This window comes from Nocardia sp. NPDC004604 (assembly GCF_040609795.1).
Classification (GTDB): Bacteria; Actinomycetota; Actinomycetes; order Mycobacteriales; family Mycobacteriaceae; genus Nocardia.
Genome location: NZ_JBEXLC010000002.1, coordinates 115344 through 170746, shown reverse-complemented (window position 1 = coordinate 170746; position 55403 = coordinate 115344). Strand labels below are relative to the sequence as shown.

At 66.0% G+C, this 55403-nt stretch carries 60 protein-coding genes and 1 pseudogene (2 of these 61 cut by a window edge); 30 read left to right on the top strand and 31 right to left on the bottom strand.

What is annotated here, in order from left to right; all coding sequences use genetic code 11:
• Positions 1 to 894 carry the 3' end of an MFS transporter gene (locus tag ABZW16_RS02145; protein ID WP_354951231.1) on the top strand. It extends 1659 nt beyond the left edge of the window, so 894 of the gene's 2553 nt are visible here — the last part of the coding sequence; its start codon lies beyond the left edge, outside the window; its stop codon occupies positions 892 to 894.
• 102 nt (positions 895 to 996) lie between these two features.
• Here the strand turns inward: ABZW16_RS02145 and ABZW16_RS02140 are convergent, their stop codons facing one another.
• Positions 997 to 1917 (bottom strand): LLM class flavin-dependent oxidoreductase, encoded by a 921-nt coding sequence (locus tag ABZW16_RS02140; protein ID WP_354951230.1) that lies wholly within the window; start codon positions 1915 to 1917, stop codon positions 997 to 999.
• A 183-nt stretch (positions 1918 to 2100) separates the two neighbouring features.
• On the opposite strand from ABZW16_RS02140, the gene ABZW16_RS02135 reads away from it, so the two are divergent.
• Positions 2101 to 2571 carry a hypothetical protein gene (locus tag ABZW16_RS02135; RefSeq protein ID WP_354951228.1) on the top strand — a complete coding sequence of 157 codons (471 nt, stop codon included), beginning with the start codon at positions 2101 to 2103 and terminating at the stop codon, positions 2569 to 2571.
• A 56-nt stretch (positions 2572 to 2627) separates the two neighbouring features.
• Complete coding sequence (locus ABZW16_RS02130; RefSeq protein ID WP_354951226.1) at positions 2628 to 2948, top strand: hypothetical protein; 321 nt, start codon at positions 2628 to 2630, stop codon at positions 2946 to 2948.
• Between the two features lie 104 nt (positions 2949 to 3052).
• Here the strand turns inward: ABZW16_RS02130 and ABZW16_RS02125 are convergent, their stop codons facing one another.
• The 5 genes from ABZW16_RS02125 to ABZW16_RS02105 all read right to left on the bottom strand — a co-directional run bounded on the left by ABZW16_RS02125 (position 3053) and on the right by ABZW16_RS02105 (position 7415).
• The gene (locus ABZW16_RS02125) at positions 3053 to 4279 is read right to left on the bottom strand and encodes a cytochrome P450 (RefSeq protein WP_354951224.1); all 1227 of its coding nucleotides are present in this window, start codon (positions 4277 to 4279) and stop codon (positions 3053 to 3055) included.
• A gap of 140 nt (positions 4280 to 4419) precedes the next feature.
• Positions 4420 to 4839: a MarR family winged helix-turn-helix transcriptional regulator gene (locus ABZW16_RS02120; protein ID WP_354951222.1), complete on the bottom strand. Its 420-nt coding sequence runs from the start codon at positions 4837 to 4839 to the stop codon at positions 4420 to 4422.
• Positions 4829 to 6205 (bottom strand): MFS transporter, encoded by a 1377-nt coding sequence (locus ABZW16_RS02115; RefSeq protein ID WP_354951220.1) that lies wholly within the window; start codon positions 6203 to 6205, stop codon positions 4829 to 4831. Before ABZW16_RS02115 ends, ABZW16_RS02120 begins: the two co-directional genes overlap by 11 nt.
• 411 nt (positions 6206 to 6616) lie before the next feature.
• Complete coding sequence (locus tag ABZW16_RS02110) at positions 6617 to 6826, bottom strand: hypothetical protein (protein WP_354951219.1); 210 nt, start codon at positions 6824 to 6826, stop codon at positions 6617 to 6619.
• Between the two features lie 22 nt (positions 6827 to 6848).
• Positions 6849 to 7415 carry a hypothetical protein gene (locus ABZW16_RS02105; protein WP_354951217.1) on the bottom strand — a complete coding sequence of 189 codons (567 nt, stop codon included), beginning with the start codon at positions 7413 to 7415 and terminating at the stop codon, positions 6849 to 6851.
• Between the two features lie 156 nt (positions 7416 to 7571).
• On the opposite strand from ABZW16_RS02105, the gene ABZW16_RS02100 reads away from it, so the two are divergent.
• The 3 genes from ABZW16_RS02100 (at position 7572) to ABZW16_RS02090 (ending at position 10306) form a co-directional block, all read left to right on the top strand.
• Positions 7572 to 8333, top strand: coding sequence for a helix-turn-helix domain-containing protein (locus ABZW16_RS02100; RefSeq protein ID WP_354951215.1), 762 nt, complete (start codon positions 7572 to 7574; stop codon positions 8331 to 8333).
• A gap of 168 nt (positions 8334 to 8501) precedes the next feature.
• The gene (locus ABZW16_RS02095; protein ID WP_354951213.1) at positions 8502 to 9527 is read left to right on the top strand and encodes an alpha/beta hydrolase; all 1026 of its coding nucleotides are present in this window, start codon (positions 8502 to 8504) and stop codon (positions 9525 to 9527) included.
• Positions 9524 to 10306, top strand: a complete 783-nt coding sequence (locus ABZW16_RS02090) for a class I SAM-dependent methyltransferase (RefSeq protein WP_354951211.1) — start codon at positions 9524 to 9526, stop codon at positions 10304 to 10306. The genes ABZW16_RS02095 and ABZW16_RS02090 overlap by 4 nt, the downstream gene beginning before the upstream one ends.
• A gap of 134 nt (positions 10307 to 10440) precedes the next feature.
• Here ABZW16_RS02090 and ABZW16_RS02085 read toward each other — a convergent pair whose 3' ends face one another.
• Complete coding sequence (locus tag ABZW16_RS02085; protein WP_354951209.1) at positions 10441 to 10998, bottom strand: helix-turn-helix domain-containing protein; 558 nt, start codon at positions 10996 to 10998, stop codon at positions 10441 to 10443.
• A 62-nt stretch (positions 10999 to 11060) separates the two neighbouring features.
• Between ABZW16_RS02085 and ABZW16_RS02080 the strand changes: the two genes are divergently transcribed.
• Complete coding sequence (locus tag ABZW16_RS02080; protein ID WP_354951207.1) at positions 11061 to 12374, top strand: erythromycin esterase family protein; 1314 nt, start codon at positions 11061 to 11063, stop codon at positions 12372 to 12374.
• 70 nt (positions 12375 to 12444) lie between these two features.
• On the opposite strand, the gene ABZW16_RS02075 is transcribed toward ABZW16_RS02080, so the two are convergent.
• Together ABZW16_RS02075 and ABZW16_RS02070 are read right to left on the bottom strand one after the other, a co-directional pair.
• The gene (locus ABZW16_RS02075; RefSeq protein WP_354951205.1) at positions 12445 to 13404 is read right to left on the bottom strand and encodes a cellulase family glycosylhydrolase; all 960 of its coding nucleotides are present in this window, start codon (positions 13402 to 13404) and stop codon (positions 12445 to 12447) included.
• Complete coding sequence (locus tag ABZW16_RS02070) at positions 13394 to 13975, bottom strand: PadR family transcriptional regulator (protein WP_354951203.1); 582 nt, start codon at positions 13973 to 13975, stop codon at positions 13394 to 13396. Before ABZW16_RS02070 ends, ABZW16_RS02075 begins: the two co-directional genes overlap by 11 nt.
• 108 nt (positions 13976 to 14083) lie before the next feature.
• Here ABZW16_RS02070 and ABZW16_RS02065 point away from each other — a divergent pair, with 108 nt between their 5' ends.
• From ABZW16_RS02065 to ABZW16_RS02055, 3 genes are all read left to right on the top strand, one after another.
• The gene (locus ABZW16_RS02065) at positions 14084 to 14338 is read left to right on the top strand and encodes a hypothetical protein (protein WP_354951201.1); all 255 of its coding nucleotides are present in this window, start codon (positions 14084 to 14086) and stop codon (positions 14336 to 14338) included.
• Entirely contained in the window at positions 14335 to 14619 is a 285-nt protein-coding gene (locus tag ABZW16_RS02060) for a hypothetical protein (protein WP_354951199.1), read from the top strand. The genes ABZW16_RS02065 and ABZW16_RS02060 overlap by 4 nt, the downstream gene beginning before the upstream one ends.
• Before the next feature lie 221 nt (positions 14620 to 14840).
• Positions 14841 to 15137 (top strand): hypothetical protein, encoded by a 297-nt coding sequence (locus ABZW16_RS02055; RefSeq protein ID WP_354951197.1) that lies wholly within the window; start codon positions 14841 to 14843, stop codon positions 15135 to 15137.
• A 359-nt stretch (positions 15138 to 15496) separates the two neighbouring features.
• Here the strand turns inward: ABZW16_RS02055 and ABZW16_RS02050 are convergent, their stop codons facing one another.
• Together ABZW16_RS02050 and ABZW16_RS02045 are read right to left on the bottom strand one after the other, a co-directional pair.
• On the bottom strand, positions 15497 to 16180 hold the full coding sequence (locus tag ABZW16_RS02050; protein ID WP_354951195.1) for an alpha/beta hydrolase: 684 nt from the start codon (positions 16178 to 16180) through the stop codon (positions 15497 to 15499).
• 101 nt (positions 16181 to 16281) lie between these two features.
• On the bottom strand, positions 16282 to 19029 hold the full coding sequence (locus ABZW16_RS02045) for a LuxR family transcriptional regulator (RefSeq protein ID WP_354951193.1): 2748 nt from the start codon (positions 19027 to 19029) through the stop codon (positions 16282 to 16284).
• A 356-nt stretch (positions 19030 to 19385) separates the two neighbouring features.
• Between ABZW16_RS02045 and ABZW16_RS02040 the strand changes: the two genes are divergently transcribed.
• Positions 19386 to 22127, top strand: coding sequence for an AAA family ATPase (locus ABZW16_RS02040; RefSeq protein ID WP_354951301.1), 2742 nt, complete (start codon positions 19386 to 19388; stop codon positions 22125 to 22127).
• Between the two features lie 238 nt (positions 22128 to 22365).
• Positions 22366 to 22812: a VOC family protein gene (locus ABZW16_RS02035; RefSeq protein ID WP_354951191.1), complete on the top strand. Its 447-nt coding sequence runs from the start codon at positions 22366 to 22368 to the stop codon at positions 22810 to 22812.
• Here ABZW16_RS02035 and ABZW16_RS02030 read toward each other — a convergent pair.
• The 3 genes from ABZW16_RS02030 to ABZW16_RS02020 form a co-directional block, all read right to left on the bottom strand.
• Positions 22799 to 23692 (bottom strand): class I SAM-dependent methyltransferase, encoded by an 894-nt coding sequence (locus tag ABZW16_RS02030; RefSeq protein WP_354951189.1) that lies wholly within the window; start codon positions 23690 to 23692, stop codon positions 22799 to 22801. The two genes, ABZW16_RS02035 and ABZW16_RS02030, sit on opposite strands and share 14 nt — an antisense overlap.
• Positions 23693 to 23969: 277 nt before the next feature.
• Positions 23970 to 24410, bottom strand: a complete 441-nt coding sequence (locus ABZW16_RS02025) for a hypothetical protein (RefSeq protein WP_354951187.1) — start codon at positions 24408 to 24410, stop codon at positions 23970 to 23972.
• Between the two features lie 369 nt (positions 24411 to 24779).
• The gene (locus ABZW16_RS02020) at positions 24780 to 25121 is read right to left on the bottom strand and encodes a putative quinol monooxygenase (protein WP_354951185.1); all 342 of its coding nucleotides are present in this window, start codon (positions 25119 to 25121) and stop codon (positions 24780 to 24782) included.
• Positions 25122 to 25185: 64 nt separating this feature from the next.
• On the opposite strand from ABZW16_RS02020, the gene ABZW16_RS02015 reads away from it, so the two are divergent.
• Positions 25186 to 25530: an ArsR family transcriptional regulator gene (locus ABZW16_RS02015; RefSeq protein ID WP_354951183.1), complete on the top strand. Its 345-nt coding sequence runs from the start codon at positions 25186 to 25188 to the stop codon at positions 25528 to 25530.
• Between the two features lie 54 nt (positions 25531 to 25584).
• Here ABZW16_RS02015 and ABZW16_RS02010 read toward each other — a convergent pair whose 3' ends face one another.
• Together ABZW16_RS02010 and ABZW16_RS02005 are read right to left on the bottom strand one after the other, a co-directional pair.
• Positions 25585 to 25758: a heme-binding protein gene (locus tag ABZW16_RS02010; RefSeq protein ID WP_354951299.1), complete on the bottom strand. Its 174-nt coding sequence runs from the start codon at positions 25756 to 25758 to the stop codon at positions 25585 to 25587.
• A gap of 64 nt (positions 25759 to 25822) precedes the next feature.
• Complete coding sequence (locus ABZW16_RS02005; RefSeq protein ID WP_354951181.1) at positions 25823 to 26458, bottom strand: hypothetical protein; 636 nt, start codon at positions 26456 to 26458, stop codon at positions 25823 to 25825.
• 159 nt (positions 26459 to 26617) lie between these two features.
• Here ABZW16_RS02005 and ABZW16_RS02000 point away from each other — a divergent pair, with 159 nt between their 5' ends.
• The 4 genes from ABZW16_RS02000 (at position 26618) to ABZW16_RS01985 (ending at position 30052) form a co-directional block, all read left to right on the top strand.
• Positions 26618 to 27523, top strand: coding sequence for an ADP-ribosylglycohydrolase family protein (locus tag ABZW16_RS02000; RefSeq protein WP_354951179.1), 906 nt, complete (start codon positions 26618 to 26620; stop codon positions 27521 to 27523).
• Between the two features lie 95 nt (positions 27524 to 27618).
• Positions 27619 to 28584: a helix-turn-helix domain-containing protein gene (locus tag ABZW16_RS01995; RefSeq protein ID WP_354951177.1), complete on the top strand. Its 966-nt coding sequence runs from the start codon at positions 27619 to 27621 to the stop codon at positions 28582 to 28584.
• 41 nt (positions 28585 to 28625) lie between these two features.
• Positions 28626 to 29435 (top strand): class I SAM-dependent methyltransferase, encoded by an 810-nt coding sequence (locus ABZW16_RS01990; RefSeq protein ID WP_354951176.1) that lies wholly within the window; start codon positions 28626 to 28628, stop codon positions 29433 to 29435.
• Positions 29436 to 29524: 89 nt separating this feature from the next.
• Positions 29525 to 30052, top strand: a complete 528-nt coding sequence (locus tag ABZW16_RS01985; protein ID WP_354951174.1) for an isoprenylcysteine carboxylmethyltransferase family protein — start codon at positions 29525 to 29527, stop codon at positions 30050 to 30052.
• A gap of 236 nt (positions 30053 to 30288) precedes the next feature.
• Here the strand turns inward: ABZW16_RS01985 and ABZW16_RS01980 are convergent, their stop codons facing one another.
• From ABZW16_RS01980 to ABZW16_RS01970, 3 genes are read right to left on the bottom strand one after another with little or no spacing between them, the layout of a single operon-like run.
• On the bottom strand, positions 30289 to 31533 hold the full coding sequence (locus ABZW16_RS01980; RefSeq protein ID WP_354951172.1) for an RNA polymerase sigma factor: 1245 nt from the start codon (positions 31531 to 31533) through the stop codon (positions 30289 to 30291).
• Positions 31530 to 31868 carry a hypothetical protein gene (locus tag ABZW16_RS01975; protein ID WP_354951170.1) on the bottom strand — a complete coding sequence of 113 codons (339 nt, stop codon included), beginning with the start codon at positions 31866 to 31868 and terminating at the stop codon, positions 31530 to 31532. Before ABZW16_RS01975 ends, ABZW16_RS01980 begins: the two co-directional genes overlap by 4 nt.
• Positions 31869 to 31875: 7 nt before the next feature.
• A complete protein-coding gene (locus tag ABZW16_RS01970) occupies positions 31876 to 32244 on the bottom strand; it encodes a YciI family protein (protein WP_354951168.1) in 369 nt (122 codons plus the stop codon).
• Between the two features lie 175 nt (positions 32245 to 32419).
• Between ABZW16_RS01970 and ABZW16_RS01965 the strand changes: the two genes are divergently transcribed.
• The 3 genes from ABZW16_RS01965 to ABZW16_RS01955 all read left to right on the top strand — a co-directional run bounded on the left by ABZW16_RS01965 (position 32420) and on the right by ABZW16_RS01955 (position 35805).
• Positions 32420 to 33322: a TIGR03619 family F420-dependent LLM class oxidoreductase gene (locus ABZW16_RS01965; protein WP_354951166.1), complete on the top strand. Its 903-nt coding sequence runs from the start codon at positions 32420 to 32422 to the stop codon at positions 33320 to 33322.
• A 323-nt stretch (positions 33323 to 33645) separates the two neighbouring features.
• The gene (locus ABZW16_RS01960) at positions 33646 to 35064 is read left to right on the top strand and encodes a prolyl oligopeptidase family serine peptidase (protein WP_354951164.1); all 1419 of its coding nucleotides are present in this window, start codon (positions 33646 to 33648) and stop codon (positions 35062 to 35064) included.
• Positions 35065 to 35406: 342 nt separating this feature from the next.
• Positions 35407 to 35805 (top strand): hypothetical protein, encoded by a 399-nt coding sequence (locus ABZW16_RS01955; RefSeq protein WP_354951162.1) that lies wholly within the window; start codon positions 35407 to 35409, stop codon positions 35803 to 35805.
• 237 nt (positions 35806 to 36042) lie between these two features.
• Here the strand turns inward: ABZW16_RS01955 and ABZW16_RS01950 are convergent, their stop codons facing one another.
• Entirely contained in the window at positions 36043 to 36741 is a 699-nt protein-coding gene (locus tag ABZW16_RS01950; protein WP_354951160.1) for a carbon-nitrogen hydrolase family protein, read from the bottom strand.
• 408 nt (positions 36742 to 37149) lie between these two features.
• Positions 37150 to 38085, bottom strand: coding sequence for a helix-turn-helix domain-containing protein (locus ABZW16_RS01945; protein ID WP_354951158.1), 936 nt, complete (start codon positions 38083 to 38085; stop codon positions 37150 to 37152).
• A 71-nt stretch (positions 38086 to 38156) separates the two neighbouring features.
• On the opposite strand from ABZW16_RS01945, the gene ABZW16_RS01940 reads away from it, so the two are divergent.
• On the top strand, positions 38157 to 38492 hold the full coding sequence (locus ABZW16_RS01940; protein ID WP_354951156.1) for a cupin domain-containing protein: 336 nt from the start codon (positions 38157 to 38159) through the stop codon (positions 38490 to 38492).
• A gap of 342 nt (positions 38493 to 38834) precedes the next feature.
• Here the strand turns inward: ABZW16_RS01940 and ABZW16_RS01935 are convergent, their stop codons facing one another.
• On the bottom strand, positions 38835 to 39416 hold the full coding sequence (locus tag ABZW16_RS01935) for a GNAT family N-acetyltransferase (protein WP_354951154.1): 582 nt from the start codon (positions 39414 to 39416) through the stop codon (positions 38835 to 38837).
• Positions 39413 to 40762: a hypothetical protein gene (locus ABZW16_RS01930; RefSeq protein ID WP_354951152.1), complete on the bottom strand. Its 1350-nt coding sequence runs from the start codon at positions 40760 to 40762 to the stop codon at positions 39413 to 39415. The genes ABZW16_RS01935 and ABZW16_RS01930 overlap by 4 nt, the downstream gene beginning before the upstream one ends.
• A gap of 467 nt (positions 40763 to 41229) precedes the next feature.
• Between ABZW16_RS01930 and ABZW16_RS01925 the strand changes: the two genes are divergently transcribed.
• Positions 41230 to 41448 (top strand): hypothetical protein, encoded by a 219-nt coding sequence (locus ABZW16_RS01925; protein WP_354951150.1) that lies wholly within the window; start codon positions 41230 to 41232, stop codon positions 41446 to 41448.
• 5 nt (positions 41449 to 41453) lie between these two features.
• Complete coding sequence (locus ABZW16_RS01920) at positions 41454 to 41711, top strand: hypothetical protein (protein WP_354951148.1); 258 nt, start codon at positions 41454 to 41456, stop codon at positions 41709 to 41711.
• A gap of 181 nt (positions 41712 to 41892) precedes the next feature.
• Here the strand turns inward: ABZW16_RS01920 and ABZW16_RS01915 are convergent, their stop codons facing one another.
• Complete coding sequence (locus ABZW16_RS01915; protein WP_354951146.1) at positions 41893 to 42393, bottom strand: GNAT family N-acetyltransferase; 501 nt, start codon at positions 42391 to 42393, stop codon at positions 41893 to 41895.
• Positions 42394 to 42454: 61 nt separating this feature from the next.
• Here ABZW16_RS01915 and ABZW16_RS01910 point away from each other — a divergent pair, with 61 nt between their 5' ends.
• Positions 42455 to 43129: a class I SAM-dependent methyltransferase gene (locus tag ABZW16_RS01910; protein ID WP_354951144.1), complete on the top strand. Its 675-nt coding sequence runs from the start codon at positions 42455 to 42457 to the stop codon at positions 43127 to 43129.
• 20 nt (positions 43130 to 43149) lie between these two features.
• On the opposite strand, the gene ABZW16_RS01905 is transcribed toward ABZW16_RS01910, so the two are convergent.
• On the bottom strand, positions 43150 to 43410 hold the full coding sequence (locus ABZW16_RS01905) for a zinc ribbon domain-containing protein (RefSeq protein ID WP_354951142.1): 261 nt from the start codon (positions 43408 to 43410) through the stop codon (positions 43150 to 43152).
• Positions 43407 to 43637 carry a hypothetical protein gene (locus ABZW16_RS01900; RefSeq protein ID WP_354951297.1) on the bottom strand — a complete coding sequence of 77 codons (231 nt, stop codon included), beginning with the start codon at positions 43635 to 43637 and terminating at the stop codon, positions 43407 to 43409. Before ABZW16_RS01900 ends, ABZW16_RS01905 begins: the two co-directional genes overlap by 4 nt.
• A gap of 364 nt (positions 43638 to 44001) precedes the next feature.
• Here ABZW16_RS01900 and ABZW16_RS01895 point away from each other — a divergent pair, with 364 nt between their 5' ends.
• The 5 genes from ABZW16_RS01895 to ABZW16_RS01875 all read left to right on the top strand — a co-directional run bounded on the left by ABZW16_RS01895 (position 44002) and on the right by ABZW16_RS01875 (position 48981).
• Positions 44002 to 44943 (top strand): ABC transporter substrate-binding protein, encoded by a 942-nt coding sequence (locus tag ABZW16_RS01895; RefSeq protein ID WP_354951140.1) that lies wholly within the window; start codon positions 44002 to 44004, stop codon positions 44941 to 44943.
• Positions 44930 to 45805, top strand: a complete 876-nt coding sequence (locus tag ABZW16_RS01890) for an amino acid ABC transporter permease (RefSeq protein ID WP_354951138.1) — start codon at positions 44930 to 44932, stop codon at positions 45803 to 45805. The genes ABZW16_RS01895 and ABZW16_RS01890 overlap by 14 nt, the downstream gene beginning before the upstream one ends.
• The gene (locus ABZW16_RS01885; protein ID WP_354951136.1) at positions 45798 to 46565 is read left to right on the top strand and encodes an amino acid ABC transporter ATP-binding protein; all 768 of its coding nucleotides are present in this window, start codon (positions 45798 to 45800) and stop codon (positions 46563 to 46565) included. The genes ABZW16_RS01890 and ABZW16_RS01885 overlap by 8 nt, the downstream gene beginning before the upstream one ends.
• Complete coding sequence (locus tag ABZW16_RS01880; protein WP_354951135.1) at positions 46562 to 48292, top strand: aminotransferase class V-fold PLP-dependent enzyme; 1731 nt, start codon at positions 46562 to 46564, stop codon at positions 48290 to 48292. The genes ABZW16_RS01885 and ABZW16_RS01880 overlap by 4 nt, the downstream gene beginning before the upstream one ends.
• Before the next feature lie 296 nt (positions 48293 to 48588).
• Positions 48589 to 48981: a hemophore-related protein gene (locus ABZW16_RS01875; RefSeq protein WP_354951133.1), complete on the top strand. Its 393-nt coding sequence runs from the start codon at positions 48589 to 48591 to the stop codon at positions 48979 to 48981.
• A 39-nt stretch (positions 48982 to 49020) separates the two neighbouring features.
• On the opposite strand, the gene ABZW16_RS01870 is transcribed toward ABZW16_RS01875, so the two are convergent.
• A complete protein-coding gene (locus ABZW16_RS01870; RefSeq protein ID WP_354951131.1) occupies positions 49021 to 50187 on the bottom strand; it encodes an ATP-binding protein in 1167 nt (388 codons plus the stop codon).
• Positions 50184 to 50840, bottom strand: coding sequence for a response regulator transcription factor (locus tag ABZW16_RS01865; RefSeq protein WP_354951129.1), 657 nt, complete (start codon positions 50838 to 50840; stop codon positions 50184 to 50186). The genes ABZW16_RS01870 and ABZW16_RS01865 overlap by 4 nt, the downstream gene beginning before the upstream one ends.
• A 150-nt stretch (positions 50841 to 50990) precedes the next feature.
• Between ABZW16_RS01865 and cqsA the strand changes: the two genes are divergently transcribed.
• Complete coding sequence (gene cqsA / locus ABZW16_RS01860) at positions 50991 to 52229, top strand: alpha-hydroxyketone-type quorum-sensing autoinducer synthase (protein WP_354951127.1); 1239 nt, start codon at positions 50991 to 50993, stop codon at positions 52227 to 52229.
• Positions 52230 to 52244: 15 nt separating this feature from the next.
• Here cqsA and ABZW16_RS01855 read toward each other — a convergent pair whose 3' ends face one another.
• The 3 genes and pseudogenes from ABZW16_RS01855 to ABZW16_RS01845 all read right to left on the bottom strand — a co-directional run.
• Complete coding sequence (locus tag ABZW16_RS01855) at positions 52245 to 53777, bottom strand: HAMP domain-containing sensor histidine kinase (protein WP_354951125.1); 1533 nt, start codon at positions 53775 to 53777, stop codon at positions 52245 to 52247.
• A gap of 86 nt (positions 53778 to 53863) precedes the next feature.
• Positions 53864 to 53983 (bottom strand): annotated as a pseudogene (locus tag ABZW16_RS01850) (DNA-binding response regulator); the annotation flags it as partial.
• Positions 53984 to 54090: 107 nt separating this feature from the next.
• A protein-coding gene (locus ABZW16_RS01845; RefSeq protein ID WP_354951124.1) for an NTF2-like N-terminal transpeptidase domain-containing protein crosses the window boundary here: on the bottom strand, positions 54091 to 55403 show its 3' portion. 358 nt of this gene lie beyond the right edge of the window; the window shows 1313 of its 1671 coding nt (coding positions 359–1671); its start codon lies off the right edge, out of view; its stop codon occupies positions 54091 to 54093.

Here is a 55403-nt window from a genome sequence, read left to right as displayed (position 1 = left end):
TCCGAGCCCGAACCGGTGCTTGTGGGTGCGGTCAGCAGACATGTTTCGGTGGCGCACGACGGCAATGGTGTGTATGTGGCTGCGGTTGTGCCGCAGTCGTTTTCGAGCAGCGAGTACGAAGGCCGCACGATCGGCGGGCGGATCGGGCGTGCGGACGGCAGACCGGTGCCGGGGGCGGTGCTGACCCTCATCGACCAACGCGGCAAACAGGTTTCGCGGACGACCGGCGATGCCGACGGCGGCTACCTCATCGGTGCGCCCGCGGCGGGCAACTATGTCTTGATCGCCTCGGCGACCGGACATCGACCGGAGGCGGTCAGCGTCGCCGTTGGACAGCGGTCACAGCTGCTCGATCTGACCCTCACCGGTTCCGGTGAATTGTCGGGCGTGGTCCGGTCGGCCGGTCGCGGCACTCCGCTATCCGGCGCCACCGTCACGTTGACCGATATACACGGCGAGGTCGTCGGGGCCGCCATTACCGCGGGCGATGGCACCTACGCCTGTCACGGCGTCGTCTCGGGCACCTACACCCTGGTGGCCGTCGCCGAGCACATGCGCCCGAGCGCGACCACACTCACCGTGCCCGACAGCGGTCTGCTGCGCCACGATATCGATATGGCATCGATGGCGGTACTCGCGGGATCGGCCTGGGTCGAGGGCGACCGAGCCGTCCCGGATATCCAGATCACGGTCCTGGATGCGGCCGGAGATCTGACCGCCACCGCCCGCACCGATGCCAATGGCCGCTATCTGGTCACCGACCTGGCCGAGGGCCAGTACACGGTGATCGCCCGCGGTTACCCACCGATCAGCAGCCGAGTCACGGTGTCCGGCGGCGAAGTCACCCACGACGTCCGTCTCGCTTACGAGCCCGACGACGCGGATCAGCACTGATGCAACGCTCGGTCCGGCGCCGCCAGCTGCACGATGCTGCGCATCGGGTCGAGGTTGTCGACGGCGGCCAGGTGCGTCAGCAGCGGTGCGGGCTCGGTGTTATCAGTCGACGTACGGCAGCACCTCCGCGGCGATCCGCTCCATCTGCGCGGCCTCGTCGAAGAGTGGATTGATCAGGATCATTTCGGCACCGGCCGCGGCCACCTCGCGCAGGCCCTGCACGCAGTCCTTGGGCGTTCCGTGCACCGCGACCGGCAGCAGGGTCTTGCCGAATTCGCCGTAGAAATCGATCAGGGTGGCGGCCATGCGCTGTTCGGCCCGCACGGGATCGTCGTCCACCGCGATGTAGACGCGCTTGGCGATGCGGAAATCTGCTGGGGCGCCAGAGGTTTCGGCAAGGGTTTCGTGCACGAACCGCACCTGCTCGGCGAACTTCGCCGTCGTGGTCGAGCCCGCGCCGAAGAATCCGTTGCCCTGCCGGACCGCACGCCGCAGCGCGGCGGGCGTGCTGCCGCCGAACCACAGTGGGGGATAGGGCTTCTGGAACGGTTTGGGCTCCATGGTGGCGTCCGACAGCTGCCAGAACCGGCCGTCGATATCGATCCGCGGCTGGGTCCACAGCGCCTTCATGACCCGCAGGTGTTCATTGAAGCGGGTGACCAGGTTGTCGGCGGGGTCGACGTCGAAGGCGGAGAACATCCGGCTCCGGCCGCCGATGCCGACGCCGATCTCCAGCCGTCCGCGGGTGAGCTGGTCCAGGGTGCTGATGCGTTTGGCCAGGTGGACCGGGTTGTGCAGCGGCGTCACGAACACCGCGCAACCGAAGCGCAGGCGGTCGTTGAGGGCAGCGGCGAAGGTCAGCAGTTCGATCGGACTCAGATTGGGCGCCGAGCCGAGCAGCTGCTCGGTCGTCCACGCGCTTTCGAAGCCGAGCGCTTCGGCGCGGTCCAGATATTCCCGCAGGTAGGCCGGTTGGAAGGTGCCGTCGGGGAGCAGCTGCGGCACCGAGATGGCGTATCGCATCATCCGAGCCTAGCCCGTGTCCGCACCATCCGGACGGGCGATCTTGACAGAGACTTGAACACGCCGGTAACTCGACTGTAACCGCCCGGCGAGCCGAAACCGCGCCCGTGTGGATAATTGTCCGAAAGTCGTTATCCCAGAGAGGAAATCACCGCCGTGCGGCAGTTCTGCAGAGCCGTCTTCTTGGACGCTGACCACGAGCTGATCGGATATTTGGAACCCAAGGTCGGGTTCATGAAACAGGCCTGGATCGGCGACGATTTCGTCCAGGGGGTGGAGCGCCTGCTGACCGTGCCGACCCGCGTGGTGTGGGCCGGACCGCAGCCCCATCCGCAGGGCGTACCGACCGATGAGAGCCTGTACGACAAGGCCGTCTCCGTGGCCCCGCTCGTGGCGCCGCGATACGGCTTCATCGGCCGCTACATCCTCAACCACGACAAACGCACCTATGTCGACAAGGCAGCCGTGCTGGGCGGCGACGGTGAGCGCATCCACCCGCTGCCGATGCTGACCGCCGACGGCACGGGTTGCGACGGCAGCCGCGCCAGCGGTGATGCCGCGCTGGTCGGTGCGTGGGCGGGGGACCGGATCTCGCTGAGCGCCACCGTGCCCGCCGGATTCGAGCCGCTGAACTACGACCTCGTGCCGAACTAGCCCATGGTCGACTACGGTCGACCATAACCGCTCGACGCGTGGTACGGAGGCATCCCATGCAGGTGCGTTACAGCCCTTACGATTTCGATGTGCACGAGGGCCCGTACCCGTACTACGCCCGGCTACATGACCAGGCGCCGGTCTTCCGCAACGAGACCGACGACTTCTGGACGCTTTCGCGGCACGCGGATGTGCGTGCCGCACTGCGGAATTCGGATGGATTCTCCAGCCGCAACGGCTTTCGGATGGAACCCGCGTTCTGGGGGCCACGGGCCGAATCCGTCATCGCAGACCTTCCCGCACACCACGACCGAACCGATCGAGCTCCGAACAACCGTGGCTTCGCCTCGCTGCCCACCCGGGTCACGCCGCGCTGACTCACCCTCGCCCGCGCGCCAACCGCGTCAGCTCGACGATCATCCGGCCGATTTCATCGCAGGTGGTCAAACGACCAACCCTGATATTCAGGGAGGGACGGTTCTCAATCGAATTCGACTTCCCAGCGCTTGATTCCATTGAGCCAGCCGGAGCGCAGGTGTTCGGGCTCGGCGACCTGGCGCAGATTGGGCATGCTGTCGGCGATCGCATTGAACATCAGATCGATCTCGAGGCGAGCCAGATTCGCGCCCAGACAGTAGTGCGTGCCTGCGCCGCCGAATCCGACATGCGGGTTGGGATCGCGCAGGATGTCGAAGTCGAAGGGATTCACGAAGGCATCCTCGTCGAAATTCGCCGAGCTGTAGAACAATCCGACGCGCTGGCCCTTGCGGATCAGCTGTCCGCCGAGTTCGACATCGCGGGTCGCGGTCCGCTGGAATACCGAGACGGGCGTGGCCCAGCGGACGATCTCATCCGGCGCGGTGCGCGGACGCAGCTTCTTGTAGAGCTCCCATTGGTCCGGATGATCGATAAAAGCCTTCATGCCGTGCGTGATCGAGTTGCGGGTGGTTTCGTTCCCCGCCACCGACAGCAGAATCACGAAGAACGCGAACTCATCCGACCCCAGATGTTCGCCGTCGATATCGGCGTTCACCAATTGCGTCGCGATATCGTCGGCCGGGCAGGCCCGCCGCTGCTCGGCCATGGTCCAGGCATAGCCGGTCAATTCGAGCTGCGCCGTCGTCGCGTCGCTCGTGTACTCGGGATCATCGGCCCCGATCATCTGGTTCGACCAGGTGAACAGCTTCTTGCGGTCCTGCTGGGGCACTCCGAGGAGTTCGGCGATGGCCTGCAGCGGCAATTCGCAGGCGACCTGCTCCACGAAGTCGCCGCTGCCGGACTTCTTGGCCTCGTGCACAATTCGGGTGGCGCGCTCGGTGAGTGCGGCACGCAGGCCCTCTACTGCGCGTGGCGTGAAGCCCTTGGAAACGATGCGCCGATTCTTGGTGTGCAACGGCGGGTCCATATTGAGCAGTATCAGCCGCTGCATATCGATCTGCTCGCGGGTGATGTCGGGCTGATAGCGGATGATCGCGCTGTTCTCGGTCGAGGAGAAGATCTCCGGATGCTTCGAAATCTCTTTGATGTCTTCGAGTTTGGTCACCGCCCAATAGCCGCCGTCGGCGAAACCGCTGGATCGATCGTGCTGGGCGCACCACCAGACCGGTGCGGTCCTGCGCAGCTCCGCGAATTCTTCGGTTGGTCTGCGTTTCGCCCACAGATCCGGATCGGTGAGATCGAATCCGGCGGGAATCGACGGCGTGGCCATGGCCACCTCCCAGAGGTAGAACGCGTTCTACAATCGATTGAAGCACAATGCGTCGCTCCGAAGAGGTGAAACGGCTGTGCGTCCCCGGCATGACGCGCGTTCGCGGCGAGGTTTTGGCAGCTCGGGGACGGTTTCGGCGGTCAGTGCTCCAGCTTGCGCAGCAGGCCGTGCAGCGTGTTCAGGTCGTCGGGCGAGAGGGCGGCGACCGCGGGCGGTGCAGGATCGGGGGTGGCCATGGCCTCGGCCAGGGCGGCCCGCCCGGCGGAGGTGATGGAGACCGTTTTGCGTCTGCGGTTGGTCGGGTCGATCTCGCGCACCACCAGTCCGAGTTCGTCGAGGTTATTGACCGCGACCGTGGTCGCTGGCGCATCCATGCCGGTGGCCTGCGCGATCTGATTGAGCGTGAGCGGTCCGGGGCGCAGGCGGCGCAGGATGCGAATCCGGCTGAACGGCAACCCCGTTCGTTCGGTGACCGCGCGCTTCCACGAGTCGCGGGTATCCATCACCAGGTGGGTGAGCTGTGCCCACACCACGTCGGCGGTGGGTGCGTCATCCGGCATGCGCGGGGACCCTCTCTTCCAATATCGGGGCGACGCGATCACGGGACCGGGCGGCCCATCGGGTGTTCGCGACTATGCCGAGTATGACGATCCCCGCGGTGAACACCGCGATCAGCCACCACAGACCGGCCCCGGTCAGCGCACCGCACAGTGCGACTCCGATGCTCACGCCCACCTGTCTGCTGGTCGAGGCGACCGCCGCCGCGGCGCCCGCGCGATCCAGCGGCATCCCGCTGACCGCCGATGTCGTGATCGGCGCATTGACCATGCCGAATCCGATGCCGAAGATCGCGAAGACGGTCACCAGCTGCCAGATCGGTGTGGTGGCGTCGAGCCGGGTGAGCAGTACGGCGGCAATGGTCATCGCGGTGCCCGCCGCGAGCAGCGAGGGTTTGGTCCCGTAGCGCCCGACCAGACGTCCGGACAGCGGCGAGAAGATCAGCGTCGCGACCGCCATCGCCAGGTACAGCAAGCCGGTGTGCACCGCCGAATAGCCCCGCACGCCTTGCAGATACAGCGAGCAGGTGAACAGGAACGCGCCGAGTGCGGCGAAGGCGAAGATCGCGGTCACCGTGGCTGAGGCGAACGGCACACTCCGGAAGAACCGCAGATCGATAAACGGATCCGCGCGCCGCGATTCCTGCCACAGGAAGGCCGCGAAGGCCACCGCCGACACCGCGAACACCACCGGCAGTTGCTCGATCAATCCGAAAACCGAGGTGAGCAGAAAGGCGATCGCCAGCAGCTGTCCGATCGGATCGAGTCCGCGCACCGCGGCGGACTTCGATTCCGGCACGAACAGAGTCGTCAATACCAGCGTGAGCGCGCAGATCGGCAGATTGATCCAGAACACCGACTGCCACCCGAGCGAATCGATCAGCACACCGCCGACCATCGGACCCAGCGCCATCGAGATGCCGACCACCGCGCCCCAAATGCCCACCGCGCGAGCGCGTTCCACCCGTCCGGTGAATACCTGGGTAATGATCGACATTGCCACCGGATTGAGCATCGATCCGCCGACGGCCTGCAAAAACCTGGCCCCGATAAGGGTTTCGATCGTCGGCGCGAGGCTGCACGCAAGGGATCCGAGTGCGAATACCGACAGCCCGATCCGGAACACCCGTCGCCGCCCGAACCGATCGGCGGTCGCCCCCGCGAGCATCAGCAGGCTGGCGAGCGTGAGGGTGTAGATATCGATGATCCACTGCAGCCGGGTCAGCGGTGCATCCAGATCCGCCCGAATCGCAGGCACCGCCACATTCACGATCGTCGAGTCCATCGACACGATCAGCAGGCTCGAACAGCACGTCGCCAGGACCAGCACCTTTCGGCGCGGCGTCAGCTCACCAACAGTTGTATTCACACAATGATTGTGTGGTTACAACTGTTCCGAATGCAAGGATGTGGCCTTGGGTGTGATCCGCGGAACACGGGTTCGGTGCGTTCTCCGAGGATGAGCGGGAGTTTCGCGGCCGAGCCGTCCAGTTCGGCCTCGGTCGGTGCGCCGTCCGGCGCCGGTCAGCAACGTGTCCCTGTCTGAGAACGACGCGCGGAAGGCGGCCCCGGCGATCCGTTCCAGCATCTCGCGTGACCGGGCGAGCCCTGCCGCGGGCAGCTCGGCCGCATCCGGCAGGTGCGGAAAAGTCCGCGTCATCTCGCTGGACATGCGGGCCACTTCCGCAATCGACCAGGCCGCGCCCCCCCACCGCCGGATGGAACCCTGCCGCTCTGTCCGGCACTTCGACGCTGAAGCGCCGGGCCATCGGCGGGCTTGCTACACCAACTCGACCTCGTCGAATCCGACTGTCAGGCTGTGCCGCCGCTCCCGCAGCACGCCGCCTTCGCGGTGGACAAGGCCCTCGCCGAAATCGATGCGCAACCTGGCGCGACGACTGTCGACTTCCCGCACGACCCCGCAAACACCGCTGAACGGCCCGCCTGGGAAATAGACGACGTCGCCTGGCCCATATTCGGTAAACCCCACGCCGTCACACTACGGCGGGTGTCTACTTCATGAGGCTCAGCAGGCCGAGGCCCGGTTCGAGCGCGCCGTCCTGTCCGAGCGCCAAGAAGTCCGCCTCCACGGCCGAGCGCGTGAGTCTGCCCGCGCGCACCGCGCGGTAGCGCACGTACGACCAGAGGAAGACATCGAGGTTGTCGAAGCGGGTGCTGCCTTCGAGTACCTCCTCTTCGTGGAACCACACGGCCACTTGGCCATTGGTGAGCACGACGTACAGATTGCCGCCGCCGTCGGCGCCGATCGAGTAGATATCCTCGTCGGTGAGCTCGGTCGTGTAGTCCGAATCGCGTATGCCGCAGTCGTTTGCGGCGAAGTCGAATCCGTAGGACCAGAAGAAGATGTCGAGGAACTGCGGCAGCCGGCCCGAACGCACCCGCCGGTCGAATGCGGCCAGCGCCGCCGCGTCCGCGGGAGCCAGGCGCGCGAGAAACGGTGCCACTGAACGGGTTTGCTCCGGTATGTGGACGGGCGTGGCATCGGGGAACCAACGGACCAGATCGGCGTCGAGGTCGCGATCGGTGTAGCCGACCAGGTCGGCGAGGGTGAGCGTCACGCGGGGATTGTATTGGCACCATAGGACAAGTAGCCGCGATCGTGCTGTCCGAGCGGCTCGTACCATGGTGGCGTGCCCGTCGAGCCGGTTCGTGTCGCTGGGGCTGTGGTGGATATAGCGGTCCCGACACGGTCGGGCCGGGTGGCGGGAGTCAGCATGGCCGGGTTCCGCGGCGGCGCGACGAGCCTGGTCGACCTGCAGTTGGTTCCGTACCCGGCGCTGATGGTGTTCATTGATTTCGGTGACGTGCTGCTCGTCGATGAGGCCAGCGGTGCGCGGACGCAGGGCAGCGGCGTTGTCGGCCTCGGCCCCGTCAGCGTTCGAGGGTGTGGGCGAGATGTCGACCTTCTGCAGGTTCGGCTGTCGCCTGTGGTCGCGCACTCGATCCTGGGCACCGCGTCAGAGTTCGGCGGGACGGTGGTCGCCCTCGAGGAGCTCTGGGGGCGCGATACCGTGCGAATCCAAGAGCAACTACACGCCACCCGGTCGTGGGACGGCCGATTCGCGATCGCGAAGACCGAACTCGCTCGACGACAGCAGGCGGGCCGGGCGGTCCATCCGGAAGTCGCCTTTGCCTGGGGGCGAATCGTAATGAGCCGTGGGCGGATTCGGGTCGAACGGCTGGCGGCCGAGGTCGGGTGGAGCCGCAAGCGGTTGTGGTCCCGGTTCCGGTCCCAGATCGGGCTGACGCCCAAGCGGGCCGCGCAGCTGGTCCGTTTCGACTATGCGGCGCACCGCCTCGCCGGGGGACACAGCGCCGCTCTGGTATCGGCGGAAAGCGGCTATGTCGACCAGTCCCACCTCCATCGCGATGCCATGACCTTCGCCGGGCTGACACCCACGGCGCTAGCTGTTGCGCCCTGGCTCGCGGTCGACCCCGTCGCGTGGTCTGCCCAGGAGTACGTACCCAAGGCGTGACCCGAGCCAATGCGCTCGGCCATCGCCGCTTCCCGCGGCGCCAACAGCCATAACGGGAACATTTGTCCAAGACTTCCGGTGGTGAGCTGGTGATGCTGACAGTCATATCTGGAATCGCGCGTCGACTTGGGTCACCCATGCGACGCGGTGTGATCGAGGAGGAATGACGTGAACGGAGCAACCGGCATCGAACGGCCGCCGCTCGGCATCCGACTGCTGCATGCCCTGCGAAAGGAGCCGGACTGGCCGACGCTGACGGCCGCCGAGTTGATCGCTTATCGCGACGCGGCGAACCGCACGGCAGGCTCCCGTCTCATTCGGGTGATCACCGGGTTTCCCGATCGCGGCGCCACGATCGGTTGGCAGGAGGTTGCGCTGCCCGATCGCGTGCTCCAGGTCCGGGTATACCGGCCCACACCCGGGCGCGGTGGTGGCACCGCCCTGCCGCTCGTGCTGCACGTGCACGGCGGCGGGTTCGTGGGCACCGCGGCGCAATGCGACTGGGCGAATAGTCATCTCGCGGCGCGGCTGCCCGCGGTCGTCGTCTCGGTCGAGCACCGTCTGCTCGCTCCGGGGACTCCGCTATCGGCGGCTGTCGACGACGGCTGGGATGTGCTGCGGCACATCGTGCAGCATGCCGCGGAGTGGGGAATCGACCCGGCGCGGATCGCGGTTGCCGGTGAGAGCACCGGTGCGCTGATTTCCGCACTGGCCGCGATCCGGGCCGACGCGACCGGCCTGCACCTGCAGGCGCAGGTGTTGGTCAATCCCGCCGTGGATCTGACCGAGACGATGTTCGACTACGCCTCGATGACCCAGCACGCGGATAGTCCGACGCTGACCATGGCGAAGCTGAGGCTGTTCCAGCAGTTGGCGGTGCCGCCGGGAGCAGATGCCCGTGCGGTGTCGCCCCTGTATGCCGACGATCCGAGTGGGCTGGCTCCAGCACTCGTGGTGGTGCCGACCCTCGACCCGGTGGCCGATCACGGCCGCCGGTACGCCGAACGATTGCGTGAATTCGCCACGCCCGCACGGGTAACCGAACATTCCGGGGCGCCGCACGCGTTCCTCACGCTGCCCGGGGTGGTACCACAGGCCAAGGCCGCCCGTGCGGAGATCACCGAGTTCCTCCGTGGTCGACTCGCGGGATCACGCGCCGCCGCGGCGCAGCCGACGAAGGCGGAAACACGATGACCACCACATTGGATCCGCGACGTCGCCGGGGTGACTACGGCATCGATGGAGACTTCAGCGTGATTCCAGCGCGTTGGCAGGCCGTGATCATTGCTGCCATCGTCGCTACGCTCATCGCGCTGACCGTGCGCAATATCGCTACCGGCGCCTTCATCGGTGCCGTGGTGACCGGCTTGCTCACGCTCGGGCTGGTGCTGTTCGTGGGTTCCTATCTGTACACGACCCGAGTCGGCAAGTTCGAGGTATGGGCGCGGATTCTCAACGATTTCCGGCTGCGCGGTGACGAGCAGGTGCTGGACCTGGGCTGTGGACGCGGCGCGCTGCTCTTGATGGCTGCCGAACTGCTGCCCCGTGGCCGACCGGTCGGCATCGATCTGTGGCACGCCGACCAGACCGGCAACAGCCCGGACGCCACTCGGCGCAATGCCGAGCGCGAAGGCGTGGCCGACCGGGTCGAGGTGGAAACCGGTGACATCACACAATTGCCGTTCGCCGACAACACCTTCGACCTGATCATCAGCAATCTGGTACTGCACAACATCCCATCTGCCGCCGGTCGGCGTGCCGCCATCGACGAAGCCGTCCGCGTGCTCAGCCCCGGCGGTCGACTGGCCATCGCCGATCTGTGGGCCACGAATCGACACCGCGCACGCTTGCACGAACTCGGGCTGACCGACGTGCGGCGACGCAACCTCGGCTGGCGCATGTGGTGGGGTGGCCCATGGTTTCCCACCAGACTCGTCACGGCGACCAAGTCGGCGATGCCCGTCACAAACTGAGGCACTGGTCGTGACCAGCAGAAAACTGCTCGATAAGTGCATGAGCGGATGTTGGCCAGTTCGCTCTGGCCGACCGATGTTCCCAGGGCGCGAACAAGTCCGGCGGCGTCCCGGCGCGACCACTTGCCCGGACACTACTGCTGGTGCTCGTCCGGGGCGCGTGATGGTTCGTCGGTCGGGAAGAAGATCGGGCTCAGCAGGTGCGATCGACGGTCCGGCGTGGGTTCGTTGCCTGCCCGTGCCATGAAGACGGCGCGCAGCTCGCTGATCACCTCGGCGAGCTCGTCCGGGCTGAGCCAGAGAGTGCCCTGCCGGTAGCCGACGGAGTCGGCCACCGGGTCGGCGCCGGGCCGCTCGAGATAGGCGTTGAACTCCGCCAGCAGTACGGCCATGGCTGCGGTGAACCCGTGCCGGTGGTCCTCCAGCGACATCGTCGCACCCATCTCGGCGTCGATCACGGCCCGGTCCTGGCGCAGCCGGAAATAGCGTTCGGTGACACCGCGCACTCGCTGCTCGTCGACGACTTCCAACAGTCCCGCATCAATCAGCACCCCGACATGCCGGTACACGGTGGCTTTATGGACATCGGGCAGGCTCGCGCACAACTCGGACGTGGTGCGGGTGCGCCCGCCGGACATCGCGTGCACGATGCGCAGCCGGACCGGATGCAGAAGCAGGCCGAGAGTATCCATGCTCTAATAGTCGCATATCTGCTAATGTTCGCGAAGTTGCGACAAATAAGAAGGGATATGACGTGACTGAGACCACCTCGATAGCGCACGCGCGGCTGAGCGGCGCGGCAGTGCGGCCACTGCACACACTCGACCCGGCCGCGCCGCTGGACGACCTCGAATGGCTGGATGACGCCATCGGCGACGCGCGGGTGGTGGCGATCGGCGAGAGCGCGCACTACAACCGCGAGTCCTACCGACTACGCCACCGACTCACGCGCTACCTCGTGGAACGGCACGGGTTCAGCGGGTACGCCTTGGAGCCCGGCTTCACCGAGGCATGGCCCACCGATGCCTGGGTCCGCGGCACGACCGACATCGACCAACTCGGTCCACTGATGGGCAACGGCATGGTCCAGTTGATGCTGATGTGGACCGAGATGCGTGCGCATCTGGAATGGATGCGCCAGTACAACCGCACCGCGGCACGCCCGGTCGGCTTCTACGGTGTCGATCTGGGCGGCTCCAATGTGTCGCTACTGCCCGGCCTGGACGCCGTGGCTGCCTACCTCGCCGAGGCCGATCCCGAGTTCGACGTGGACTCGAAGATTCGACAGACCGCCGCATCCTTCGCGCCGCCGTCCCCGTTGTCCGCGCCCGCGGCCATCGAGACCTACGGCAGGCTAGCGACCGAAACCCGGGATGCACTGACTGCAGGCCTGGCCCAACTCGCCGCGCGCATGAGTGGACGGCGTCTGGACTACGTGCGGCGAACCACGGTCGACGACTATGAGCGTGCGATGCGGACCCTGCGTTTGACCATCACCCTCGACTCCGTCGTCCGGGCGATGGCCGACGGCGACCTGCAGACCGTAATGTGCAACCGCGACGCCGCCATGGCCGACACGGTGGAGTGGCTGCTGCACAGGGAGGACCGGATCGTGGTGGCCGCGCACAATGGCCACATCCAACGCTGGCCCACCACCCAGCCCTGGCCTCCGGGAACACCGATGGGCATGCACCTCGCGGACCGGATCGGCGATGACTACCGGGTCATCGGCACAACCACCGGGACCGGCCACACCCTCAACACCGACCCCGACTTCTATACAGGCAAGATCTTCACCGACCTGGAGCCACTGCGGCCCGGCAGCCTCGACGCACTCATGCACGCCAGCCATGACGGCCCCTTCGCGACCGACCTCCGACGCCTGTCACCGGCCGACACCGCCACTGTGCGGGCCACCACCAACCAGCGCTACGGCACCGTCTACCTCGACCAGAACCCACTGGATGCCTACGACATCCTCGTCCACCTCCCCCATGTCACCGCAGCAGAACCCGACCAGGACGCCCTCACCCACTCACCCGACGACGTGCAGAAGGCGTTCTCCTAATGGACAACACTCCGAAGCCCCCGCACTGGCGACTCGGGACCGGTGGCGGTGCCTGAGACGGACTGATGGGTCAGCGCGGCAGGTCGATCAGTGCCCGCAGCAGCGGCTCGTTCCACTCTCCCGAATCCTGGTCGAACAGTGCGAAAGCGGGGCCGAACGACCAAGCGCCCCAGGAGAATCCGCGTTCCTCGGCGAGTCGACGGTTGTGACTGGTCCAGGTCACCCGTGACCGAAGGTCGGCATGGTGCGTGGTGCCGAACTCACCGACGAACACCGGGCGCTTTGCCGCGGCGGCCCAGGCAGCGACGGCGTCGAAACCCGCGGCCAGTTCCTGACGCTGCTGATCGGTGCCGTCCCAGGTGGTGCCCAACCAGGACATCGGATCGCCGAAGGGAGTGTGTGTGCCGAGCCACTGCTCACCCTGCATGGTGAAAGTGATCGGCCAGTACTGATGCACGGTGACGATGAGATTCCGGTCGTGCTCGGGGAGTACGAGATCGGGCAGGGTGCGCAGGTTGTTGTATGCCGCAGGGCCGACCACGGTGGCGCGGGTCGCGTCCACCTCACGCGACACGGTGAGTATCCGGTTCAGGTAGTCGTTCCACAGCGGATCGAGCGCACCCCTGGGCTCGGCAAACGGTTCCAGCACAACGGAATCGGGCCGATCCGCGAAGCGCGTGGCCACCTGTCGGGTGATGTGCAGTAGGCGATCCAGGTGGCGCGGGGGTTCGTCGATCAGCTCCGGATCGAGGAAGTTGGTGAGCACAACGGCCAGTCCACGCTCGGCTGCCAGGTCCGCTAGTTCCGCCACCGCGGCAAGCATCACCGGGTCGATTTTGTGATCCGGTGCGGGCCCGGTGTGCGCGGCCCAGCACAGTCCGATCCGGACGGCGCTGAAGCCCGCCGCTTCGATCAGGTCGAGTTCCTGCTCGCCGAGCGCTACGGTCCAACCCTTTTCGATATCGACGCCGAAGTCCGCCCCGATATTGACGGTGCGGGCGAGGCGGCGGTTGATGTCGTCAATCGACATGGGAAGGTCCCTTCGGCCAGGTGAGGCGGTGGTGTCGGAGGTCGTCGGCGAAGCCGCGCAGCCAGTCGCGTTCGGCGCAACGCAGGGCTCGGCCATAGAACTGATCGGTCAGAAAGATGGCGGGCACTTCGCCGAATTCGGTTATTGCCGAATCCAATTCGGCGATTCGGGTGTCGATCCGATCCGCCCGCTCGGTCACCAGGTCGATGACCTCGGCGCGGGGCAGCGCGAACATGAACAGCAGCGCGGTGGTGAACGCGACGTAATCGTGCGCCGGGTCGCTCAGCATCTCGCGCAGCCATTCGGTCAGGCGGGTCAGACCGGCGGGCGTGATCCGGTAGACGGTCCGCTCCGGGCGATTGCCCGCACGGGCGGTCTCGACCTCTTCGATCAATCGTTCGGTCAGCAAGCGAGGCAGCGCGTCGTACATTGACGCGTTCTTCAACCGCAGCACCTGATCGTGTCCGCGTTCCCGCATGACCGCTCGCATGTCGTAGACGTGCCGCGGCTGTTCGGCGAGCAACCCGAGCACAGCGATGGTGACCGGAGTGCGTAGCGAGCGTGGTGACATCGGCCTCCTTAGTCGAATTCGTCTAGTCGAGACCGACTATATTAGGTGGCTGCGAGATGTCCACAGCAATCGAACCGCTGTGACACCAAGGGAATTCAGGAGGCGCAAGTGGAAACGACCGTGGAACTCACCCGATTCAAGGTGGCGCCGGAGCAGGTGAGCGCCATGCTGACGGCACGGCCGGCGATGGTGGCCGACTTCGAATCCGACCGCGTCGGCTTCCTCGGCGCCCGCCTCATCCGGTTGCCGAACGACGAGTGGCTCGATGTCGTCGAATGGCGCTCGGCCGAGGACTACGCGGCATCCCGCGCCAAGGGGCCGAATCTCCCCGGACTCGCGGCATTCTTCGCGACAAAGGAATGAATCTCGCCCTGCACGACGCCGAGGTATTCGCGAACGCCGTAGTCCGTTACCGGACGGATCACGACTCGAGCCTGCTCGACGCATACTCGTCGACGTGTCTCGCTCACGTATGGAACTACCAGGCATTCGCGACGTGGTGGACCGAACTGGTGCACATCGCCGGAGACGCCTCGCACCAAGGCGAATTCCGGCACCGGATCGCCCGAGCAGACCTTACGCGCCTGTTCGAGTCCGGCTCGGCGAACCGGCTGCTCAGTGAGTTCATCGCCGGGCTGAACTAACCGGGCTGGTGGTGGGTGTAGAGCGGAAGGACGTCCGGTCGATACAGACCGTGCGCTCATCGGCTTTATCGAGCGATCGCGGGTGACCTTCACTGCCCGCGGTGACAACCTTCTGACCAGTGAGAACCTGCCAATTCCTGGACGCAGGACAGATCGACGATGTACACCGCGCGGCGCGGTGTCGTGGGCCGGGTCCGATTCGGGCGTGCCAAGCTGGCGGGATGAAGTCGGAGACGGCGGAAATCCTCGACATCCTCGATCAGGTCATGGCGATCGTGCGGGCGGGGCCGCAGGATCTGAGCTGGCAGTCTCGGTATGCGGATGAGGCGGAGCTGGTGGGGGATCTCACCGATCATTCGGAGCTGATTCGGCGGGATGACATGAGTCGGTTGCCTGATCTGAGGTTTCTGTTCCTCGTGACCGGCCCGCTGTGTGAGATCGCTGCCAGCAGTGGGTGGTTGGATACCTACACCGAGCTCGGGAACCGGTTCGATCGGTTGTATGGACGGTTGGCGTGATGCCCGGCTGGACTGCTCGGATCAACCTCGACCGGCACCCGAACAGCATTCTGACGGCCTACATTGCCTCGGGTACATGACATTTCAACGCGCTGACATGCCCGATGCTCGCTCACGCTTTCCGCTGTGCGGTGCCGACGAGGTCGAGCAGCTGTTGGGCGTTGGTTTCCGGAATGGCCTGTGCTCGGGGCGGGCGCGATGTCCGGACTGTTGATGTATTCGATTGCGCGGATGAAGATTTCGTCGGTCTCGTAGGGGAAGTCGGTGATGAAACGGGCACCGGTCCCTGATGTCTCTGGGGCCGGTGCCCGTGCGGCGTCACGGCTCGGCCCGACGGGGCGTGGCCGTGTGTATGGGTGCTATTGCGCTGCGGCGCGGATGATTTCGGCGACGGTTGCGGGCCGGGAGACGTAGACGGCGTGGCTTCCGGGTGTTTCGCGGACGGTCGCCCCCATGCGTTCGGCCATCGACCGCTGTGCGGCCGGTGGGATCATCCGGTCCTCGGTGACCTGCAGGTACCAGCTGGGCTTGACCCGCCAGGCGGCCTCCGTGATGGTGGTGCCGAGCGCGTCGACCCCCCAGGGGACCTGGGAGTCGGCGAGGAAGGCGGCGTCGGCATCGGACAGATCTCCGGCGAAGGAGTCGTGGAACTTCGCCCGATCGAGGAACAGGTAGCCCTCACGCGGCGGCAGGATCGGCGGCTGCGGACCGTCCTGCGGGAAGGTCGCGATCAGGCTGTTGACCGATTCGCCCTTGTCGGGCGCGAAGGCGGTGATGTAGACGAGCGCGGTGACCGCCTCGTGCAGACCGGCCTCGGTGATGACGGCCCCGCCGTAGGAGTGCCCGACCAGCACCGCGGGACCGTCGAGGTCATCGAGGACGGTCTTGACGGTGGCGGCGTCGTCGCCCAGGGACTTGGTGGCGTTCTGCACGACACGGACCCGGTATCCGTCACGGGTCAGCTCGTCGTACACACCGCGCCAGCCGGATCCGTCCACGAATCCGCCGTGGACAAGTACGACCGTCTTATCGGTTGATGGCATATCGGTTTCCTCAGCTCGAAGGATGTCGGACATGCCCGAGACTAAGGCTGTTGCGGCCGTGCGGAATCCGTCAAATGACGTACGCCGCCGATGCGACGCACTCAGCCCGATACCTGGTCGTCGCTGCCCGCCGCACGCTGTAGTGCGTCGCGCAGCGCGCTGCGGCGCGTGACCCCGAGTTTGTGGAACGCACGATGCAGATGTGTGGAGACGGTCCGGGCCGACAGGAACAGCTGTTCACCGATCTGCTTGTTCGTCATGCCCGCCGCCGCCAGTTCGACGACCGCCTGTTCACGCGCGGTGAGCGCAGCCGACCGCACCGACGGCGCGGCCTCGCCTGCGGCGCGGAGCTCGGCGTGTGCCCGCCGCAGCCAGGGTGCCGCCCGCAGCTCGGTGAAAATCTCCGCGGCGGTGCCGAGGTGGACCCTGGCGGCCGCGTTCGCGCGGTCGCGGCGCAGCTGTTCGCCGTAGAGCAGCTCGATTCGCGCTCGATCGAATATCCAGCGCTCCGTGCCGGGCAGGGCGAGTGCTTCTTCGAAGAGCGATCCGCTGTCCTCCGGCTGCGCGACCGCAAGGGCGGCGGTGGTGACCATGGCCAGCCGGGGTGAAAGCTCCTCCAGCCCAGCCGCTTTCGCGGCCCGAGCGTGTGCTCGAGCGTCCACGGTGCGTCCACCGCGGGCCGCGGCCTCGGTGAGGTCGAGCACCAGCCACAATGCGTGCGGGTTGTGCGGCACGAAGGTCCCGGGTGGGTTGACTGCGGCGGCGTGCCGATAGGCGTCGGTGAATGCCGAGTTCCCGAGGGCGTGCAGGCACCGGATATGCGAAGAGTAGTGGGCGAGGGTCAGCAGATTGCGCGGGGCGGCCCACATCAGCAGCTGTTCGGCGAGCTGCTCGACCACCGCCTCGTCCCCACGCGCTGCGGCGACCATGCCGCGCAGAAACTTCCCAGGCCCCGCCGTGGTCAGATATCCGAGCTCGTCGCACAACCGCAGCCCATCGGTGGTCACCTCGATCAGGTGATCCCATGCGCCAGTGAAGAAGTCGTCGATTCCGAGCAGGAAAAGCGCGTCGATCGCCTTGGCGACGGCACCGCCGTCATGGCCGTCGTCGATCACCCGCTGAAGCGGTTCCCGGATACGGCCGATCCGATCCAGATACGCACCCGCGGTTGCGACCCGGACGATGCGTACCGGGTCCGAAGAGAACCGCAGATCGTCCATCGCCGTATCGAGGTCGGCCAGCACCTTCGCACCTGTGTGCACCGGGTCGACGAACGATCCGCCGAGCAGTGACAGCGTGTCGGACGGGTCCGGTAGCACGCGGTCGAGGGCGTTTCGGATATCGGGCCACAGCTCTTGGCGGCCGCTGTAGAACCCGATGTAGAGGAGTGTGTGTAGGGCTTCGATGACCGTGTCCGGGTCATCGTGTCGGGTGTCGTCGGTGCTCTGCAATGCGGCCAACAGCAGTCGGCTCGCGGTCGCGACATCTCCCTCGGTATTGAGCAATTGGAAGGCCGCGGCCAGCGCCACCGCCAGCGATCGGCCGTGTGCCCCGGATTCCGGGACGGTGCGCAGCAATCGGCCGGTACCGGACACCTCGCCGGTGAGCAACGAGCCCAGATACGCCGCTCGCGCCGTGCGGCGCGCACGATCGGTGTCGGCCGGGCTGAGTTCGGCCGCGCGCAGCATGGTCGCCGTCGCGCGCACGCTGTCCCCGTCCCGCAGCATCTGCTGCGAGACGGTTTCGAGCAGCCCCGCGACCTCTTCGTTCGGGGTGGTGGCGGCTTGACCGAGGTGCCAAGCCCGGCGCTGCGGCGACCGGGTGAATGCATCCGCGAGAATTCGGTGCGCGGTCCTGCGTTCGTCGCTGGTCGACGACTCCACCAGCGCGGAGCGGATCAACGGATGCCGGAACTCGAGCCTGCCGGTACGCGGATTGGTCCGCACGATCCCCGCCCGCTCGGCTGGCTGCAGCGCACTGCGTCCCTCCGGAGTAGGGGCACAGTCCTCGAGCGCCATCCCGTTCTCGGTACCGGAGAGGACGACGAACAACAGCATCCGCCGGGTTTCATCCGGAAGGTGCTCGAGCCGGTCGGCGAACATTTCCTGCAATCGCCGCGTCAGCGGTGGCAAGTCGAACAGCCGAGCCGAGCCACGCTCGGTTTCCAGAGCCGCGGGCAGCTCCAACAGCGCCAGCGGATTCCCACGCGCATCCGCACGCAACCGCCCCCGCGCTCGCGCGGGCATCGCGGGAAACGCCGACACCAGCAGCTCCTCGGCGCTGCGATCATCCAGCGGCGCGACTTCGTGCACGCGAAACCCACTGCGGGTGAACGCATCACCGGCGTCGGTGCGCACTGCCGCCAGCAACCGGCTGCTCGCCCCGGTCAGACGCCGCAGTGCGTAGATCAACGCCATACTGCTGGACAAATCCAGCCACTGCACATCATCGACCACCAGCAATACCGGCGAACCCTCGGCGGCAGCCCGCGACCGCAGCAACGCCAGCGTCGCCGCACCTGCAAGGAGCTGCGAGGGGAGAGTGCCTGCCGCCAAACCCATCACCACGCGCATCGCGTCACGGTGCGGGTCCTCGAGCTTGTCGATGAACTCGACCGTCGGCTGCAGCAACTGGTTCAAGGCCCCGAACTGGAGCTCGGCTTCGAACTCGAGCGCGGCCGCCCGCAATACGCGCGCCCCATGCCACGACGCGACCTCGACGGCGGCATTCAACAGCGCGGTCTTACCAACACCTGGTTCACCGGTCAGCACGAGCACGTTGTCCCCACCGCACGCGTCCGCGACGAAGGAGGAGAGCAACTCGATCTCGACCTCGCGACCGAACAGCATCGGGCATCACACTCCGAACCTCACACCAGTCTCGCCATGAGGTGATGTCACAGGAAGCTTAGGACAATCGCCAAGTCCGCAAGAACAATCAGTTCGTGCGCGAATGACACTGGTTCGGTCGGAACCGGCTACCGAGCTGTGGCCGGTCACCCGATACGTACCGGCGGGTTGCGCTGGTCGATGCCCGACGTACGTGTCGCTCTTGTGGTCGGCGATTTCACTGCGCGGACCGCGAGATTCGACCGGCTGCCGCACCTGAGAAGTACCCTCGAATTATCCACATGAGCAGGTAACGCAGTCACTGCCGCAAACAGGTGAGATGGTTTGCGGTGTATGTGGCGAAAGGATGGTCCTTGGTGTTTTCCGGACCGTTGCGCGGCCGAAGCGAACCGATGACCAGGGCGCTGGCCGTGCTGCGCGGCGCCTGCCGACACGGCGCAGGCGGCATCGTCACGGTCTGCGGCCCGCCCGGTATCGGCAAGACCGCGGTGTTGTCGGAGATCTGCCGCCAAGCCGCACGCATGGGAATGCGCGTCGCGTCGAGCCGGTGCGAGGACATCGACGACTCCCGCCCGGGGGCGCCGGTGTTCACCCTGCTCCGCAGCGGACGCGACCCGCTCCTCGCCCCGGCCGCCTACGACCGCCTCCTCGACTGCGCCGCTGACCCGCTGGTGTTCGTCGAGGCGGTGACATCCGAACTGGAAGCGCTCGCCGCCAGCGCCCCGATGCTCATTGCCATCGACGATCTGCACCGGGCCGACCGCGCCAGCCGTTCGATCCTCCGAGAGCTGCTGTCACGGTTGACGGGGTTGCCGATCGTCTGGGTATTCACCACAGGCAAGGACGATCTCGGCCCCGATCTGCTCGCCTACGACGTGAGCAACGTCGAACGACTGGACCTGGCGCCGCTGACGCGGGCGGACCTCGTAGCGATCGCCCAGGATCGACTGGGACGCATACCCGGCGAACGAGTGCGCGGATATCTCGACGCCATCGGCGGCAATCCACGGCTGGGCGTACAGCTCATCGACAATGTCGCACGTGCCGCTGCCCGCAACGAATCCGACACCGTGGCAGTCGAATTCAGCGCAGCTGTCGCTGCACGCCTCGCGCAGCTCGGCGATACGGCGCGTGGCATGGTCCACATGGTCGCTGTCGCCGACCGGCCGGTGCCGATACAGCATCTCGTCGTGCTCACCGCATCCACTTCGGCGCAGGGCTGGTCGGAGTCGCTCACCGAGGCTCTCGAATCCGCTCTCGTGCATGCCGATGCGGACATGCTGACCTGTCGCCACGACGTGGTGCGCGAGTCGGTATACGCCTGCATTCCCAAGACTCGCGCCCGCGCACTGCATCGCACCCTCGCCGACTACTACCTCACCGAGGTCACCGACCCCCTCCACGCCGCGTCGCATGCGCGGGCGGCGGCCACCCCCGGAGATCTCACCAGCGCGGCGGCACTGATCTCCACAGCCGAGACCCTGATGCCGACGAATCTCGATGAAGCCGGTGAATTGGCGGCGCTCGCCTTCCGAACCGTCGGACCCGACCAGCCCGAATGGCTCGATCTCGGCCGCCGTTGCCTCGCAGTGCTGTGCCGCACTCAGCACTCCGCCGAAGCGATCGCCGTCGCCGACCTGATACTGGCCCGCCTCGATGACGACAACCTCATCGCAGAGGTGGAAACCCAAGCAGCCCAGGCACTGTGGCTGGGCGGACGCATTGCCGATCTGATCGCGCGCACCGAGCGTGTGCTCCGGCAGCGAACACTGCTTCCCGAGGCCGGTGCGCGCCTGCGGGCCGCCTCGGCCCTGGCGAACACCTACGTGGCGAAGGGCAGCGACGCCATCCGATGCAGCGAAGCCGCGCTTGCCCATGCCCGCACGGTCGACGACCCCAAGGCCATCGCCCTGGCCCTGCAGGCGGCCGGGGAGGCCGCCAAGAACGACGCGCGCCACCGCACCGCGCTCGCCTATTTCCGGGAGCTGCGCGCGCTCGGTGGCGTCTCGTATCTCGCAGAGGAAATCACCGAACTGCAGTTCCTGGATCGATACGACCACGCCCAGGCGCTGCTCGATCAGGCCCGCACCGACCGCCGCACCGCGGTCGAACCGATACTGCCCGCCCTGAGCTGCACGCAGATGTGGCAGGACTTCAACCTCGGCCGCCTCGACGAGGCCGACGCCGCAGCGGGCGCCCTGACTGAATCGAGCCGCCAGCTCGGCAATACGAACCACATCCTCGACGCGATCATGGTGCGCGTCTCGGTGGCGCTGCTGCGCGGTGATACCGATGCCGCCGCCGCGCACATGCTGATCGCCCAGGACATCTCCCGCAGCGACGACAGCACCCGCAGACCTGTCGTCGGCGTCATGAGCGGCTGGGTCGCCGCCGCGCGCGGCGATTTCCCCACTGCCCTCGATATCTGGCGGCCGGTCCTGGACGGCGCCGGTGAATGCAATGGCTATTGGCCGCTGTGGCCCTGCTGGACCGGCGTGTTCTTCAAATTCGGCAACGCGGCACTGGATCGCGAATTCACCTCCGCGACAACCGATGTCGCGCAAATAGCCGCGATCCGCAATCCAGGTGTCGCCAGCTTCGAGGGCATGGCGCTGAATCTGCGGGGGCGCAATGCCGGTGATCTGGATCTGATCGGCCAGGCGGCGTTGGTCCTCGCCCGCAGCCCGCGCCCGCTGTTGCGCGCGGGCGGAGCCGAATCCCACGGCCGTGCCCTGCTCGCCGCCGGGGACCGCATCGGCGGACTCACCGCACTCGATCACGCCTGGGATGAATTCCACAGCATGGGTGCCCGGGCCAAGACCACCGAGATCCAGAAGGTCATGCGGGAAGCCGGTGCCCGCCGCGCGAAGTGGTCTGCTGTGCCGACACGAGCCGCCAACGGCTGGGCAGCGCTAACCCCATCCGAACGCCGGGTGGCCGCCCTCATCGGCGCAGGCCACACCAACAAGTCCGCGGCCGCCGAACTCGGCATCTCCGTCAATACGGTCGGTACCCATCTGCGGTCCGCCTTTGCCAAACTCGGCATACAGTCACGAGTCCAGCTGGCCAACATATTGCACAGCGTTCCCGCGAGCTGACCTCGCACCCGGCGCCGGGCGGGGTCACGTATGCAGGTGATAGAGCGTCATCAGCTCGGTCCACGAATTCATCGGCCTTGCCATCGAATAGTCACACAAGCTCAGAGCCCAGACCGGAACGAACCATCGAGATGAACGCGAAATCGATTCGCGATTCCGTGTCGAGAAGCCCGCACCGGCTCCGTCTACCGGGTGCAGGGTTACGACAGGCGTAGCCCACGACACCGGGAGAGCACCAATGACGATCCAACGCATGGAGAACGTGGGCATCGTGGTCGATGACCTCGAGGCTGCTACTGCGTTCTTTGTCGAACTCGGCATGGAGCTGGAGGGCAACGCACCGGTCGAGGGCCGTTGGGCGGACCGTGTCGTCGGGCTCGACGGCATCCGAGTCGACGTCGCGATGATGCGCACACCGGATGGCCACGGCCGACTCGAGCTGATGACGTTCCGCACGCCGGCAGCGATCATCGCTGAGCCGAAAATCGCACCGGCGAACACGCTGGGCATACGCCGCATCATGTTTGCCGTCCAGGACATCGAGGACGTCATCGCCCGCCTGCACACCCACGGCGCCGAACTCATCGGCGAGCTGGAGCAGTACGAGGACAGCTATCGACTCTGTTACCTCCGCGGCCCCGAAAACATCATCGTCGCACTGGCCGAGCAGCTCAGGACGGCTTGATGGCTGTCAGGTATTGCGTGCTGTCGAACATTTCCGCCAGCGGCTCGGGGACCGGTGCCAGGGGACGGTCGTAGCGGGTGGCCAGTTCGCGCAGGCCCAGGCTCGAAGTGGTCCAGCCGTGGGTGGTGAGCAATTCGGCCGGATCGGTGCGGTCGTCGGTGTAGAACAGCGACGCGAGGTCGACCTTGCCGAACGGGGTGTCCTTCAGGAGTTCCGACTCCTGATCGGCGATACGGCAAATATCGACGGTGGTGTCGATGGTCTCCACCGCCAGTCTGCTACCGGGTGCCGAAAGCCGACCGATTCTCGCGAACAAGGCATCTTGTGCGGCGCCTGGCAGATATGGCAGCAACCCTTCTGCCGACCATGCGGTGGGCGAGGTCGGGTCGAAGCCTGCCGCGACGAGCGCCGCGGGCCAGTCGTCGCGCAGATCAACGGCCACCTCGTGCCGGTCCGACCTCGGCTCGGCGCCGGATTCGGCGAGCACCTGACGTTTGAACTCCAGCACTTTGGGCTGGTCGATCTCGAACACGACCTCGTCCCTCGGCCAATCCAGCCGGTAGGCCCTGGCATCGAGCCCGGCAGCCAGGATCACTGCCTGGGTCACTCCGGCCGCCGCCGCGGACAGGAAGAAATCGTCAAAGAACTTACTTCGATATCCGATGAACCCAGAGGTGAACGGGATCTGCGACCACAACGTCGGATCGGTGATCAGTCGGTTCATGTCCGAATCGCTGGATGCCACCACGAACGGGGCGGCGTATTCGTCATGGACCAGGGCATCGGGCCGTTTCGTCTCGATCGCGCGCGCGGCCGCGACGCCGAGCGCGGTCATGCCGACGCTGCTCACAATGTCCCAGGTATCGCCTTCGGTACGCATAATGCCGTCCTCGGAGTGTCCTGAAGGCCATGGCCGACAAGTCGGAATCCAGGGTTGCGCTCGAGCGAGGAAAGGGGAGCCCTCTTGTCGGCGTGGCGAACATACTGCTGTCGATGGGTAGAGCTGGTTATCAACTTGATCATACGACCCGAGTGGACCGCGGTGTGGACACCCGGATGCAACTGCCCTGCCCTGGGGCGATCTCCCAGGACTCGCAGCCGACCCGAACTGCGGCCTGCTCCCGTTCCCCGTTTGGCGGCTCGCACCCGGCGCGCGGCTAGGGCACCAGCAGATACCACTCCGCGAACGGGCCCTGGATCGGCCACGTGTCGGCCATGATCTTGGCGGGTCCCATCCCCATCCACAGGTCCACGGTCACCGTGGCGCCCGGCGCCGCATCGGTGTGCACATACACCTCTTGCGACCGTGCGCCCGCAGAGCCGACCCAGCCCAGCATCACGTGATTGCCGCACGGCCCGCGCTGATAACCCAGTGGTGTCACGTGCGCCAGCACGTGGCCGGGCTGATGCGGTGCGGCCTCCACCGCCACGCTGATCGCGCCGGTACAGAAATTCGCATCGCCGAAGGTGTAGAGCGTGGTGCCGAGCGGCGCCCATTGCGGTAGCGGATCCGCCTGCGCTGGCGTCGCCAGTATTCCGCATACCAACGCACCGACCCCGGCCGTCGCCGCGACCCCCGCCGCTCGCCGCACTGTCATCAGTCGATGTCCTTCCCGCATAACGATATTCGCGGCCGTACTACCTGCTCCGGCAATATGGCCCGGATGGACCCCGCGACATCGCAGGGGCGCGTAGCGGAAGTCGTTCCGTCAGTTAGCGTATCGAACCAGATCGACCGCGTGAAGCGTTCTCGTAGACGCCGGGGCGTGGCGATCATCTCATCGAGATCCCTTGGCCGGTATCGGTTCTGCCCGATACCGGTGGCCCCGGCGGACACGTTCCACCATCCGGCCACGGTTCTTCCCCCTCGGTTCGTCTGGAATCGACTCGGCTGACCGGCGGGACGTTCGAGTCCGTGTCGGCCTCGCCTCGGAGCGTGATACCGAACTCGGCGGCCGACGCCGTTGCTACCGCGCGATCGGCCGGGGGTAGGGGCTGTGCATGGTCAGCCAGCGGATGTCGAGGTCCTGTTCGAGGTAGTCCATTCGGTTGTTCCAGAATGCCTGCAGGTGGGGCAGTGCCAGATGTCTGTCGAGGTCGGCTTTCGATCGCCATACCTCGTAGAAGACGAACGTGTCCGGGTCGTTCTTGTCCTCGTGGAAGTGGTACTCGAGTGCGCCGTCCTCGGCCCGAGTCGGTGTGACGAACGACAGCAGCAGTTCTCGGAGTTCGGCGGCGCGCTCCGGTTTGGGGCGGGCGAAACCGACCAAGGCATAGGGTGTGTCGACGGAAGGTACGAAATCTGTCATACCTCGGACGGTAGCGGGGCTCGAGGTACGATGCAAGCCATACCTTGTGTGAGGAGATTTCACCGTGTCGGACAGTGACGAACCGACCTTGGCGGATATGGATCTAGGCGCGGTGTTCTCCGCATTGGCGGACCGGCACCGTCGCAGGGTGGTACTCACCTTGTTGGCCGCGCCCGATGGAACCGAGCGGCATTGCAGCTCATTCGGTCTGCCGGTGTCGAAAGCCACGCTCACGCACCACTTTCGAGTATTGCGTCAGGCCGGTCTGATTCGTCAGGTGAATCGAGGCAACAGCAATATGGCCCAGTTGCGGCGGGGCGAGTTGGCGCAACGCTTCCCGGCCCTGATCGAACTTCTCCGCACCGAGATGCAGACCTCCACGGTGTCAGGCGATCACGACAGCACTTGACCGGGCCTGCCTCATTCGGTCCGGCCGAGTGCACGGTGCTGAACGAGGTGTCGTTTACCTTGTGCGAGAGCGGTATTCATGCCACCGCTCCGTAGCGGTCTGCACGGCTTCCTCGTCTTCGATTGCGTGCGCCCCAGAAGCACCGGCTGCTCCGAGAACCACCCCGTTATCGGTGATCAGGACGCCACCGGCGAATGGAATGAAGTCGCCGTCGTGGAGGTGTTGGATGCTGCCGCCCGCGCCAGGCCCGGCAGCATCCGCTGCTGCCGCTGAACGGTCGCGAGTCGCGTGGTCAGAGTATGGGTGCCTTGACCACTGGGCACGGGGTGGTCAGCAGTGCGGGATCGGTGGCGAGTCCGGAGGTGATGAGCGCGGTGGCGGCGAGATTGAGAACGTGGGTGTCGGTGATGTCGGATCGGATATCGCCGGTGGCGGCGCGGCGTTCGAATTCCTCGGCCGCTGCTCGCGCGTCGGAGATGTGCGGGTCGGTGGCAGTGCGATCCTTGGCGCCCGCCGATACGAACGCCTCCCAGATCAGCAAGTCGACTGAGCCGTCGAAGAGATCTTCCGCGTCCACTCCGCCGCGTATCGGGCGATCGAGCACTTGGGCGACCCGGTGCAAGACAAAGGTGGCCTGTTGAACGCCGAATGCAAGTGCGATGGTTCCCGCGCCGGCGCACCAGGGACGCCCTGCCTCACCGACTCGCTGTCGTCCGAGTCCACTTGCTGTGGGAGGGTTCGGGATGAACAGGGGCGCTTCGAATCCGAGTGCCACCGACCGGCCTGCCCGGAGGTCGGTCGCGAGACATGTGACGAGATCATCCAAGTCGCGGCCGCCGCTGGCGTCGATTCCGGCGATTCGCCACCAGCCGACATTCGCCAGTTTGCCGACATCGACCGCGGCGACAACCAAATTCTCCGGTCGCATGTCAGCACCATAGTCCCGAGTGCCCCGCAATCGGCTCGGCCGGACCGGTGCATCCACCCGAGCATTGCTCGATTCTGGCCGACGTAACCGTGCTCCGCACCACAATGCTCTTGCCGAGTGTTGCGGTAGCTGGTTGCGGTTGGCAATATTGGCTGCCGTATGCCGTTGGTTTCCGATTTCGCGTATGACAGTCTTGATGGCTTATCTGTTGGTGATGCGCTGGGTGCTCAGTTCTTCGTGCCCGGCTGCTCCGTAGCTGATCTCCTCGCGGGGCGACCGCCAGCGGCTCCGTGGCAGTGGACCGACGACACCGAGATGGCCTGTTCGGTGTACTCGGAAGTCCGTGGCCGCGGCTACGTCGACCGGGATGCGCTCGCGGCCGCATTCGCTGATCGGTGCGAACCGTATCGTGGCTACGGCGGCGGCACAGTCGTTGTGCTGCACGAGATTCGCGATGGGCGCCCCTGGGGCGAAGCGGCCGGAGCTGCTTTCGATGGGCGCGGATCGTGGGGAAACGGAGCCGCGATGCGGGTCGCCCCGCTCGGGGCGTACTTCGCTGGAGATCTGCGTCGAGCGGCCGCGCAGGCCGCGCTCTCCGCTGAGGTCACCCATCGGCACCCGGAAGCGATCGTAGGTGCCATGGTGGTTGCCGCCGCGGCGAGCCATGCTGCGGCGACGCGTGGAAAAGGCTGTGTACCAAGTGAATTACTGCACGTTGTCGAGCCGTATCTGGTCGATGGTCGGACCGCGGACGGTGTCCGGCGAGCTCGGAAGCTACTCGGCCGATCGGTAGCCGAAGCAGCTTACGAACTCGGCAACGGCGCGCAGGTCAGCGCTCAGGACACGGTGCCGTTCACGCTGTGGGCAGCGGCTACCTTCCTCGACGACTATCCGGCCGCCGTTACCGCATGCGTCGAGGCCGGTGGGGATGTGGACACAACGGCCGCGATCGTCGGTGGAATCGTGGCAGCACACACCGGGATCGGAAGTCGAGGCACGACGCGCGGAATACCGGAACAGTGGTTGTCGGCGCGTGAGCCCCTGCCCGACTGGGCGACAGCCTGACACCGATCATCAGCAAACGCTCGGTAGTGCCGCATATCGGTTGTCAGCTGGTCCGGGAATTCGTTTGCGACGGCGAGCCGAGTGTCCCGCCGATCATGAGGCAGATCATTCGATTGCTGTTGTCGGCCATGGCGGCGAACTGTCGACGTCGTTTGTTGATGAAGGCTGGCGTGTTCGGGCCGGTGCCTGTGTGTCGATCAGTTGGTTCGCAGTGGGACGCCGTCGTGGTGGGCTCCGATGACGATGCCGGCGAGGACGGCGGGTTCGTCGTGGTCGTTGCGGCAGCAGGCACTCGTCGAGCAGCCGAAATTCGTCGGCAAACCGCGCTGGGATTCACCCGTGAAGTCAATAGTAGAAAATTTCAACTTATAAGTAGTTTTTATCTACCTTCTGTGCGATACGATGGTGGTATGCGGAGCTACGACCAGTACTGTTCGATCGCCAAGGCGCTCGACGTTGTGGGAGACCGGTGGACGCTGCTGATCATTCGTGAGCTTCTGCTGCAGGGTTCGTGCCGCTTCACCGATCTGAAGAATGGGCTGCCCGGTGTCGCCGCCAACCTGTTGTCGACCCGACTGCGGGAGCTCGAACAGGTCGAACTGATCAGCCGAGAGGATGCGCCGCCGCCTGTAGCGACCACCCTCTATCGGCTCACCGAGACCGGACTGGCACTGGAGCCCGCGCTGAAGGCCTTGGGGCTCTGGGGTCTTCGCTATATGACGGATATGCGGCCCGAGGACGCCTTCCTGGCGCAATGGCTCGCCTACGCACCGGCTTGGTTCGTCGCCGACATCGATCCGGAGGCGCCGTCGGCGATCATTCAGCTCTGCTCGGGCGGTACACATGCCGTCGTCGAGGTCGGCGCGGGGCGGGTCGATTCGCGCATCGGTGAGGTCGCCGATCCCGACCTCATCCTCGATGGACCACCGCCCGCGGTGCTCGGAGTGCTCACGGGCGTGATCGATATCGAGCAGGCCATGCAGCTCGGGCTGACCACCCGTGGCCGCCGCGACGTGCTCACCCGTCTCCGCCCCGTCGGGAGGGAAACGGGCCATCCGTGAATTGCCCGGCGCAGGCGCCGGTACAACAAGAAAGAACGGATATGACAAATACACAAATCCCGGCCCAGTACGCGACCGGCGTGTCCCGGATCAACATCGAGCGAGCCCTCGTCGCGGCGGGAAAGGACCTCGATCGGCTCGAGGCTGCCGATCTCGCGCTACTCGAGGATTACCACGCCAGCGGACGCATCGCGACCCATCAGCTCGCGGAATTGCTCGACCTGACTCCCGCGACCGAGGTGCTCGATGCGGGCACCGGCATCGGTGGCACCGCCCGGTATCTCGCAGCCCGCTTCGGCTGCCGCGTCACCGGCGTCGATATGGTCGCCGAATACTGCGACACCGCGCGCTGGCTCAATCGCCTCGTGGGCATGGATGATCGGATCACCATCCGCCAGGCCGACGTAACCGAACTTCCTTTCGCTGCTTCCACTTTCGAGGTGGTAATCAGCCAGCACGTCCAGATGAACGTGGCCGACAAGGACCGGCTCTACCGCGAGGCACGCAGGGTTACCGCCGAGGGCGGCCGACTCGCCGTGTGGGACATCGTCGCCGGTGACGGCGGCGCGCTGGACTATCCGCTGCCCTGGGCGGAAGGACCCGAGCACAGTCACCTGGCCACTCCTGAGAAGTTGCGTGCGGTAATCGAGTCGGCCGGCTTCGCCGTCGAGCACTGGGCGGACCTCACCGCGACAACAGTGACAACGATGCGCACCGTGCTGGCGATGCCGCCCAGTCCGCTCGGACTGCACGCATTTGTGCCCAACTTCCGCGCAAGAGCCGAGCACCTCACCGATGCACTGGCCGACGGACGCCTGCGGGCCGTTCAGGCTGTCGCCAGGGCGAAGTAACGAACACGATCCGCGCCCGAGCCGGGGCTGCCGACCGGTCGAGAGAATTGCCGATTTCGGCAATGTCTCGACGCCAGAAAGTTCCGATCGTGGGCAGTATCCTCACCCGCATGGGCCGCCTTCGCTCGATTCTGGGCAGCACTCTGTTCGCGATCGTCGTGCCCGGCACGGTCGCGGGTCTGCTGCCCTGGTTGATCACGGGCTGGCACAGTTCGCACGTACCCGCGGCGCTCCGTCTGGTCGGTGCGGCTTTGATCGTCCTTGGGCTTCCGGTCCTGCTGGACGCCATCTACCGGTTCGCCATCGAAGGATCGGGCACGCCCGCACCGATCGCACCGACCCGACATCTGGTCGTCGGCGGCCCGAACCGCTTCGTCCGCAACCCGATGTACCTCGCGGTCGTGGCGATCGTCTTCGGCCAGGCGCTGCTCCTGGGCCAGTGGTCACTGGCCTGGTACGGGCTTATTGTCGCGGCGGGCCAAGCGCTGTTCGTTCGGTTCTATGAGGAACCCACCCTGCAGCGCGCATTCGGTGTCGAATACGAGCGGTACCGGGCGGCCGTACCCCCATGGGTACCTCGGCTCACACCGTGGCACCCGGATGAGGAGACGAGGTAGTCCGCTCGGCCTGGCGGGGATTTCGGCGCGGGACCGGGTAGGAGTACCGCACCGAGTCCGGGCCGAAGCGGCGGTTTCGAAGTCGCCGGATGCAACAGGTTGCGCAGTCCAGATGTGGTTGGCAGATAGGTGGCACCGTCCCTCTCGCGAACTACGCCAGGGTGTCTCTTACGAAGGGCTGCGGCGCTATCGTCCGGTTCAACGGCAGGATGGAGCCTGCGATGCTGACCTGATCGCTATCGGTCCAGGTTGTCTGCCCTGTCCCGCAGGTAACGCTGTTCGGGCAGGCTTGTGGTACGCCGGGCCGCTACTCGGTAGTTCGCTCGAGCTGCGGCGTATTCGCCTGCCTGCTCTTGTAGGTGGGCGCGGACGGCGTAGAGGCGGTGGTGACCGGTGATCCGGGGATCGCGGTCCAGTGTTTCCAGCAGTTCTAATCCGGCCTGAGGGCCGCGGGTCATCGCGACCGCGACAGCGTAATTGAGTGTAACCATGGGGTTCGGTGCGATCCGGCGGAGAATTCCGTACAGGATGCGAATCTGTTCCCAGTCGGTGTCCTCGGCTCGGGGCGCCTGGACGTGCAGCGCGGCGGTAGCTGCTTGAAGCTGGTACGGACCGAGCGGCGAGGAGGACATCGCATCGGTCACCAGCGCGACGCCTTCGTCGATCAGGGTGGCGTCCCACCGGTTCCGGTCTTGTTCGGCCAACGGTATGAGGGCCCCGCCTGGGCCGGTGCGGGCCGAACGGCGGGCGTCGGTCAGCAGCATCAGCGCCAGCAGCCCGGCGACTTCACCGTCGTCCGGCAAGGATCGGTGCAGCATGCGCGTGAGCCGGATCGCCTCTGCGGTGAGCTCACCGCGGTGCAGGTCGGGTCCGGAACTGGCGGTGTAGCCCTCGTTGAAGATCAGGTAGAGCACATGCAGGACCGCATCCAGCCGCTCAGCCCACTCCTGAGCACCCGGCATCGCGAACGACGCTCCGGTGGCCTTTATCCGCTGCTTGGCACGACTGATCCGCGGCCCCATGGTGGCCTCCGGCACGAGGAAAGCCCGCGCCACCTCGGCAGTGGTGAGTCCGCCGACCGCCCGCAACGTCAGCGCGACCTGCGAAGTAGGGGTCAACGCAGGGTGGCAGCACAGGAACAGCAGCGCGAGCGTGTCGTCCTGATCGCCGGAGTTTTCGTCGCCGGGCGGCGGCAGGAGGTCGGTGTCCGGCGTCTCCCGCATCGCTGCGGTGACCTCGCGGCGGCGGCGTGCCTGCTCACTGCGTACCTGATCGACCAGTCGGCGGGCGGCGACGGTGACCAGCCAGGACCGCGGGCTCTCCGGGATGCCTTCAACGGGCCACTGGGTCGCCGCGGCGAGCAACGCCTCCTGGACCGCGTCCTCGCACTCCTCGAACCCGCCGTAGCGGCGCAGCAGCGTGCCGAGGACCTGCGGCGCCAGTTCACGCAGCAGGTCCTCGAGCCGTTCGGGCGTGCTCACATCTCCATCCCGGCCGAGTCCATCAGCGGTCGCACCTCCACGCCGCCGATCTCACCGCTCGATATCAGGGTGGCCAGTTCCACGGCGCGCTCCCGGCTTTCGCAGTCGACCAAGTACTGGCCGGCGACATGATCCGGGGTCAGCAGATACGGCCCCTCGGTCACCGTCACCACGCTGTCCCGAACCCGTACCACGGCGCTGATGGACGGATCGGCGAATACGTAACCGCTGATCAGTTCCCCTGTCTGCTCGGCTGCGGCCAGGAACTGCTCGTGGTCGAACTCTGCTCCCGGTAGGGCCGCGGCGCTCAGATAGAGATTCAGTAGGAACTTCACCGCGTGCTCAGCCGTCGGCCGTGCCCGCGAAGACCACCGGCCGCACCTCGATGCCGAGGCCCTCGACGCCGGCGTCCGGGATGAGCGCCGCCAGCTCGAAGGCACGCTTCTGGCTGTCGCACTCCACCAGGTAGTAGCCGCCGAGGTACTCCTTGCTTTCGAGGTAGGGCCCGTCGGTCACAGCCGCGACGCCGCCCCGGACCCTGACCACCGCGCTCTGCGACGGGTCGGCCAGCGCGGTGGTGCTGATCATTTCCCCGGACTTCGTGATGGTTTCCATGAACGCGCCGTGGCCGCCCATCACCGCGTTGCGCTCCTCCTCCGTCAGCGCATCCCAGATCTGCGGGTTGCTGTGCATGATCAACAAGAACTTCACGTTGTCTCCTTCGATGGTCGGGCAGCGCCCCTCGGCGCCGTTCACCATCAAGTCGGAGCCGTTAGCGCATTCTTGCGGCACCGGACCGCAAAAATCTGCCGCCGACTCCGACTACCCCTCCGAAGAGCGCCCCACCTGGACGTTCCGAATTAACGGCGATCACCGGAGTATATGAATGAACCTGCCACGCATCGGCGTCAGCCTGCCGTACATCGACCCTTACGCCGGCCCCGACGCAGTCGTCATGGTGGCGCAGGCGACCGAACGGCTCGGATTCCACGCCGTGTCCGCCAGCGACCGGCTTCTGATCCCGACTGGAGAACACTGGAACAACGACGCCGGCCTGCCCGAGTCCCACGCCTGGGACTCACTGGAGATGCTGACCTGGGCGGCCGCGCACACCCGGCGGATCCGCATGACCACCGACATCGTGAACTCGATCTTCCAGCCGCCCATCATCCTGGCCCGCAGGCTGGCCACGCTCGACCGGCTGTCCGGGGGGCGGCTGGACGTCGGTGTCGGCCAGGGCGGCGGCACGCGGGTGCCGCCGTTCTACATCCCCGAGGAGTTCACCGCCGCAGGCGTGCCGGTCGGCCGCAGAGGAGCCGGATTCGTCGAGCACATCGCCGCGATGCGGGCCTGCTGGGCCCCCGACCCCGTCGAGTTCCGTGGTGAGCACTACCAGATCCCGCCGTCCATGGTCGGCCCGAAACCATCCGGAAACACCATCCCCCTGTTCATCGGCGCGATCACCCGCCAGACCATCGAACGGGCAGCCCGTATCGGAGACGGCTATATCACCACCGCTGTCGACTGGGACGACACCCATACACACGTCAGCTGGTACCGCGCCGCCGGCGGCACTGGCACCGTCGTGGTGAACGTGATCCCGGCCCGTCATCAACTCTCTCCCAGTGCCTTCACCGACGCCGTGCTCAACGAACTCGACCAGGCCGCGGCCGTCGGCGCTGATGAGATGCACATCGCGCTCCATCTCCTGTCCTCCGCCCCAGAGCAGCAGGTTGAACTGTTGGAAGCGCTTGCGGCCGAACTCGACCTGCCAACGTTCCCCCGGTGACAGACTCGACCTCATGTCCCATGGACGGCAGAATCGCATCGCTGGATCGGCTGGTTGCCTGAACTACATCCTGTCCGCCTACCTGGCCTCAGCCACATGACATCTCAACCATCGGCATGCCGATGTGTGTGCGTATTCCAGGGCGGACTTCAGCATCGGGCGGCTGCCGTGGTCGTAACCGGATGGTCGGGCCGGTACGACCCGCCGGACCAGCCGAGCCGAGGTCACGCTGTTGCCGCGGCCGTCGGCTGATACTGCAGGGGGAGGAGTGTCGGTACCACGGTGCGATGTCTGGGAGCGGTTGGCGGGCATACGTTTCCGGCATGCGAGTGGTGATAGTTGCGATGCTGGTTCTGATGTGCGGTGGGATCGGCGGTGGAATGGCCGAAGCGCAGCCTCCGCAAGCGGATCCGGGGCAGGAACAGGTGGCGTTCGACAGCGACGGGGTGACGCTGTACGGCACGGTCTATCGTCCCGCAGGTGCCGGGCAGCATCCGGGGATTGTGCTCGTCGGCGGATCGGGGCCGGGGCCGGGGGCGGAATACCGGCCAGAGGCAGAAGCCTTCGTGCGGGCGGGCATAACCACGCTGGTCGTGGACAAGCGCACGGTCGGATACTCCACTCGCCGCCGGAATTTCGGAGTGCTGGCCGACGATGCGCTCGCCGGGGTGCGGCTGCTGCGGAACCGACCCGATGTAGCTGCCGAGCATGTCGGGTTGTGGGGGTTCAGTGAGGGCGGCTGGGTGGCGATGCTGGCGGCGTCGCGGTCTACGACGGTGGGATTCGTGGTCACCATCGGTGGCTCCGGCGTGACACCCATGCGCACCCAGACCTGGCTTCTCGCGAATCTGCTACGGCACAAGGGTATTTCGGGAGGCCTGTCGGATGCGGTGAGCGGACCGGGCGCGGCCGTGGTCGACGGAGCCGGGGTGTTCCCGGAGGCGGACTACGACCCGCTGCCGGCGCTGCGGCAGGTGCGTGTGCCGGTGCTGGCCCTGTGGGGTGACCACGATATGAAGGTGCCGGGCGCCGAGAGTGCCACGATCTATCAGCGGGAACTCGCGACCGCAGGAAATCATTCGGTCACGACGCGTTTCGTGCCGAATGCCGGGCACAATGGGCATCGGACCACCGACGGCTTCGACAGGGTCGGGGGAGAGCTGTTCGAGGACAAGCCACTTGGCGAACTCGGCCCCGGCTATGCCGACGTGATCACCGACTGGATCCATTCGGTCGCCGCAGATCAGGCGCCGCCCAGCGGGGCCGCGCCGGCCCCGGCCCAGGCCATGAGCAGCCGCGCACCGGGCGACCACCCCGGTCTCGAGTACGCGGCGCTGGCCGCGCTGCTCCTCGGCTTCGCCGTCTACCCGCTGTCGACCATCGGGCGGATGATGCTGCGGCGCAAGCTATCCGGTGGTGCTCGGGAGGTTCGATGGGCGGCCCGGGCGGTGTCGGTCACCGGGCTTCTGGCGGCGCTGGGCGGCGTGGTCTATGTGGTGGGGATATTGGCGGTGGGTAGTCAGATGCCGCCGACGTCATTCGCGGCCGGGCAGCCGCTGCCTTGGCTGCTGGTGCGCGGGCTGACCTTGGCGGTGCCCGTGGCGGCAGTCGTCCTGGGAGTATCAGGGTGGCGGGCGCGAGGCCGGATGGATGCACTGCTGCGCTGGCAGACAATTGTGCTGTTCGCGGCGGCGGCGGCCTTTGTGCCGTGGGCGCTGCACTGGCAATTGCTCCCCAGATGAGCCGGTTTCAGTCGGAAACGTTCCGAATGCACTCTTCTGTTGCTGGGCGGGCGATCTGAGCAGTGAGATCCACTGCGGTGCAGACTGTCCGATCATGCCGCGGGACGCGCGTTCCCGTGGTGACAAACTCGACCTCATGTCGTATTGACGACAGAATTGCAGCTCTGGATCGGTTCGGTGGGCCACCTGAACTACATCCTGTCCGCCTACATGGTCGTCCACCGCCGTCGATCTCGGCGACGGTCAGAGTTCGAGCCTGACAAGCACATCGGCCTACGATCGTTGATATGGCCGCGGTGATCACGACAGTCGTGTTGGCGTTGATGTCCGAACCCTGCGCTTGTGTCCGGTGAGGCGGATCGGCCGTTCGTTCGGTTCCAGGCGGCTGCACCGAATCGGCGCGGCCGGTATCCGGGAGTCTTTGCGCTGGTCAACGGACTTGCGTCGGCGGGGCGCCTCAGTGCGGCGCAAGAGCGGTTCCGCCGCCGTGAAAATGCTTGGTATGAGGCCAATCTGACCGATCCAGGGCGTATCGATCCGTCTGTTTACGACCGGAAACGCCACCCGGATGCTGTGGCCTGGTTCAAATCCTCTGCCACCCATATGATCACGCGCGTCGGTGGCTATCTGGCCATCTTGGACAGCCACGGTGTCGGCTGGATCCACCTGGACTGCGATAGCCCGGGCACAATCGTCTATGACGATCCCCACCAGGTCATAGCCGAGCCTGTACTCCGTTGACGTGGCGTCACTGGATCAGGATCGGTGACCCGAGCCGTGATTGTCGGCGCGATGGTTGCCTGAGCCTGGCCAATCCACAGGTCAATGGATCTGGCACTGGCCAGATTCATTGAGACAGGACAGCTCGAGTCGGATTCGTGTAGGGCGCGGTTCCCTGGCGTCATGTCCTGTGACAGTAGATCTTCCTTGTTGTCAGTCGATCTTGCTCGTTCCCGCGTCTCTGTCAGTACAGTTTGCTCAACTGCCTGGTTCGAAGGTGTGGCAGGCGAACTCGCCGGGGTCTGGTCCTGCCTGGGCAAGCAATTCACCTGTTGTCGACCAGATGCCCGAACGTCCGGAGGTCCGTGTGAACCCACCGCCAGTCGAGCCGGCGAACGCTGCGGTGGCTGCCCACACGCCGTGCTCGGTGGCCACGTTGCGGGCGCGCTCGCCGTGGAGTGCCGCCTCCTCCGCGCTGTGCACCACACCGGCCACATAGCCGTGGATATCGAGCGCGGCAGTCCGCCGCGCGTGCTCGGCGATCCCGGTGTCTCGGCAGATGGCCAGGCCCAAACGCCAACCGTCGACTTCCAGTGCCGTCGGCTCGCCGGAACGGAAACGGTCGGACTCGCTGCCGTGCAGGTACACCTTCCGGTAGACGACCGACGCTCCGCGGTGATCGACGGCGAGAATACCGATCGACGGTCCCGGCGTCGGTGCCCCGACCAACGCGATCGTTCCGGTGTCCGCGCACGCGGCAACGATGGGAGCCAGCCGAATATCTTGCGGCGCAACAATGTCGGCATCCAGCTCATAGCCGGTCAGCGACATCTCCGGGAATACCACCACCCGTGCCCGCGCGGCCCGGATCAGCTCGACATGCGCCTGCACGTTGGCGGCTACCGCATGCGATACGCACCGAGGTTGCGCAACAGCGATCCGCAAGGCTTTCCGCACCGACCCCTCATTTCTCTTCTGTGACAGTGAATCTTGCTCGTTCCGCCAGTTCTGTCAGTACGGTTTGCCCGTTGTCGTGATCGTATCGCGCGGATGGTGGCCGATGCAGCTGTCGAATGGGGGCAGGCCTCTGCCGGTCTGGTTGAGGTGGACTTCGTCGATGTGGTCGGCGCCCAGCAGCGGCTGACGCTGTCCTCGTGCACAGCAGTGCGGTTCGAGGATGCGCGGCCGGTGTGCCGGGTTCCGCCATCGATCCTCAACAGACGCGGATTCGAGCAAGATCTAATGGCAAAATCGGCTGGTCCCAAGGCATCTCGGCAGTTTTGATCAGCGTCGTATTGCTAGTCAAGATTCCTCACCGCAGGTCAGAGGCACCCCGACGAGGACGAATCACTGACACAGGACACGTCAGGAAGTCCGGAACGCCCAGCGGTATGCGCCCGGGGTGGTGCCGACCTGAGCGCGAAAGCGGCGACGGAGGTTGACCGCAGAGGTGAGGCCGACGCGGGCCGCGATGGCTTCGACCGGTAGGTCCGTCTGTTCCAGCAGGGTGCGTGCCTCGGCGACCCGGCGCGACAACAACCATGCGCCCGGGCTCGTGCCGAGGTGATCGGTGAAGCGTCGGGCCAGTGTGCGGGGCGAGACGTTGGCGTGTGCGGCCAGATCGCGCACCGACAGCGGTGACCCCAAGCGTGTTTCGGCCCAGTCGAGGAGCCCGTCCAGTGCGTTCGTGGGCGCTGCGGGTGGGGCGTATTGTCGCTGGCCGCCGTCGCGGTGCAGCGGCATCACCATGTGTCGCGCGAGGAGGGCGGCGTGCGCGGCCCCGTGGTCCTTTCGGACCAGGTGCAGGCACAGGTCGATGCCCGCGCCCGCTCCGGCGCTGGTAGCGACATCGCCGTGGTCGACGTAGAGCATGTCCGGCTGCACGCGTATCCGGGGGAACTCCTGCTGCAGCTGCGTCGCGCGTGCCCAGTGTGTGGTCGCCGAGCGGCCGTCCAGCAGCCCGGTGCGGGCCAGCGCGAAAACTCCGGAGCAGATCGTGACCAGCCGCGCCCCACGGGCATGTGCCCGCAGCAGTGCGTGACGCACGGGCGGCGACAGCGGCGCCTGCACCGGCGCCCAGCCGGGTATGAGCACGGTATCCGCGGATGCGAGTGCCGAAAGGTCGTGTGCGACCGAGATCGCGTATCCGGCTGTCGTCGGCACCGGGCCGGGTTCTTCCGTGCACACCTCGAACTCGTAGTGCTGCGGCAGCTCGGCCCGCTCGGTGCCGAATACCTCGACGGCGCAGCCGAGTTCGAACGTTGACTGCACCGGCCGCACCAGGGCCACCACGCGATGCATGGCAGAAATGTACCCCTTGATGTCGTATCGGACACTTTCCGGCGCCGCTCGCGAACGGCACCGTTGCAGGCATGCACCCCGAGATCCTTGCCCAGGAGGGCTACACCTCTGTTTCCATCGATGAATCCCCGGTCCGCGACCTCTTCCCAGGGATCCGCGTCCGCCCGCTGTGGACCGGGCCCTCCGGTGCGCACGCCAACATGCTGGAGATGGATCCGGGCACATCCTGGCCGCGCCGCGATGTCCACGACCCCGGCCCGGAGGAGGTTTTCGTGGTCGCGGGCACATTCAATGACGGCGCCCGCGACTACCCGGCCGGGACTTTCCTGCACGCCCCGGCCGGTTCCTGGCATGTTCCGGCAACCACGACCGGCTGCACCCTGTTCGTGTTCTATCCGGAAGGCTAGAACACGACAATGCCCCACGCCCCCGTGGGCTCGAGAGGATCCCGCCTTCAACCGCCCCATCCAATTACATTGCTGCGCTACCCCCTCCGGCTGCTCGCCGAGCGTGGTCATAGGGCTGTCGAATCGGCCTGGGCGAGAACCATTCGACTACGTTCGACAGATCTCGGACCCAGGGGCGGATACGGCAAGGGTTATGTGGATGCGGTACTACTCGGACGTTGGCGAGCAGGTCGAGCATTCGTTGCCGCGAGATCATTTGCGCTGCAACGGTTGTTGTAGTGCTCGGGTGATCTGCCTGGCGTCATTGTCGCGTGCACCTGCGTTCGGGTCAGGTGCTTCCGATCAGGTGGGCAGGTCGCGAATCAGCACGTCGAATGTGGGGGCGTCGGGCCAGCTCGGTTTGGTGATCCCCGCGCGGGTCCAACCCCAGGTTCGGTAGGCGCGGTAGGCGCGCCTGTTGTCGGGCTCGACCAACAGTGTTGAACGCTTTTCGTGCCGACTACCCAGCAACTCGTCGTGCAGTGCTCGGGCCAAGCCGCGACCAGTGTAGTTCGCGCACACCATGATTTCGGATAGTGCGAATGTTCGGGTGCCATCTTCATTGGTGAAAGCGGCGCGGTCGTAGATCGCGTCGTCTGGTTGAAAGTTGTTCCACCAGGGGGCATTTGGGCTGAGTGACCATCCCCATGTTTGTCCGGCTGGCTGCCCGTCCTGGAACGCGATGACCATCGCGAAGGCGCTGGCGCGCGCCGGGCTGGTGTAGGTGTCGAAGCGATGCATGAACTGGTCCGGCGAGTCGAACGGATCGCCGGATGCGATGGCGTCCATATAGGAACGGCGATAGATGTCCGCGACGGTCACACGGAGGTCGCGAGCCTGCGCGGCATCGATGTGCTGGAATTCGACTCGATCGGGCAGCTTCATGCGGTGATCGCTGTCTGTGAAAGGGTGTCGAATCGCTGTCCGAACTCGACCCCGGCGGACAGACTGGCGGTGGCGCGCCGGACCGGCTCGAGGACCCTCACGGTACGAGGCGACGAAACAGTGTTGCCCAGGTGCTCAACCACGGGCATCGCTTCGGCAAGTGCCCCGATGAAGTCCCCGGCCGCAGCTCGCGCCGACGCCAACCATGCCCGCGCGTTCACTGAATTCCGAACGGAAGCCTGCTCGCTAACCGTGGCCTCCAGCAGATCCACCGCCTTCGCCAGGTCGCCGACCCGTCCATATCCCCGAGCCTCGTGCCCGCGGACTTCGGCGTGGCCCACGAACCGAAGCCAAGCCGGGCATTCCTCGATCGGCTCGTGTTCCACAGCCTGGTCCACCTCACGCCACGCTGTGGCAATCGCACGCTCGAAAGCATTGCGATCCCCGAGTAGTCCGAGTGCCTGGGCCTGTCGGATCGCGATGAGGGCATGGATTCGTCCAGAAGGCCTGCCTCGCATGAGATCTCGCGCTCGATCGACCAGTTGCAGCGCATGATGTGGGCTCGCCTGTCCGATCTGGGTGAGCGCGATCGACTGATTCGCCGCATATAAGCACGTGTGCGCGGTCAGATCGTTGTCGTCTGCCTGACTCGCCAGCGCCATGGCATCGGAGTAGCAGCGGCGCGCGAGCGGATGCATATCCGCGTCGAATGCCAGCCATCCGGCCAACACCGCGAGTTCGCCTGCCGCACTAGCGAATGCGTCGGCTGTAGCCGCATCGAACGCGCACGTTTCCAGCTGGTTCTTGGCGCGGGCCAGCCCTTCCACGGCGTAGCTCACCAGCGGTGCTCCGCCAGCTCGCTGGTCCTCATTCTCCAACTGACCGACGCGTTCGAGCAGGCGCTGCGCATCGGACATGCCGAGCCGGTCTCCGTCGAGATCCCACGAATCCAGAACCACAGCAGCGCCAGTTGCCGCCGCCAACCTACCGAACTCTCGCCGTTTCACGTCACCATCGACTTCCCACGCATAGACACCGAGTGAGCTGCCAGACCGGCCGGTTACCGCATCGGCCTGATACCTGCCAGGATGCACCGAAACGGCCGAACGTGCGTTGGTGACGGCCGCCCAAAACCGTTCGGCTTGGTCGTCGTTCAGCCGCGCCAGTTGGGTATCGAGGTCTAGTGCGGACTTGCCGCGTACTGGACGGGCACCTAGCGCACGTTCCCACTTCCGCACGGTGACCGGCTGGTATCCAACCTGTTCCGCGAATGCTTCCTGTGTGAGCCGCAGAGCGGCAAGGCGAAGGGCCTTGACTTCAACACCGGTCCAATTGGTAACGATCATCGACACCCCCTGTTCGCGCCAACAACGTTCGGTATCAGAAGCGTATTACTTGTGTGCGGTTCTGTGTCTGGGATCGAACTAGCTGGTCGGCGACGCTTTATGGGCATTCGGTGCAGGGGTGTTCGCGCCCGCCCGCTGATCCGCTCGCGGTGGCTGGTGTCGGATGCATCGACCGCATCTGAAAGGGGATGAACAATGACGAATTCCCAACTGCCGCAGCGAGAGCCGTTTGTTGGGCCGCCAGCCGCATACGAGGGTATTGCGCCCGATGTGGTCGAGCGGTTCGCGGATGCCGTCCGGGAGTGGGCCGACCGATCTCTACTCGCAGAGTCGTCTCGGTGCTGGGGAGTCGATAGGAACCGCGAGGGGGTGTGATGCGCCGAGATAGGTTGCGTACCACGCAAACCCGGGATGGTCGCAAGGTTGCGGTGTGGCGATTGGCGGGGTGTGCGGCACGGATCCTGCGCGTGCAGTTCACGGCCGAGTCGTTCACTGCTTATTGCTTGCCGTCGCGCGCGCAGTTCACGGCGGTGCAACCCGGAACGGTCATGTTCGACCCGTATCCCGATCTGGCTGCCGCTCGGGAGTTGCTCCCGAAACATACGGACCTGTGGGACGCGCTTCGTGACGACTACTGGGCCGCGCTGGTGGATTTGCAGGATCTGCCCAACCCATTGGAGGCGTAGGCCGGATGTTCGAAGTAGCTCCGTCCCCGGCGAATGAGATCGCTCCGTCCGTGCGCGCATTGCTTGCGGCATTCCACGAGGACACACGCCACAAACTGGACCTCGCCCCTGTCGATAGCGTTCCGATCTATCAGCGTGCGTCCGACGGCTGGCTGAGCCCGGTCGGCGAAGACGGCTGGATCTCGGACTCCGACGCAGATCTGGACAAAGCCGACGCGATAGCGATGACGCCGATCAGTGTTCGCGACACGGAAACGTCTTGAGCGTGCGACAGCTGGAATTTCGAACACGCTGGCGGACAAGCGGATTCGATCTTCTGCGAAGTGCAGCCCGCGACGACGCAGGTCTCGACCACTTCGGGCACACCGGTGCTCTGTGACGGCGCGTCGACTGTCCACCCGGACGAGCATCCGGTCTCGGACTCCCCACTCGCTTCGCGCGTATTCAGTCCTCCGGCAATCCGGCGAGCTGTTTGACATAGCGGTGGGCAGGAACGGGGACCGGGCCGTCGGGGCCGGGGGCTTGGTGGGTGAACCGGCCCTCGTCGGTCCAGCCGTTGCGGGTGTAGAAGGCGCGGGCGCGGGCATTGCCCGGGACTACGGCCAGCCAGGCCCGTGAATGGCCGCTGTCGGATATGTGCTGTTCGGCGGCGGCGAGTAGGGGCGGTGCGGTGCCGGTGCCGCGGTGGCGGCGGGATAGGTAGACCTGGTCGATTTCGTCGTCGAGGACCATGATGAAACCGGCCACCTCGTTATCGATGATCGCGACAGTGGTGTCGGCGATCCGTTGGGCGGCCCGGGGTGTGAACGACTCCTGCGGGCGGACGGCGATGAGTTCGTCGGGGACATTGCCCAGGTGAGCGTCGCGCCAGCCCTCGTACCAGATCGCCGCGATGGCTTCGGCATCGTTGGGGCGGGCCGGGCGCAGGTGTGGGGAATCGGTCATCTGGGCAATGTAGCGCGGTGGGCATTGACATGAACCCGGGTTGAGGTTGAAAGGTGGAGGCATGATTCGACCTCCTGAGTTCTGGAATTCCGTGTATGAGGATGGATCCGCGCCATGGGTGATCGGGGAGCCGCAGCCCGCGGTGCTCGAGTTGATCGAGCAGGGGTGGATTCGGGGTGCGGTGCTCGATATCGGGTGTGGGGCCGGTGAGCACACCATCAGGCTGACCGAGCGCGGCTATGACGTGCTCGGGGTGGATCTTTCGCCGAGCGCGATCGCGTATGCCAGAGACAATGCGCGCGAGCACGGAGTGCCCGCGCAGTTCGAGGTGGCCGATGCACTGGAACTGGGGGATGAGCCCCGCTACGACACCATCCTCGACAGTGCGCTGTTCCATGTCTTCGCCTTCGACAATGGCGATCCGACCGAATATGTCCGCAGCCTGCACCGCGTCCTGAAGCCCGGCGGGCTGGTCCATATCCTCGCGCTCTCCGATGCGGAACCGGGCTTCGGCCCGCGCATCAGCCGCACCGCGATCGCCGAAGCCTTCGGCGCGGGCTGGGAATTGGAAGAACTGAAGCCCGCCCGATATCGCGGACGCGTCAGCGCGGCGGTCGTCGATGCCGCGGAACTCGGCCTGACGCCGGGCAGCATTGTCGATGAGGCGGCCTGGCTGGCCCGAGTGCGCCGCCGCGATATTTCCTACAGCGTGTCTTCCAACCGAATTATTGGATGACACCACCCTTCTCGGGTGTCCTAACCCATCGCCGCAGACTTGGTGTGGGTGTCGGTTTCCGCGTCATCCGAGACGGTTTCACCCACACCGGAGTGTGGGTCAGCGCCGTCCCGTCGGCGGACATTGATGACCGGGGCTCGTGCTTCGGGCTCCCGGACCTGGGCTCGATGATGTGTCTCGCCCCAGGCGGCGAGATTGATCGAGGCGTTGAGATCACGATCCAGGCGGTGGCCGCAGTCGCAGGTGGACATCCGATCCGCCAGCGTCAGTGCGCGATTCACATTCCCGCAACGAGAACACGTGCGACTGGGCGGGAACCAGCGATCGCCCAGCAGCCCTGTCCGCCGCGCCAGCGCTGTTTGTAGCCCACCAGGCGGCCGAACTCACCCCATCCGGCATCGCTGATCGCACGGGCCAGATGCCTATTGGCCAGCATTCCGGCGGTATTGAGGTCTTCGAGGACCAGCCGGTCGTGGGTATTGACCAGCCGAGTGGAGACCTCGTGCAGAAAATGCCACCGCCGGGCGGCGACGTGCGCGTGGTGCCGTGCTGATCGCGCCGCAGCCTGCGCCGGTTGTTGGACCCCTTACGTTTTCGCGTGACGGCTTTGGCCAGGCGACGCTGCCGCCGCAGCCCCGCCACGAGCGCCCGCGGGGCGTCGGTGGTTGGTGGAGTTCACGGCCGTCGCTGGTGGCGGCGACTGGGCAGCAAACTCGCGGCCCCGATCTGGGGCGCGATCGCCCGTCGCTATGTCGATGTGTTGGACGGTTCCGCCGGCGCCGGTCGGCAGCATGGTGAAATTTCAACTCCTCGTTGAAATCTTCAACAGTGGAGAGTAATTTCGCTGCCACACAAGAGAACGGAGGTCCGCAATGCCGCGAACCCATGCCCTGCCCCTCGCCCTGCTGGCGGCCCTGGTCGGCTGTCTCGTCGCCTGCGGCAGTGAATCCGATGGCGCCGGTGGCACATCCGTCGCATCGAGCGCACCCATTCCCGACACGACCGCGATCATCGCCTCGGTGACCAAGGACGCACAGCTGAACGCCGCGCTCCCGGCCTCGATCACCCAGGCCGGTGCGCTGCACCTGGCGTCGTACATCCAGTCCGCGCCCAACAACTTCTACGCCGCGGACGGTAAGACCCCCATCGGGTACGAGGTCGATCTGTCCAAGGCCATTGCCGCGAAACTCGGTGTGGGCGTGGAGCATCAGGACATGGCGTTCGGTTCGCTCATCACCAGCCTGCAGTCCGGCCGCATCGACGCGACCATGGCGGCGATGAGCGACACCAAGGTGCGCCAGCAGCAGATCGACTTCGTCGACTACTTCACCTCGGGCATCGCGATCATGATCCGCAAGGGCAACCCCGACTCGGTCAGCGGGCCGGATACGTTGTGCGGCAAGGTGGTAGCGGTGGTGCAGGGCACCAGCCAGCAGAAGTTCGTCACCGAGCAGAGCGGCAAATGCGCCCAGGCGGGCAAGTCCGCCATCACCATCACCGAGACCGAGAGCGACAACCAGAACCAGACCCAGTTGCGCACCGGCCGCGTCCAGGCGATCGTGAACGATCTGCCGACCGCCGTCTATGTCTCGCGCACCGCTGGTGACGGCAAGTTCTTCGAGGTCGTACCGGGTGAGCCGATCGACGGCGGCCCCTTCGGAATCGGTGTCACCAAACAGAATCGGGCACTGGCCGAAACGCTGCGGAGCGCCGTCAACGGACTGATCGCCGATGGCACCTACGGCAAGATCCTGCGGGCGTGGGGCGTCGAGAAGGGCGCGGTCAAGGAGGCCGTCATCAATGGCGGAAACTGAGCTGCCGATCGTTCGGCTGCGGCACTGGGGGCGCTGGATCGCGGGCGCGATCATTCCGGTCCTGTTGGTGCTGCTGGGCATTGCGCTCGGCAATGCCGAGATCGAATGGCCCCGGGTACCGGACTTCCTGTGGTATCAGGTGATGCTCACCGGTCTGGTCAATACCATTGTGCTGGCGGTGTTTTCGCAGGGCGTGGCGATCGTGCTCGGTATTGTCGTCGCCCTACTGCGGCGCAGCGCAAATCCGGTGGCCCGCTGGTTCGCGGGTGGCTACGTCTGGCTGTTCCGCGGTCTGCCGGTGCTGTTGCAGATCCTGCTCTGGTACAACCTGGCGCTGGTGTTCCCGGTGATCGAGATCCCGTTCTTGCTGCACGCCCAGACCAATACTGTGATCAGCGCGTTCACCGCGGCCTTCCTGGGTTTGGCGCTCAATGAGAGCGCGTATATGGCCGAAATCGTGCGCGCCGGGCTGAACAGCGTCGACAGTGGCCAGACCGAGGCCGCGAAGGCGATTGGCATGACCCCGGCGACGACCCTGCGCCGGATCGTATTGCCGCAGGCCATGCGGGTGATCATCCCGCCCACCGGCAACGACTTCGTCAATATGCTCAAAGGCACCTCGATGGCCTCGGTGATCGGCGTGACCGAGCTGATCCACGCGGCCAACAACATCTCCTCCAGCAACCTGCTCGTCATGGAGACCTTGCTGGCGGCGGCGGTGTGGTACATGGTCGTGGTCACCATCGCCGGGGTGGGCCAGCATCAGCTCGAGCGCGCCTTCGGCGCAGACCGATCGGGGGTCATGGCACGCGCCGCCAAGGCGCTGCGCGGCTCCCCACTGAAGCGGAGGGCTCATGTCTGACCCGCTGTTGCGCGCGGTGAACGTGCGAAAGAGCTACGGCCACAACGAAATTCTGAGCGGAATCGACCTGGAGGTGCACAAGGGGCAGGTGGTCTGTCTGCTCGGACCCTCCGGCGCGGGCAAGAGCACCTTCCTGCGGTGTATCAACCACTTGGAAACGATTGACGGCGGCCGGATCTGGGTCGATGGTGAGCCGATCGGCTTCCGGCTGCACGACGGCAAACTGTACGAGCTTCGTGAGCGCGAGGTCGCCCGGCAGCGCCGCGATATCGGCATGGTCTTCCAGCGCTTCAATCTGTTCGCCCACCGCACGGCGCTCCAGAATGTGATCGAGGGGCCGGTCCGGGTGCTGGGCGCCGACCCCGTGACCGCCCTGCGGCAGGGCTTGGAGCTGCTCGAGCGAGTCGGTCTGGGCCATCGCGCCGATGCCTACCCGGCGCAGCTCTCGGGCGGGCAGCAGCAACGGGTGGCGATCGCGCGGGCGCTGGCCATGCGGCCCAAGCTGATGCTGTTCGACGAGCCGACGTCGGCGCTGGACCCTGAATTGGTGGGCGAGGTGCTGGAAGTGATGAAAACGCTGGCGGAAGAGGGGATGACAATGGTCGTCGTGACGCATGAGATGAGCTTCGCCGCCGAGGCCGCGGACGAGGTAGTGTTCCTCGCCGACGGTGTGGTGTTGGAGACGGGGCCGCCCGCGCAGGTGTTGCGCGCGCCGAAACACGAACGCACGCAACAGTTTCTCGCCAGGATCCTGCAGTGAGCCCGGCCACGCGGATCTCGCCGCGCTATCTGCTGCAGTTCGGCGAGCCCGCGGGGTACCTCGACTTCGCACGCTTCGGCCCGCCCTCGCATGCGGTGCTCGAAACCACGGCGAGCCTGCTGCACGAGTCCACCACGGCCGGTCCGGACACAGTGGATCAGCTACTGCGGCAAGAGATTCGGGCCCGGGCGGCGGTGGCGCGGCTGTGCGGGTCGGACACCGATCACACCGTGCTGCTGCCGAGCACCAGCCTCGGATTGTTCCAGGCGGCCTTCAATTTCGGTGGCGAGGTGCTGGTCTCGGCGTCGGAGTTCCCGGCCAACACCTATCCGTGGGCGCGTGCCGAGCAGGTCGGCCGCCGAGTGGTGCGGCGATTGTCCGGCGGGTACGCGACACCGGAGCGGATCGCGGCCGGACTCACCGATGACATCACCACGGTGACCGTGAGCGCCGTCGACTTTCGCACCGGCTATCGCGCCGATCTGGCCGCGCTGCGCGAGGTGGTCGGCGACCGGCTGCTGGTGGTGGACGGCATTCAGGGATTCGGTGTCACCGAGGAGCCCTGGCAGGTCGCGGACATTCTGGTGGTGGGCGGCCAGAAGTGGCTGCGCGCGGGGTGGGGGACCGGGTTCGCGGTGCTCTCGGACCGTGCCCTGGAGCGGATGGATCCGGTGTTGTCGGGCTGGTCCGGTGCGCGTGATCCGGGACTGTTCGACGATGAGATTCACGCGCCCGACGCGACAGCGAGCGCGTGGTCGCTGACCCATCTGAGCCCGATCACGGCCGGCGGGTTCGCCGCGGCGCTGGAGTTGGTCGAAGAGGCCGGGCCCGGCGTGATCGCGGCCCGGATCGCGGAGCGGATCGGCGGATTCTCCGATGTGCTGGCAGGTTTGGACGCCGAGATCGTGTCTGCGGTGGACCGGCGCGCGGGCATTCTGGCGTTCACGATGCCCGGTCACTCCGCCGAGTCGGTAGGTGCGGCGCTGACCGCGGCGGGCATCTCCGCGACGGTCCGACCCGAGCACGTGCGGTTGTCCCCACACGCCTCGACCCCGTCCGCCGCGGCGGATCTGCTGCGCTCGGCGCTCGAGACACTGCGCCGCCCACGGACCGCGTCGCGACTGCCCGCCGCCGCGGCGGCCACCCACGATGTGCTGACCGCGCTGATTCCGGCGGTGCCCAGTCTGGCCGCCATGCTCGGGCCCGGTAATGAAGTGCTGCTGCATGATCTGAGCAAGCTGCCGGATTCGATCATCGCGATCGCGGGTGAGGTCACCGGCCGCAGTACCGGCGGCCCGATCACCGACCTGCTGCTCTCGCTGGTCCGCCGCAATACGACTCAGGATCTGACGAACTACCGCACGCATGGCCCGGACGGCCGCCCGATCCGCTCATCGACCCTGTTTCTGCACGATGCGGACGGCGTCGCGATCGGTTGTCTGTGTATCAATAGCCTGGACACATCGGCCCGCGCCGACGGCGACGGCCAGCCGGTGGAGTCCTTTGTGGCCGATGTCGACAGCCTGCAGCGCTTCCTGGTCGATCGCGCCATCGATAAGGCCGGCATCCCGGTGGATCTGATGAAGAAGACCCATAAGGCGGCGGTCGTGCGCGAACTGGACGAGGCCGGTTTCTTCCTCATCAAGGACGCCGTCGATCACCTGGCCGGCCGCCTCGATGTCACCCGCTACACGATCTACAACTACCTCAATGAGATCCGGGCCTGACCCCGCGCCAACCAGGGGGAGACATCACTGTGGACGCGGAAGCACTGATCACGCGGCCACCATCGCCGACGGCTTCCGCCGCCGCGGCTACGTCCCGCCCCGCTCCTTCGTCGCGACGGCCGCGGCGGGCGCACGACGGATCGGCTGACCCATGAACACGGACAATGGCACAGGCACCACGCTGCCAGACCCGGCAGATTCCTAGCGCTGTGCAAACACCGGGCCTGGTGGACTGTGCATCGGGTCGCGGCACTGCCTGCCGTGATCCGATCGCCAATGGAAAGGGTTCACTCGTAATGACATTCACCCGTACCGGAATCATGCGAACCGCCGTTGCGCTCGGCGGTCTGCTGGCGACGGGGGCGCTCCTGGTTCCCGCGACGGCTTCGGCGCAGCCGGGTGTCGGCGGCGGACTGATCGACACGACATGCACCTTCGCCCAGGTGGACGCGGCCATTCACGCCGAGGCGCCCAAGCTGGCCGAACGCCTGGATGGCCATCCCGATCGCAAGGCGAAGTTGCAGGAGTTCCTCGCGCTGCCGGTCGACCAGCGCAAGCAGCGCGCTCAGCAGTGGCTCGACAACCACCTGGATGCGCAGACCAAGATCGAGGAGAAGCGCAACTCGCCCGAGGGCCAGCAGAAGATCGATAAGCTGCGCGAACTCGCGAACAGCTGCCACAACTACTGACCCGAGTGCGGGCGGCGCTGCCCGGCGCCGCCCGCCCGGTCAGTTCGGCAGTGTGACGGTGACGATCAGCCCGCCCTCGGGTCGTGCGGCCGCCCGGACATCGCCGCCATGCGCATGCACGACCGATCGCACGATCGACAGACCGAGTCCGGCACCGCGAATGTTCGGCGTATGGCCGGATTCGGCGATCCGATCGCCGGTGGTCAGTCGACGGAAGGGTTCGAAGAGTCCGTCGACCTCGAAGGCCGGTACCACCGGGCCGGAATTCTCGACCACCAGTTGGCCTTTCCCTTCCGTGCTCACGGATCTGATTGCTACCCAACTATTTTCGCTGACGTTGTAGCGAATCGCATTGTCCGCCAGGTTCTGCGCCAGACGTTCCAGCAGTACCGGATCGCCGGAAACCGGAGCCGCCGCGAGTTCGGTGCGGATCTCGATACCGGCCCGCTCGGCGGCATCGTTGGCGACGGTCACCACCCGCCGGACCACATCGGCCAGGTCGACCCGGCTGCGTTCGATCAGCCGTTCCTCGCTGCTCGCGAGCACCAGGAGTCCGTCGATCAGCTGCTCATGCCGATGATTGACCTCCAGGAGCGTGGCTCCGAGCCGACGCGTCGACTCCGGCGCGTCGGGATCATCGAGTGCCACCTCGATGAGTGTGCGATTGATGGTCAATGGCGTGCGCAGTTCGTGCGAGGCATTGGCGACGAAGCGCCGCTGACCGTCGAAGGCCCGATCCAACCGCTCCAGCATGGCGTCGAAAGTGTCGGCCAGATCCTTGATTTCGTCATCGGGTCCGGTCAGCGCGATCCGCTCGTGCAGGCTGCGATCGGCCACCCGGCGCGCGGTCGCGGTGATCTGCTGCAGTGGATACAATGCCCGCCCGGCCAGTAGCCAACCCAGCCCACCGGCCGCGATCCCGATCGCGCCCAGCGAAACCAGCGACCAGACCAGCATCGCCTCCAGGGTGTCGCGCCGTTCCTTGGCGGCCTGGGCGGTCAGTGCCTGATACAACTCCTCGGACACGATCGGGCGGTTGCGCTTGGCCAGGTACTCGCGCACAAGTATCTGGGCACCCATCCCCTGACGCCGCCCCAGCGACCGATCGAGATAGAAGTAGGTCAGCGCGACCAGGATCGCCCCGGCGATAAAGAACGCGCCCGCATACAGCAGAGTCAGCCGCAGTCGAATGGTGCGGCCTCTCATCGGATGCGGTACCCCACGCCCGCCTCGGTCTCGATCACCGGCGGATCGCCCAACTTCCGGCGCACCATCATGATCGTGTACCGCACCACCCCCGTGAACGGATCGATGTTCTCGTCCCATGCCTTCTCCAGTAACTGCTCCGCCGACACCACCCCGCCGTCGGCACGCAACAATTCGGCGAGCACGGCGAACTCCTTGCGCGACAACGAGATCGGCTCGCCATCGCGAGTGACCGCCAGCCGATGCGGGTCGAGTCGAATGCCGGCCCGTTCGAGTACCAGCGGCGTTGCGGGTCGGGACCGTCGCCCCAGTGCCTGAATCCGGGCAACCAGTTCGGCGAAGGCGAACGGTTTGGTCAGATAGTCGTCGGCGCCGAGTCCGAGTCCGGCGACCCGCTCGGCCACCGCCGTCGCGGCCGTCAGCATCAGAATCCTGGCGTCGCTTCCGACCTCGGTCAGCGAGATACAGACGGTATCGCCGGATACCGTCGGCAGATCGCGATCCAAAACGATCACGTCATAGTCGTTCACGCCGACCCGCTCCAGCGCATCGGCCCCGTCGTACACCACATCGACCGCCATCGCATGCCGTCGCAGCCCGTCGGCTATCGCATCGGCCAGCAACCGCTCGTCCTCGACCACCAGTACCCGCACCCGACAATCGTGCCTGTTGATGCTGTTGGGTCGCTGTGAGTGCGACATGTACCGATCAACTTCGCGATTTCGGCGCATGTGCCGATGGGTAGTGATTCAATCTGCTCGGTGTGTGCTCTGTAGTAGCTGATAGCAGTGAAAGGAGTTCAGATGACCTTGTCGGTTGCCGACCGCATATTCGTCCGCGTCAGCCGATTCCATACGGAACGGATCGCTGCCGCTTGGGGCGGACGGCATTTGCTGCACGGTCGTAGACCCGTGCCGGGCGATGTCGTGCTGACCAGCAGCGACTATCTCGCCCTTGCCCGTGAACCGCATATCATCGGCGCGATGTGTGCGGCGTTGCAGAACTACGGCGGTGCGGCGCCGCCGGCCGGTATCTTCGTGCACGGCCCCGACCACCCGCAGATCGCGCTGGAAATGGCGCTTGCCGAACATATGCGGGCGGCCGCCGGAATTCTGTGCCAATCCGGCTGGGATGCCACCGCCGGGTTGATGCAGTCGATCGCCGATCCGCACACCCCGGTCTATGTCGATCACATCGCGCACATGTCGCTGTGGCACGGTGCGAAAACGGCTGGTGCGCCGGTGTATTCGTTCCGGCACAATTTTCCGGGCCATCTGCGCGAAGAGATACGCAAATACGGTTCCGGCATCATCGCGGTGGATTCGATCTACAGCACCAATGGCAGTCGCTGTCCGCTGACCCAGATCTGTGACGTGGCCGACGAGACCGGCAGCGTGCTGGTCGTCGACGAATCGCATTCGCTCGGTACCGACGGCCCCTACGGTGCCGGCACGGTGGTCGCGCTCGGCCTCGCGGACCGGGTGCCGTTCCGAGTCGCCAGCCTCGCAGCGGCTTTCGCCGGACGTGCCGGATTCATCGCGGCGAACAATATCGATTTCGTCGACTACTTCAAGATGGAGTCCGATCCGTCGGTCTTCTCCGCGACGCTGCTGCCGCACGATATCGCGGGCCTGGCCGCGACGCTCGAGGTCGTCCGCGTCGACGATTGGCGGCGGATCCGGCTGCGCGAGATCTCCGCTATCGTACGCCGTGCCCTGATGGCATTGGAGTTCGATCTGGAGGGTTCGGCCAGCCATATCGTCGCACTGCAGACCGGTCCGGATCAGCGCACCATCGCCATTCGTGACTTCCTGGAGGCCCGTGGCATTTTCGGCTCGGTCTTCTGCTGGCCCGCCACCGCGCCCGAACGCTGCCTCATCCGGTTCTCGCTGCATGCCGGGCTGACCGATATGCAGGTGGACCGACTCATCCAGGTCTGTGCCGAGGTTCGCGACACCTTCGGCGCGATAGCGCCGTATCATCCCGATCAGCCGAGGTCCGTAACGAATCCGGCGCAACCGTCGCTGGTGCCGACCTCATGAGGCCGCGCCGCGGTGTTATACCCGAGCCGCTTCGGCGGATACTGCCATCGCCCGGACATCGCGCGGCAGGATCACCGTGAAGGTCGCGCCGCTGCCCGGTTCGCTGTGCACGCTCACCCGGCCGCCGTGTGCCACCACAAGGGCCTGCACGATCGGTAGGCCCAAACCCGTTCCGCCGCTGGTTCGGGTGCGGGAATCGTCGGTGCGGTAGAAGCGCTCGAATACTCGGGCGGCGGCCTCCGGTGTCAGGCCGGGGCCGGTGTCGATGACGTCGATGCGCACCGTGTCGGCGGATGGGTTGAGCCGCACGGTGATCGCCGCGGTGGCCGGGGTGTGGGCGAGGGCATTGCCGAGCAGATTCGCCAGCACCTGACGCAACCGTGCCTCGTCGCCGGTCACGTCCATGGTGCCGACGCCGGAGCTGATCTCCAGGGTGATCGGGCGTTGCGGGTCGGTCTGCTGCTGCGCCGCCATGGCCTGTGCGTTGTGCACCGCATCGCCCGCGAGCGCGAGCAGATCCACCGGACTGCGGTCGAGTGGGCGTTTGGCATCCAACCGGGCGAGCATCAGCAGATCCTCGACCAGCAGGCTCATCCGCACGGCCTCACCCTCGATGCGGCCGACGATCATCTGTGCGTCGGTGCTCGCGCCCTGGCGATAGAGCTCGGCGAAACCGCGAATCGTGGTGAGCGGGGTACGCAATTCGTGGCTGGCGTCGGCAATGAACTGCCGCATCCGGCGTTCCGAACGCCGGGCGTCCTCTTCGGATGCCTCGGTGGCGGCGACGCCGTGCTGGATCTGCTCGAGCATTGCGTTCAACGACCGCGCTAGCCGGTCGACCTCGGTGTCGACATCGCGCACCGGGACGCGCCGGTGCAGGTCGCCGCTCGCGATCGCGGCCGCGGTCTCCTCGACCGTGCGCAGCGGGCGCAGGCTGCGTCGGACAACGAAATAGCCGACGACGCCGAGGGCGAGCAGTGCCGCCGCGCCGATGCCGAGTTCGAAGTAGATCAGCCGCGATACCGTCTCCTGGTTATCGGTGAGCGGCAGCGCGATGGTGGTCGAGCCGAATTGGTTGCTGGTGGTCAGCACGCGCCACTGCACCGAGGAGTCGTCGGTCGAGCCGACCGTTATCGGGACCGCTGCCGCGTGCCCCACCACATCCGGGGTCGTATCGGTGCCAGCGATCGTTCCGGGAGTGCCCGAATAGAGCTGTCCCTCGGGGCCTTTGCGCAATTCGTAGAACCGGCGCGGTTGATCGATGAACGGCCGGGCAACGGGCCGTGTATCCGCCAACTCGGCCGGAATCCATAAGATCGCACCGTCATTCGTGACGATCTGGCGCATCGGGCGCGGCTCTGCCCACGAACGGGCCGCATCGTAGAGCTGCTCATCGGTTCGCGCGGTCAAGGATCGGCTCAGTGCGGAGGTGACCGCGAACCCCGTCGCCATCAGCACCAGGGCGGCCAGGAAGACGAGGGCGACGACGAGACCCACCCGCAGCGGAATGGCCGATACCCGCCGGGCCAGCGCCTCGTGCAGCCTCATGTTCAGTTCGGTTGGGGTTCGCGCAGCACGTAACCGACGCTGCGCAGCGTATGGATGAGTTTCGGCTCGGTGGTATCGACCTTGCGCCCGCTGGTCGCCGTCTGCACCTCGAACCCCTGAAATCGCAGACTCACCGCAAGGAGTTCGACGATCATCGGTTCATCGTCGACGACGAGAACGCGCGCTTGCGGATCGACTCTGCTCATTACCTCAGCGTGGCGCGACCAGCGTTGCCGAAGCTCAGGACCAGCTGGGGGTTTCCTGTGAGCTGCTCCGGAGCTCGGTTCGGTCGGGCCGTTCGCCGAGAGTTGTGCTACTGGGGCTGGGGCTCGGGGTGGAGTATGCGTTCAGCCGCGTGGATCAGGGTGGCGCTACTGTCCGGATCCTCCACATGGATCGCGAAGGCCAGCTCACCCATATTCGCCAGCAGCCAGCCCTGTCCGCCCGTGATGGCGACATATCCGGAGCCGCCGAGCATCGGACGGAGCCGGTCGACCACCTCGGCGGGTAGCGGTGCCGATTCCACCGAAGCCGTTGCCGGGTGTCCGATTTCGATCATCGGCCGAACAATGCGCCCACTGGCGATGGTGGCCGCGACGATCGCCATGCCGTAGGCACTGGCCTGGATCTCGCTGGCCTGACTGCCGCGGCGGACCTGTTCGGTGCCCGGTGTCGGGATCCGTGAGGTCACCTTGTCCAGGCCCGTCAGCCCGAAATCGACGCCGATACCGAGCATGTGGGCGGCCTTGGTGACCTCATCCACGGAAACGTCCTGCGGTGCCTTCCGCGCGATTTTCGCGGCAGCCGTGCGCAGCAATTCGGTAGTGCCGCCGATCGGCGCGAGTCCAGTGAAGGCCGATCCGTTCGTGCTGACCGCGTTGTTCTCCGCGGCGGCGACAATGGCTCCGGTCGCGGAGTTGATGACGACGGCGGCCGTCGCGTTTCCGACATAGTTCACCGCGTCCTGGGCGGCGCGCTGCCAGTGTGGATCCAGCGTCGCGGCGACGTCGGGGCCCGGTGTGCCCGGCTGCCCGGTGAGATAGGCGATCGGAAGGCCGTCCAGGCTCGACAGCTGAACCGCCCAACCCGCGCATCTGTCCCGGTTGTCCTGCCACACCACGCGCAATGCATCGAGCATCGGCGACTGCACCCGGCGGTCGGCGGCGATCAGCCGTGGCTGGGCCTTGGTCACTACTCCCGGTATCGGCGCGATATCCGGTTCCAGGACCGCGAAATCGGACTCCCGCAGGTTTACCGCGACGACCGGCTTGCCCTGCGCGGCGGCCAGTTGCTCGCGCAAGGACGGTCCTGTGATCACTGACGCGATCGGCTCGATGGCCTTGGCCAGCGCATCGGTGGTGGCGATCGGATCGGTAATGCGGGCGGGATCGAGCTTGACCACATCGATGGTCTGCTCGGTCATGAGGGTCTGTCCGTGGCCGTCCTTCACGATGGGTGGCGGTGGTGCGTATGCGCGGACCAGTTGAACCGTGTGGGTGTTGTCCAGGTGCGGAATAACGATGGTGGGATCCCAGGAGATGCGCCAGCCGGTCGCCAATTTCCGCACCGTGCCCTGGGACTCATAGCTCCAGTTCCGATCCTGTCCGAACGCCCATGCCCCCTGCA

Bases quoted from the DNA above. Each gene is read 5' to 3' on its own strand.
- ABZW16_RS02035 (WP_354951191.1), top strand. From the start codon at position 22,366: ATGACGATCCAACGCATGGAGAACGTGGGCATCGTGGTCGATGACCTC.
- ABZW16_RS01915 (WP_354951146.1), bottom strand. From the start codon at position 42,393: ATGACCGATTCCCCACACCTGCGCCCGGCCCGCCCCAACGATGCCGAA.
- ABZW16_RS01930 (WP_354951152.1), bottom strand. From the start codon at position 40,762: ATGATCGTTACCAATTGGACCGGTGTTGAAGTCAAGGCCCTTCGCCTT.
- ABZW16_RS02020 (WP_354951185.1), bottom strand. From the start codon at position 25,121: ATGACAGATTTCGTACCTTCCGTCGACACACCCTATGCCTTGGTCGGT.
- ABZW16_RS01855 (WP_354951125.1), bottom strand. From the start codon at position 53,777: ATGAGGCTGCACGAGGCGCTGGCCCGGCGGGTATCGGCCATTCCGCTG.
- ABZW16_RS01945 (WP_354951158.1), bottom strand. From the start codon at position 38,085: ATGCATCGCGTGGTGGCCCTGGTGCGGCCGGTGCAGTCAACGTTCGAA.
- ABZW16_RS02000 (WP_354951179.1), top strand. From the start codon at position 26,618: ATGCCGTTGGTTTCCGATTTCGCGTATGACAGTCTTGATGGCTTATCT.
- ABZW16_RS02085 (WP_354951209.1), bottom strand. From the start codon at position 10,998: ATGGATACTCTCGGCCTGCTTCTGCATCCGGTCCGGCTGCGCATCGTG.
- ABZW16_RS02100 (WP_354951215.1), top strand. From the start codon at position 7,572: ATGGCCGGGTTCCGCGGCGGCGCGACGAGCCTGGTCGACCTGCAGTTG.
- ABZW16_RS01920 (WP_354951148.1), top strand. From the start codon at position 41,454: ATGTTCGAAGTAGCTCCGTCCCCGGCGAATGAGATCGCTCCGTCCGTG.
- ABZW16_RS02060 (WP_354951199.1), top strand. From the start codon at position 14,335: ATGAATCTCGCCCTGCACGACGCCGAGGTATTCGCGAACGCCGTAGTC.
- ABZW16_RS01890 (WP_354951138.1), top strand. From the start codon at position 44,930: ATGGCGGAAACTGAGCTGCCGATCGTTCGGCTGCGGCACTGGGGGCGC.
- ABZW16_RS02120 (WP_354951222.1), bottom strand. From the start codon at position 4,839: ATGCCGGATGACGCACCCACCGCCGACGTGGTGTGGGCACAGCTCACC.
- ABZW16_RS01935 (WP_354951154.1), bottom strand. From the start codon at position 39,416: ATGAAGCTGCCCGATCGAGTCGAATTCCAGCACATCGATGCCGCGCAG.
- ABZW16_RS02130 (WP_354951226.1), top strand. From the start codon at position 2,628: ATGCAGGTGCGTTACAGCCCTTACGATTTCGATGTGCACGAGGGCCCG.
- ABZW16_RS01965 (WP_354951166.1), top strand. From the start codon at position 32,420: ATGAACCTGCCACGCATCGGCGTCAGCCTGCCGTACATCGACCCTTAC.
- ABZW16_RS01990 (WP_354951176.1), top strand. From the start codon at position 28,626: ATGACAAATACACAAATCCCGGCCCAGTACGCGACCGGCGTGTCCCGG.
- ABZW16_RS02045 (WP_354951193.1), bottom strand. From the start codon at position 19,029: ATGCTGTTCGGTCGCGAGGTCGAGATCGAGTTGCTCTCCTCCTTCGTC.
- ABZW16_RS02125 (WP_354951224.1), bottom strand. From the start codon at position 4,279: ATGGCCACGCCGTCGATTCCCGCCGGATTCGATCTCACCGATCCGGAT.
- ABZW16_RS02140 (WP_354951230.1), bottom strand. From the start codon at position 1,917: ATGCGATACGCCATCTCGGTGCCGCAGCTGCTCCCCGACGGCACCTTC.
- ABZW16_RS02030 (WP_354951189.1), bottom strand. From the start codon at position 23,692: ATGCGTACCGAAGGCGATACCTGGGACATTGTGAGCAGCGTCGGCATG.
- ABZW16_RS01960 (WP_354951164.1), top strand. From the start codon at position 33,646: ATGCGAGTGGTGATAGTTGCGATGCTGGTTCTGATGTGCGGTGGGATC.
- ABZW16_RS02090 (WP_354951211.1), top strand. From the start codon at position 9,524: ATGACCACCACATTGGATCCGCGACGTCGCCGGGGTGACTACGGCATC.
- cqsA (WP_354951127.1), top strand. From the start codon at position 50,991: ATGACCTTGTCGGTTGCCGACCGCATATTCGTCCGCGTCAGCCGATTC.
- ABZW16_RS02005 (WP_354951181.1), bottom strand. From the start codon at position 26,458: ATGCGACCGGAGAATTTGGTTGTCGCCGCGGTCGATGTCGGCAAACTG.
- ABZW16_RS01910 (WP_354951144.1), top strand. From the start codon at position 42,455: ATGATTCGACCTCCTGAGTTCTGGAATTCCGTGTATGAGGATGGATCC.
- ABZW16_RS01885 (WP_354951136.1), top strand. From the start codon at position 45,798: ATGTCTGACCCGCTGTTGCGCGCGGTGAACGTGCGAAAGAGCTACGGC.
- ABZW16_RS01875 (WP_354951133.1), top strand. From the start codon at position 48,589: ATGACATTCACCCGTACCGGAATCATGCGAACCGCCGTTGCGCTCGGC.
- ABZW16_RS02075 (WP_354951205.1), bottom strand. From the start codon at position 13,404: ATGTCGATTGACGACATCAACCGCCGCCTCGCCCGCACCGTCAATATC.
- ABZW16_RS01870 (WP_354951131.1), bottom strand. From the start codon at position 50,187: ATGAGAGGCCGCACCATTCGACTGCGGCTGACTCTGCTGTATGCGGGC.
- ABZW16_RS02055 (WP_354951197.1), top strand. From the start codon at position 14,841: ATGAAGTCGGAGACGGCGGAAATCCTCGACATCCTCGATCAGGTCATG.
- ABZW16_RS02050 (WP_354951195.1), bottom strand. From the start codon at position 16,180: ATGCCATCAACCGATAAGACGGTCGTACTTGTCCACGGCGGATTCGTG.
- ABZW16_RS01940 (WP_354951156.1), top strand. From the start codon at position 38,157: ATGCACCCCGAGATCCTTGCCCAGGAGGGCTACACCTCTGTTTCCATC.
- ABZW16_RS01995 (WP_354951177.1), top strand. From the start codon at position 27,619: ATGAGGCAGATCATTCGATTGCTGTTGTCGGCCATGGCGGCGAACTGT.
- ABZW16_RS02070 (WP_354951203.1), bottom strand. From the start codon at position 13,975: ATGTCACCACGCTCGCTACGCACTCCGGTCACCATCGCTGTGCTCGGG.
- ABZW16_RS02025 (WP_354951187.1), bottom strand. From the start codon at position 24,410: ATGACAGTGCGGCGAGCGGCGGGGGTCGCGGCGACGGCCGGGGTCGGT.
- ABZW16_RS01895 (WP_354951140.1), top strand. From the start codon at position 44,002: ATGCCGCGAACCCATGCCCTGCCCCTCGCCCTGCTGGCGGCCCTGGTC.